Source organism: Streptomyces albipurpureus, from assembly GCF_023701525.1.
GTDB lineage: Bacteria > Actinomycetota > Actinomycetes > Streptomycetales > Streptomycetaceae > Streptomyces > Streptomyces albipurpureus.
In genome coordinates this window covers 1-57,003 of the sequence record NZ_JAMQAW010000096.1, presented here as the reverse complement: position 1 = coordinate 57,003, position 57,003 = coordinate 1, and the positions used below count along the sequence as shown (strand labels likewise).

At 67.7% G+C, this 57,003-nt stretch carries 52 protein-coding genes and 1 pseudogene (1 of these 53 only partly in view); 40 read left to right on the top strand and 13 right to left on the bottom strand.

From position 1 onward, the window contains the following. The 5 genes from NBG84_RS37945 to NBG84_RS37925 form a co-directional block, all read left to right on the top strand. Nucleotides 1–182, top strand: the 3' portion of a protein-coding gene (locus NBG84_RS37945; protein ID WP_250924318.1) for a DUF4229 domain-containing protein. Its footprint begins 73 nt before the window's first position; the window shows 182 of its 255 coding nt (coding positions 74–255); its start codon lies beyond the left edge, outside the window; the stop codon is at nt 180–182. Nucleotides 183–602: 420 nt separating this feature from the next. Further along, nucleotides 603–1,952, top strand: a complete 1,350-nt coding sequence (locus NBG84_RS37940; protein ID WP_250924276.1) for a dicarboxylate/amino acid:cation symporter — start codon at nt 603–605, stop codon at nt 1,950–1,952. Nucleotides 1,953–2,266: 314 nt separating this feature from the next. Next, nucleotides 2,267–2,962, top strand: a complete 696-nt coding sequence (locus tag NBG84_RS37935; RefSeq protein ID WP_250924275.1) for a TetR/AcrR family transcriptional regulator — start codon at nt 2,267–2,269, stop codon at nt 2,960–2,962. 432 nt (nt 2,963–3,394) lie between these two features. Continuing rightward, a complete protein-coding gene (locus NBG84_RS37930) occupies nt 3,395–7,873 on the top strand; it encodes a Pls/PosA family non-ribosomal peptide synthetase (protein ID WP_250924274.1) in 4,479 nt (1,492 codons plus the stop codon). Further along, entirely contained in the window at nt 7,873–9,264 is a 1,392-nt protein-coding gene (locus NBG84_RS37925) for a M1 family metallopeptidase (RefSeq protein ID WP_250924273.1), read from the top strand. The genes NBG84_RS37930 and NBG84_RS37925 overlap by 1 nt, the downstream gene beginning before the upstream one ends. A 155-nt stretch (nt 9,265–9,419) precedes the next feature. Here NBG84_RS37925 and NBG84_RS37920 read toward each other — a convergent pair whose 3' ends face one another. Next, complete coding sequence (locus NBG84_RS37920) at nt 9,420–9,623, bottom strand: cold-shock protein (protein ID WP_003967102.1); 204 nt, start codon at nt 9,621–9,623, stop codon at nt 9,420–9,422. 318 nt (nt 9,624–9,941) lie between these two features. Between NBG84_RS37920 and NBG84_RS37915 the strand changes: the two genes are divergently transcribed. The 6 genes from NBG84_RS37915 to NBG84_RS37890 all read left to right on the top strand — a co-directional run bounded on the left by NBG84_RS37915 (nt 9,942) and on the right by NBG84_RS37890 (nt 15,977). Beyond that, complete coding sequence (locus NBG84_RS37915; RefSeq protein WP_250924272.1) at nt 9,942–10,817, top strand: menaquinone biosynthetic enzyme MqnA/MqnD family protein; 876 nt, start codon at nt 9,942–9,944, stop codon at nt 10,815–10,817. 170 nt (nt 10,818–10,987) lie between these two features. Then, complete coding sequence (locus NBG84_RS37910) at nt 10,988–11,254, top strand: hypothetical protein (protein ID WP_250924271.1); 267 nt, start codon at nt 10,988–10,990, stop codon at nt 11,252–11,254. Nucleotides 11,255–11,476: 222 nt separating this feature from the next. After that, on the top strand, nt 11,477–13,246 hold the full coding sequence (locus NBG84_RS37905) for a serine/threonine-protein kinase (protein WP_250924270.1): 1,770 nt from the start codon (nt 11,477–11,479) through the stop codon (nt 13,244–13,246). A gap of 129 nt (nt 13,247–13,375) precedes the next feature. Next, on the top strand, nt 13,376–14,575 hold the full coding sequence (gene mqnC, locus NBG84_RS37900) for a cyclic dehypoxanthinyl futalosine synthase (RefSeq protein WP_250924269.1): 1,200 nt from the start codon (nt 13,376–13,378) through the stop codon (nt 14,573–14,575). A gap of 66 nt (nt 14,576–14,641) precedes the next feature. Further along, nucleotides 14,642–15,250, top strand: coding sequence for a hypothetical protein (locus NBG84_RS37895; protein ID WP_250924268.1), 609 nt, complete (start codon nt 14,642–14,644; stop codon nt 15,248–15,250). 31 nt (nt 15,251–15,281) lie between these two features. Next, nucleotides 15,282–15,977, top strand: a complete 696-nt coding sequence (locus NBG84_RS37890) for a demethylmenaquinone methyltransferase (protein ID WP_250924267.1) — start codon at nt 15,282–15,284, stop codon at nt 15,975–15,977. A 94-nt stretch (nt 15,978–16,071) separates the two neighbouring features. On the opposite strand, the gene NBG84_RS37885 is transcribed toward NBG84_RS37890, so the two are convergent. Next, nucleotides 16,072–16,578: a GNAT family N-acetyltransferase gene (locus tag NBG84_RS37885; protein ID WP_250924266.1), complete on the bottom strand. Its 507-nt coding sequence runs from the start codon at nt 16,576–16,578 to the stop codon at nt 16,072–16,074. Nucleotides 16,579–16,678: 100 nt separating this feature from the next. Here NBG84_RS37885 and NBG84_RS37880 point away from each other — a divergent pair, with 100 nt between their 5' ends. The 3 genes from NBG84_RS37880 (at nt 16,679) to NBG84_RS37870 (ending at nt 19,458) form a co-directional block, all read left to right on the top strand. Beyond that, nucleotides 16,679–17,965: a geranylgeranyl reductase family protein gene (locus NBG84_RS37880; RefSeq protein ID WP_250924265.1), complete on the top strand. Its 1,287-nt coding sequence runs from the start codon at nt 16,679–16,681 to the stop codon at nt 17,963–17,965. 281 nt (nt 17,966–18,246) lie between these two features. After that, nucleotides 18,247–19,146 (top strand): GNAT family N-acetyltransferase, encoded by a 900-nt coding sequence (locus tag NBG84_RS41285; RefSeq protein ID WP_250924264.1) that lies wholly within the window; start codon nt 18,247–18,249, stop codon nt 19,144–19,146. Nucleotides 19,147–19,155: 9 nt separating this feature from the next. Beyond that, the gene (locus tag NBG84_RS37870; RefSeq protein ID WP_250924263.1) at nt 19,156–19,458 is read left to right on the top strand and encodes a hypothetical protein; all 303 of its coding nucleotides are present in this window, start codon (nt 19,156–19,158) and stop codon (nt 19,456–19,458) included. A gap of 375 nt (nt 19,459–19,833) precedes the next feature. On the opposite strand, the gene NBG84_RS37865 is transcribed toward NBG84_RS37870, so the two are convergent. Together NBG84_RS37865 and NBG84_RS37860 are read right to left on the bottom strand one after the other, a co-directional pair. Then, the gene (locus NBG84_RS37865) at nt 19,834–20,028 is read right to left on the bottom strand and encodes a DUF397 domain-containing protein (protein ID WP_250924262.1); all 195 of its coding nucleotides are present in this window, start codon (nt 20,026–20,028) and stop codon (nt 19,834–19,836) included. Between the two features lie 11 nt (nt 20,029–20,039). Continuing rightward, complete coding sequence (locus NBG84_RS37860; RefSeq protein WP_250924261.1) at nt 20,040–20,891, bottom strand: helix-turn-helix domain-containing protein; 852 nt, start codon at nt 20,889–20,891, stop codon at nt 20,040–20,042. A gap of 234 nt (nt 20,892–21,125) precedes the next feature. On the opposite strand from NBG84_RS37860, the gene NBG84_RS41745 reads away from it, so the two are divergent. Next, on the top strand, nt 21,126–21,584 hold the full coding sequence (locus tag NBG84_RS41745) for an ATP-binding protein (RefSeq protein ID WP_425608777.1): 459 nt from the start codon (nt 21,126–21,128) through the stop codon (nt 21,582–21,584). Further along, the gene (locus tag NBG84_RS41740) at nt 21,581–21,760 is read left to right on the top strand and encodes a hypothetical protein (RefSeq protein ID WP_425608776.1); all 180 of its coding nucleotides are present in this window, start codon (nt 21,581–21,583) and stop codon (nt 21,758–21,760) included. The genes NBG84_RS41745 and NBG84_RS41740 overlap by 4 nt, the downstream gene beginning before the upstream one ends. A 92-nt stretch (nt 21,761–21,852) precedes the next feature. Here the strand turns inward: NBG84_RS41740 and NBG84_RS37855 are convergent, their stop codons facing one another. Further along, nucleotides 21,853–22,692 (bottom strand): C40 family peptidase, encoded by an 840-nt coding sequence (locus tag NBG84_RS37855; RefSeq protein ID WP_250924260.1) that lies wholly within the window; start codon nt 22,690–22,692, stop codon nt 21,853–21,855. Between the two features lie 1,017 nt (nt 22,693–23,709). On the opposite strand from NBG84_RS37855, the gene NBG84_RS37850 reads away from it, so the two are divergent. The 14 genes from NBG84_RS37850 to nuoN all read left to right on the top strand — a co-directional run bounded on the left by NBG84_RS37850 (nt 23,710) and on the right by nuoN (nt 39,982). Then, nucleotides 23,710–24,069, top strand: a complete 360-nt coding sequence (locus NBG84_RS37850) for an NADH-quinone oxidoreductase subunit A (protein ID WP_003956195.1) — start codon at nt 23,710–23,712, stop codon at nt 24,067–24,069. Nucleotides 24,070–24,087: 18 nt separating this feature from the next. Next, nucleotides 24,088–24,642 (top strand): NuoB/complex I 20 kDa subunit family protein, encoded by a 555-nt coding sequence (locus tag NBG84_RS37845; RefSeq protein WP_250924259.1) that lies wholly within the window; start codon nt 24,088–24,090, stop codon nt 24,640–24,642. An 88-nt stretch (nt 24,643–24,730) separates the two neighbouring features. Continuing rightward, nucleotides 24,731–25,459, top strand: coding sequence for an NADH-quinone oxidoreductase subunit C (locus NBG84_RS37840; RefSeq protein ID WP_250924258.1), 729 nt, complete (start codon nt 24,731–24,733; stop codon nt 25,457–25,459). Beyond that, nucleotides 25,456–26,778, top strand: a complete 1,323-nt coding sequence (locus tag NBG84_RS37835; RefSeq protein ID WP_250924257.1) for an NADH-quinone oxidoreductase subunit D — start codon at nt 25,456–25,458, stop codon at nt 26,776–26,778. Before NBG84_RS37840 ends, NBG84_RS37835 begins: the two co-directional genes overlap by 4 nt. Beyond that, complete coding sequence (gene nuoE, locus NBG84_RS37830) at nt 26,775–27,665, top strand: NADH-quinone oxidoreductase subunit NuoE (RefSeq protein ID WP_250924256.1); 891 nt, start codon at nt 26,775–26,777, stop codon at nt 27,663–27,665. The genes NBG84_RS37835 and nuoE overlap by 4 nt, the downstream gene beginning before the upstream one ends. Then, nucleotides 27,662–29,038 carry an NADH-quinone oxidoreductase subunit NuoF gene (gene nuoF / locus NBG84_RS37825; protein ID WP_250924255.1) on the top strand — a complete coding sequence of 459 codons (1,377 nt, stop codon included), beginning with the start codon at nt 27,662–27,664 and terminating at the stop codon, nt 29,036–29,038. Before nuoE ends, nuoF begins: the two co-directional genes overlap by 4 nt. An 85-nt stretch (nt 29,039–29,123) precedes the next feature. Continuing rightward, a complete protein-coding gene (locus NBG84_RS37820) occupies nt 29,124–31,634 on the top strand; it encodes an NADH-quinone oxidoreductase subunit G (protein ID WP_250924254.1) in 2,511 nt (836 codons plus the stop codon). Beyond that, nucleotides 31,631–33,013, top strand: coding sequence for an NADH-quinone oxidoreductase subunit NuoH (nuoH, locus tag NBG84_RS37815; protein WP_250924253.1), 1,383 nt, complete (start codon nt 31,631–31,633; stop codon nt 33,011–33,013). Before NBG84_RS37820 ends, nuoH begins: the two co-directional genes overlap by 4 nt. Next, complete coding sequence (nuoI, locus tag NBG84_RS37810) at nt 33,006–33,659, top strand: NADH-quinone oxidoreductase subunit NuoI (RefSeq protein WP_250924252.1); 654 nt, start codon at nt 33,006–33,008, stop codon at nt 33,657–33,659. The genes nuoH and nuoI overlap by 8 nt, the downstream gene beginning before the upstream one ends. Beyond that, nucleotides 33,656–34,546 carry an NADH-quinone oxidoreductase subunit J gene (locus NBG84_RS37805; protein ID WP_250924251.1) on the top strand — a complete coding sequence of 297 codons (891 nt, stop codon included), beginning with the start codon at nt 33,656–33,658 and terminating at the stop codon, nt 34,544–34,546. Before nuoI ends, NBG84_RS37805 begins: the two co-directional genes overlap by 4 nt. Next, nucleotides 34,543–34,842: an NADH-quinone oxidoreductase subunit NuoK gene (gene nuoK / locus NBG84_RS37800; RefSeq protein ID WP_250924250.1), complete on the top strand. Its 300-nt coding sequence runs from the start codon at nt 34,543–34,545 to the stop codon at nt 34,840–34,842. Before NBG84_RS37805 ends, nuoK begins: the two co-directional genes overlap by 4 nt. A 15-nt stretch (nt 34,843–34,857) precedes the next feature. After that, nucleotides 34,858–36,759 (top strand): NADH-quinone oxidoreductase subunit L, encoded by a 1,902-nt coding sequence (gene nuoL, locus NBG84_RS37795; protein ID WP_250924249.1) that lies wholly within the window; start codon nt 34,858–34,860, stop codon nt 36,757–36,759. A 5-nt stretch (nt 36,760–36,764) separates the two neighbouring features. Then, entirely contained in the window at nt 36,765–38,336 is a 1,572-nt protein-coding gene (locus NBG84_RS37790) for an NADH-quinone oxidoreductase subunit M (protein WP_250924248.1), read from the top strand. Next, nucleotides 38,333–39,982: an NADH-quinone oxidoreductase subunit NuoN gene (gene nuoN, locus NBG84_RS37785; protein ID WP_250924247.1), complete on the top strand. Its 1,650-nt coding sequence runs from the start codon at nt 38,333–38,335 to the stop codon at nt 39,980–39,982. Before NBG84_RS37790 ends, nuoN begins: the two co-directional genes overlap by 4 nt. Before the next feature lie 89 nt (nt 39,983–40,071). Here the strand turns inward: nuoN and NBG84_RS37780 are convergent. From NBG84_RS37780 to NBG84_RS41730, 5 genes and pseudogenes are all read right to left on the bottom strand, one after another. Continuing rightward, a pseudogene (locus NBG84_RS37780) lies at nt 40,072–40,332 on the bottom strand (Uma2 family endonuclease); the annotation flags it as partial. Between the two features lie 60 nt (nt 40,333–40,392). After that, on the bottom strand, nt 40,393–41,094 hold the full coding sequence (locus NBG84_RS37775; protein WP_250924246.1) for a hypothetical protein: 702 nt from the start codon (nt 41,092–41,094) through the stop codon (nt 40,393–40,395). 57 nt (nt 41,095–41,151) lie between these two features. Beyond that, complete coding sequence (fahA, locus tag NBG84_RS37770) at nt 41,152–42,384, bottom strand: fumarylacetoacetase (protein ID WP_250924245.1); 1,233 nt, start codon at nt 42,382–42,384, stop codon at nt 41,152–41,154. A gap of 85 nt (nt 42,385–42,469) precedes the next feature. Continuing rightward, complete coding sequence (locus NBG84_RS41735; RefSeq protein WP_425608774.1) at nt 42,470–43,726, bottom strand: CocE/NonD family hydrolase C-terminal non-catalytic domain-containing protein; 1,257 nt, start codon at nt 43,724–43,726, stop codon at nt 42,470–42,472. Beyond that, the gene (locus NBG84_RS41730; RefSeq protein ID WP_425608772.1) at nt 43,720–44,610 is read right to left on the bottom strand and encodes a CocE/NonD family hydrolase; all 891 of its coding nucleotides are present in this window, start codon (nt 44,608–44,610) and stop codon (nt 43,720–43,722) included. Before NBG84_RS41730 ends, NBG84_RS41735 begins: the two co-directional genes overlap by 7 nt. A gap of 269 nt (nt 44,611–44,879) precedes the next feature. Between NBG84_RS41730 and NBG84_RS37760 the strand changes: the two genes are divergently transcribed. The 5 genes from NBG84_RS37760 to NBG84_RS37740 all read left to right on the top strand — a co-directional run bounded on the left by NBG84_RS37760 (nt 44,880) and on the right by NBG84_RS37740 (nt 51,009). Next, the gene (locus NBG84_RS37760; RefSeq protein ID WP_250924244.1) at nt 44,880–45,890 is read left to right on the top strand and encodes a polyprenyl synthetase family protein; all 1,011 of its coding nucleotides are present in this window, start codon (nt 44,880–44,882) and stop codon (nt 45,888–45,890) included. Nucleotides 45,891–46,274: 384 nt separating this feature from the next. Continuing rightward, entirely contained in the window at nt 46,275–47,297 is a 1,023-nt protein-coding gene (locus tag NBG84_RS37755; protein WP_250924243.1) for a CHRD domain-containing protein, read from the top strand. 470 nt (nt 47,298–47,767) lie between these two features. Next, entirely contained in the window at nt 47,768–49,009 is a 1,242-nt protein-coding gene (locus NBG84_RS37750) for a LolA family protein (RefSeq protein WP_250924242.1), read from the top strand. Nucleotides 49,010–49,121: 112 nt separating this feature from the next. Further along, nucleotides 49,122–50,060 (top strand): ABC transporter ATP-binding protein, encoded by a 939-nt coding sequence (locus tag NBG84_RS37745; RefSeq protein ID WP_250924241.1) that lies wholly within the window; start codon nt 49,122–49,124, stop codon nt 50,058–50,060. Continuing rightward, the gene (locus NBG84_RS37740) at nt 50,047–51,009 is read left to right on the top strand and encodes an ABC transporter permease (protein WP_250924240.1); all 963 of its coding nucleotides are present in this window, start codon (nt 50,047–50,049) and stop codon (nt 51,007–51,009) included. The genes NBG84_RS37745 and NBG84_RS37740 overlap by 14 nt, the downstream gene beginning before the upstream one ends. A 183-nt stretch (nt 51,010–51,192) precedes the next feature. Here NBG84_RS37740 and NBG84_RS37735 read toward each other — a convergent pair whose 3' ends face one another. From NBG84_RS37735 to NBG84_RS37720, 3 genes are all read right to left on the bottom strand, one after another. Then, nucleotides 51,193–52,527 carry a M28 family peptidase gene (locus tag NBG84_RS37735; protein WP_250924239.1) on the bottom strand — a complete coding sequence of 445 codons (1,335 nt, stop codon included), beginning with the start codon at nt 52,525–52,527 and terminating at the stop codon, nt 51,193–51,195. A 211-nt stretch (nt 52,528–52,738) separates the two neighbouring features. Then, complete coding sequence (locus NBG84_RS37730) at nt 52,739–53,005, bottom strand: hypothetical protein (RefSeq protein ID WP_250924238.1); 267 nt, start codon at nt 53,003–53,005, stop codon at nt 52,739–52,741. Nucleotides 53,006–53,393: 388 nt separating this feature from the next. Further along, on the bottom strand, nt 53,394–54,725 hold the full coding sequence (locus NBG84_RS37720; RefSeq protein ID WP_250924237.1) for an NsdA family TPR-like regulatory protein: 1,332 nt from the start codon (nt 54,723–54,725) through the stop codon (nt 53,394–53,396). 136 nt (nt 54,726–54,861) lie between these two features. Between NBG84_RS37720 and NBG84_RS37715 the strand changes: the two genes are divergently transcribed. From NBG84_RS37715 to NBG84_RS37695, 5 genes are all read left to right on the top strand, one after another. After that, entirely contained in the window at nt 54,862–55,011 is a 150-nt protein-coding gene (locus tag NBG84_RS37715; RefSeq protein WP_250924236.1) for a hypothetical protein, read from the top strand. A gap of 113 nt (nt 55,012–55,124) precedes the next feature. Beyond that, nucleotides 55,125–55,274: a hypothetical protein gene (locus NBG84_RS37710; RefSeq protein WP_250924235.1), complete on the top strand. Its 150-nt coding sequence runs from the start codon at nt 55,125–55,127 to the stop codon at nt 55,272–55,274. Next, nucleotides 55,267–55,749, top strand: coding sequence for a hypothetical protein (locus NBG84_RS37705; RefSeq protein ID WP_250924234.1), 483 nt, complete (start codon nt 55,267–55,269; stop codon nt 55,747–55,749). Before NBG84_RS37710 ends, NBG84_RS37705 begins: the two co-directional genes overlap by 8 nt. A 406-nt stretch (nt 55,750–56,155) precedes the next feature. Further along, entirely contained in the window at nt 56,156–56,485 is a 330-nt protein-coding gene (locus NBG84_RS37700; RefSeq protein WP_250924233.1) for a hypothetical protein, read from the top strand. Then, nucleotides 56,482–56,685, top strand: a complete 204-nt coding sequence (locus tag NBG84_RS37695; RefSeq protein WP_250924232.1) for a hypothetical protein — start codon at nt 56,482–56,484, stop codon at nt 56,683–56,685. The genes NBG84_RS37700 and NBG84_RS37695 overlap by 4 nt, the downstream gene beginning before the upstream one ends. Nucleotides 56,686–57,003 lie beyond the last annotated feature (318 nt).

The following is a 57,003-nucleotide window of genomic DNA, read 5'->3' as shown; positions in this document are numbered from 1 at the left end:
GGCTCGGCGAATCCAACTCCGTCTGGATCGTCCTGCTCGCCCTGCTGATCTCGGCGCCGCTGAGCTTTGTGCTGCTGCGTAAGCAGCGGGATGAGATGTCCGCCCAGATCTCCGGCAAGGTCGACGAGACCAAGGCGCGGCTGGACGCCAACCGTCGGCAGGAAGACGGCGTGGCCCTCTAGGCGCCACCCGGCCACGCCCGTCAGGGCGCGTGGTCGCATTTATTCCTATGGCATGTGTCACACGCCCCGGTGCACGGTAGTGCGCACCGGGGCGTTGGCATGTCCCCATCCGGCGTACCGGGCAGGGGAGTTGGGCGGGCCGTTTGCGTGTAGGGGCCATGGGGGTATCTCAAAGAAGACCTTTGAGGTCCTCAAAGTCACGGTGTTAACGTGGTCGGCATGACGACAGCAGTGCGCCTCCACGATGCCGCGAGCACCCCGCTCGTGGCGCGCCTGCATGTCGATCTCTGCCGCTGTATGTCGGCTGTCTGTCGCCGCTCGGTCTGATCCCGGCATTGGTGGAGCCGCCCTCTCGCGCACGGGCGCCCCCGCACCCCTTTTGTACGTCCCCCTTCTCCCCCCTGCCACAGGAGTGTGTCCGTGTCCGCGAACACCGCCACGACCACGCCCGGAACGCCCTCGGGCTCCGGGTTCCGCATACCCAAGGTCCCGTTCTGGGTCCAGATCGTCGCCGGTCTGGTCCTTGGCGTCCTGCTCGGTTGGCTCGCCCGGGGCCAGGACATCGGCTGGCTCAAGGACACCCTGGAGCAGATCGGCGGAATCTTCGTCCGGCTGCTGAAGCTGGCCGTCGCCCCGCTGGTCTTCTTCGCGATCCTGGTGTCGATCACCAATCTGCGGAAGGTCAACAACGCCGCCCGGCTGGCCGGCCAGACCCTGCTCTGGTTCATGATCACCTCGCTGATCGCGGTCGCCATCGGCATCGCGATCGGACTGATCACCAACCCGGGCGCCGGCACCGGCCTCACCCCCAAGGACGGCAAGGCCCCGGAGAACACGGGCAGCTGGATCGACTTCCTCACCGGGATCATTCCGACGGACGTCATCACACCCTTCACCGAGCTGAACGTCCTTCAGATCGTCTTTATGTCCGCCGTCGCCGGAATCGCCGCGCTGGCGCTCGGTGAGAAGGCCAAGCCGATCCTGACCCTCAGCGAAGCGGTCCTTGAGCTGCTGCAGAAGGCCCTGTGGTGGGTCATCCGACTGGCGCCGCTGGGCACCGTCGGTCTGATCGGCTTCGCCATCGCCGACTACGGCTGGAATCTGATCAGCAAGTACGCGACCTTCACCGCCGATGTCTACATCGGCTGCGCCCTGGTGCTGTTCGGCGTCTACCCGCTGCTGCTCGCGACCGTTGCCAAGGTCAATCCGGTGCACTTCTTCCGGGGCGCCTGGCCCGCGATCCAGCTGGCCTTCGTCTCGCGTTCCTCGGTGGGCACCATGCCGGTCACCCAGCGGGTCACCGAGCGGCTCGGCGTACCGAAGGAGTACACCTCGTTCGCGGTGCCGTTCGGGGCCACGACCAAGATGGACGGTTGCGCGGCGATCTACCCGGCGCTGGCGGCGATCTTCATCGCGCAGATCTTCGATGTGCAGCTCGGTATCCAGGACTATCTGCTGATCGCGTTCGTCTCGGTCGTCGGCTCGGCGGCCACCGCGGGTCTCACCGGCGCGACGGTCATGCTCACCCTGACCCTCTCCACCCTGGGCCTGCCCCTGGAGGGTGTGGGTCTGCTGCTGGCGATCGACCCGATCCTGGACATGATCCGCACGGCGACCAATGTGGCGGGCCAGGCCCTGGTGCCGGTCATCGTCGCCGCCCGCGAGAAGATCCTCGACCACGACGCGTACACCTCGGCCACCTCGTCGCCGATCGATGACGACGGTGTTCGGGGAGCGGACCAGAAGACGGGCGTGCCGGTGGCCGCCTGACCTCGATGACCAGTGGGAAGCGCTCCGCCGCGCGACTGCGGCCGGGCGCTTCCCGCTGCCCGGGCCGCTTCCGGGGTTGCACCCCGGTCAGCCGTTGGGTGCTCCAAACGATCCGCTTTCGATGGTTCATTGATGGGAAAGGCACAGAAAAGGCTGAAGTAAGTTCGGTTCTCGGTGGCATATAGCCCTCTTTCTGTCGCGTATGCGGTACGCGTCCGGAAAGAGGGTCTTCGTGTGCTCTGGCGTGCCCTGCGCCACGTAGGCTAACCGCGCAGTAGGGGAGCAGGGGGAGGGGAGTTCTCACCATGGACGCCATGGACGCTGTGAAAGGCGTGAAGGGCAAGCGGCTACCGCGTGCCGTGCGGGAAGAACAGATGATGGACGCGGCGGTGAGGACCTTTGCGCGGCGGGGTTACCGGGCCGCGTCAATGGATGAGATCGCCCAGTTGGCGGGGGTTTCCAAACCGCTGGTCTATCTCTATCTGAATTCCAAGGATCAGCTGTTCACCGCGTGCATTCGGCGCGAGGCACAGGCTCTGCTGGCCACCGTGCAGGCCGCGATCGAACCGGGCCTGTCGGCCGATCGGCAGCTGTGGGCGGGCCTCACCGCCTTCTTCGACTACACCGTCGAAAGCCCGGACGGCTGGTCGGTGCTCCACCGGCAGGCGCGTACCCACGGGGAGCCGTTCGCCCTGGAGGTGGCCGCGATGCGCGATGAGATCGTCGCCTTTGTCGCCGTACTGATCCAGGCCGCGGCGACCGAGGCCGGAGCCGCCCGGCCGGAGCCGGAACTCGCCGAGCGGGACATGGCGGGTCTGGCGCAAGCACTGGTCGGAGCGGCTGAGTCGCTGGCCGGCTGGATGAATGACGCCGGGACCATGACGGCGAAGGAAGCGGCGGCGACGCTGATGAACTTCGCCTGGGTGGGCCTGGGCAATCTCCTGGAGGGCGAGCGCTGGTCGGCGCGTGGGCCGCAGGGCCCGGCCGTGGTGGGCGCGGGGGAGTTCTAGCGCCGGGCCGGGGCACTGCTCACAGACTCGATGGATCGGGCCGCTCGGGCGGGTGCGGGGGAGTGGGGGGGCTCCCGCTCACGCGCCTGTGTGGGTGACCCGCGCCTGCCTGGGTGACTCGCGTCTGTGTGGGTGACTCGCGTACCTGTCTGAGTGAAAGATTCCCCTTTGGTCTTTTTCGTCTGGCGGTGGGGCGCTCGGTGACACTCGGCGAGTCGGTCACCGAGGCCTCTGGCGTATCCCTCGTACCAGTTCGACAACAGGCGAATTGCGAAAAAGCTCAATAAACTCCCCGTTTGTCGTGCGTGGAGCGCTGCTCCGTGGCGCGCGTCGGACGACGGACGGGGAGTGAGAGATGCAGCCGAACCAGCGTCCTGGCGACCGGGGCGGACGGAGACGACAGCGACTGCCGGCCCGCACCCGGTGCGGCGTATGACCGTCGCCCCGAACACCCCCGTCGACCCGGCCGCCCTGCTCACTCCGCTCCTCGACACCGCCACGGCCCCGGCGATCTTCGTCGGTGGCCCGGCGGCCCCAGCCCGGACGCTCCTCGACATCCTCGATGAGACCGTCCGCCGTCACCCGGACGCACTCGCCGTCGATGACGGGCTGACCTCGCTCAGTTACCGGGAGCTTTCGACGCGGATCGACGGCGTTCGGCAGCGGCTCGCCGCGGTGGGGATCGGTCAGGGGGATCGGGTCGGCGTACGCGTTCCGTCCGGGACCGCTGACCTGTACGTCACGATCCTGGGTGTCCTCGCCGCAGGTGCCGCCTACGTTCCGGTGGATGCCGATGATCCGCCGGAGCGCGCTGAGCTGGTCTTCACCGAGGCCGCGGTGAGCGCGGTGGTGGAAGCGGAACGGGCGGTCAGGGTGCGGTCGGCCCGGACGGTCCCGGGGCATGGCGGCCCGGTGGGGCCGGAGGACTCAGCGAATACGGAGGCCCGCGACCAGGCTTCGGTGGGCTCATGGGGTACGGAGGCCCGCGACCGGGCTTCGGTGGGCCCATGGCGCACGGTGGCCGTGCGCGGAAAAGCCGACGACCAGGCGACGGCCGTACCGGAGGAGCCCCGGGGCGGACCTCCCGGGGAGCCTCCCCGGCCCGGTGACGACGCATGGATCATCTTCACCTCAGGCTCGACCGGTCGCCCCAAGGGCGTCGCCGTCACCCATCGCGCCGCCGCGGCCTTGGTCGACGCCGAGGCCCGGCTCTTTCTCCGTCAGGCCCCACTGGGCCCCGGTGATCGGGTACTCGCCGGGCTTTCGGTGGCCTTCGACGCCTCCTGCGAGGAGATGTGGCTGGCCTGGCGGCACGGGGCCTGTCTGGTGCCGGCACCCCGCTCCCTGGTCCGCGCGGGGATGGAACTCGGTCCCTGGCTGGTGGAGCGGCGGATCACCGTCGTCTCCACCGTCCCCACGCTGGCCGCGCTCTGGCCGGCCCGGTCGCTGGACGGGGTTCGGCTGCTGATTTTCGGCGGTGAGGCCTGCCCACCCGAACTGGCCCGACGGATGGCGGTACCGGGCCGGGAGGTCTGGAACACCTATGGCCCCACCGAGACCACCGTCGTCGCCTGTGCCGCACCGCTGACCGCAACGGACCCCGTACGCATCGGGCTACCGCTCGACGGCTGGGAGCTCGCCGTCGTCGATGAGGCCGGTGAGCCGGTGCCGATGGGCGGCAGCGGTGAACTGGTGATCGCAGGGGTCGGCCTGGCCCGCTATCTGGACCGGGAGCGGGATACCGAGAAGTACGCCCCGCTGGGGGCGCTGGGCTGGAGCCGCGCGTATCGCAGCGGTGATCTGGTACGGGCGCAGGAGTCCGGTCTGCTGTTTCTGGGACGCGTGGACGACCAGATCAAACTGGGTGGCCGACGCATTGAACTGGGCGAGATCGATGCGGCGCTCCAGGCCCTTCCCGGGGTCTTCGCCGCGGCGGCGGCGCTGCGTACGACGGCCTCGGGGCATCAGCTGCTGGTCGGCTATGTGGTGCCCAGCACCGGGGCGATCGGACATCCGGCCGAGCTGCCGGGCACACCCCGAGGGGCGGGTGGCGAACCCGTGGAGTCCGTTGCTCCTGGCGAGGTGCCCCCGGGCTCTGAAGTGTCCGCGCGATCCGCGGCTTCCGACCGTGTGCCCTCAGGCCCGGGTGCGCGTCGCCCGAAACCCGTTCCGGTCGACCGGGTGCGCCCGGACCCTCGCGTGCGTGTGGAGCCCGTCCCCTTGGGCTTTGCGCCCTCGGACCCTGATGTGGTTGTGGAGCCCGTTCCCTCTGTCTGTACGTCCCCGGACCCTGGCGTGCGCGCGGAACCCGCTCCCTTTGACCAGGTCGGCGCACTCGCTCGGCTGCGGGCGGCACTCCCCGCCGCGCTGGTCCCCCTGCTCGTCGTGATCGACGACCTCCCCACCCGTACCTCCGGCAAGGTGGATCGGGACGCACTGCCCTGGCCTCTGCCGGACCAGTCGGTGACGGGCGCGGCAAAGGCGGTTGGCAGCGCCGACACCACCGGGCGTCCGGTGTTCACCGCTGCCGAGGAATGGCTCGCCGCTCAGTGGGCCGAGCTGCTCGGTACCCCGGTCATCGACCCCGAAGCCGACTTCTTCGCCCACGGTGGCGGCAGCCTCGCCGCGGCCCGACTCGTCTCGCGCATCCGGGAGCGCCATGGCACCGGGTCGGTCGCCGATGTCTACCGGTACCCCCGGCTGCGCTCCCTCGCCCTGACCCTGGAAGGCTCCCTGCCCCTGGAAGCCGTCGCGGACACCGCGCCGGGGGGACCGCGGGTACGGCCCGTCCCCCGCCGGGCTCAGATCGTTCAGCTCTTGCTGCTCGTTCCCCTGTTCACGGTGGCCGCCCTGCGCTGGAGCGTCCCCGCCGTCGCTGTGGGCAACGCTCTCGGCATCGGGCCCGCCGTCTCCTGGTGGTGGGTGGCGCTCGGCTGGCTACTCCTCTTCAGCCCACCCGGCCGGATCGCCATCGCCGCGGGCGGCGCCCGGCTGCTGCTGCGCGGGCTGCGCCCCGGCAGCCATCCGCGCGGCGGCCCGGTCCATCTGCGGCTGTGGACCGCCGAGCGACTTGCCGAGACGAGTGGGGCCGTCCACCTCACCGGCCCCTGGCTCACCTGGTACGCGACGGCCCTGGGAGCCAGGGTCGCCGATGACGCCGACCTCCACGCGCTACCGCCCGTGACCGGCTGGCTCAGGCTCGGCCGTGGCTGTGCCATCGAGCCCGAAGTCGATCTCTGCGGCCATTGGCTGGACGGTGACCGACTGCGGATCGGGCCGGTGCGGGTCGGTGCCGAAGCAGTGGTCGGAGCCCGGAGCACCCTCTTTCCGGGGGCCCGGATCGGCAAGCGGGCCCGGATCGCCCCCGGCTCTGCGGTGACCGGGGCCATCCCGGCCGGGGAACGCTGGTCGGGCGCGCCCGCCACCCGCGAAGGCCGCGCCCGCAGGCCTCGGGAACCCCGCCCGCCACACCAGCGCCGCTGGAGCCTTGGCTACGCCCTGTCCTCGCTGGTCCTGGGGGTGCTGCCGATGGTTGCCATCGTCCCGGCCCTCTGGGTGATGAGTGCCTCCATGGCGGGGCGCGGCGACATCACCGGCGCGTTGACCGCCGTACCCCTGGCCACGGTGGCCGCTCTGATCTCATACGCCCTGCTGATCCTGCTGGGTGTACGTGCCCTCAGCGTGGGACTGCGCGCGGGCAGCCACCCACTCCACAGTCGGATCGCTTGGCAGATCTGGGCGACCGAACGGCTGATGGACATGGCCCGCACCCAACTCCACCCCCTGTACGCCAGCCTGTTGACGCCCGGATGGCTACGAGCGCTGGGGATGCGGGTGGGCCATGGGGTCGAGGCGTCCACTGTGCTCGCGGTACCGGCGATGACCTCGGTGGGCAGTGGGGCCTTCCTGGCCGACGACACCATGGTCGGCGGATATGAACTGGGCGGCGGCAGGCTGCGGATCGCCGCCGCCCGGGTCGGCAAGCGGGCTTTCCTGGGGAACTCGGGGATGACCGCCGCGGGTCGGCGGGTGCCCAAACGGGGGCTGGTGGGAGTGCTCTCGGCAGCCCCGAAACGATCCAAGGCGGGCAGTTCCTGGCTCGGTATGCCCCCGATGGAGCTGCCCCGGGCCGTGGAGCGGACCGATGAGAGCCGCACTTTTTCCCCACCGAGGCGGCTGAAATGGGCCCGGGGGGCGGTAGAGCTCTGCAGAATCGTTCCGCTTATGTGTGGTGCGGCGCTGGCCGTCTCCGTGCTGGCCCTCTTCGGCACCCTGGCCACCCGGTGGGGCCATCCACTGGCGCTGCTCGTCGGCGGGCTGCTGCTGCTCGGCGCGGGGGCGATTGCCTCGACTCTGGCCATCGCCGCGAAATGGCTGCTGGTAGGGGTGTTCCGGGTGGGTGAGCATCCGCTGTGGTCCGGTTCTGTGTGGCGCGACGAACTCGCCGACACCTTTGTGGAGACCCTCGCCGTGCCCTGGCTGATGGGAGCGGTGCCCGGCACACCGCTGACCATCCTCTGGCTGCGTGGCCTGGGCGCCCGTATCGGGCCCGGAGTGTGGTGTGAGACCTACTGGCTACCCGAACCCGACCTGGTCAGCGTGGGAGGTGGCGCGAGCGTCAATCGAGGATGTGTGGTGCAGACCCACCTCTTCCACGACCGGATCATGCGGTTGGACGCGATCACCCTCGGTACGGGCACCAGCCTCGGCCCGCACTCCATCGCCCTGCCGGGTGTGGTGATCGGCGACGGGGCGGTGGTGGGGCCCGGTTCCCTGGTGATGAGTGGGGAACGGGTGCCGGCTGGGACGCGTTGGCTGGGCAACCCGATCGCTGCTTGGCGGCGCCCGTCCGCCGAGGCGCCCCCGCTGCCGTCGAACGACCCGATCACGCCCTGGCCGAAGGGTCCGTAATGAGTCGCTCCGGTCCGCCCCTGCTCGGCGGCACCCCCGAGCCACGGGGCCCGCGGACGACCTTTGACAGCGACTACGCCACGCACGGTGACTATCTGCCGCAGTACGGTGACCACCGCTACCGCACCACCAGCTATGACCTCGCCCTGGAGTGCTCCCCGGGCACCGGCCGCATCACCGCTCGGGCCACGATCAGTGCCGTCGCCGGCGAGACACTGTCCGAGGTCGTCTTCGATCTTGGTCGATTCCGTATCACCAAAGTGCTTCTGGACAGTGCCAGCCCGGCTCGCTACACCCATCGCGCCGACAAGCTCCGCATCCGCCCCATCCGCCCACTGCCCATGGGTGCCGTCTTCACCGTCGAAGTGCGATACACCGGCGTTCCGCGGCCCATCCGCAGCCGGGAGTGGGGCGAGCTCGGTTGGGAGCAGTTGGCCGAGGGCTCATTGGTGGCCTCCCAGCCCTACGGCGCCCACTCCTGGTACCCCTGCAACGATCGACCCGATGACAAGGCCCGCTACCGGATCGCGGTGACCGCGCCCTCGCCGTACACGGTGGTGGCGAACGGCAGGCTGATCTCCCGTACGGTCAGGGCTTCCACCACGACCTGGGTGTACGACCAGCCCGCGCCGATGGCCGCCTATCTGGCGGCGGTGCACATCGGTCCCTATGCGCTGGTCACCCTCTCGGACGCGGTCGCCGTACCGCAGCGCGCGGCGGTGCCGAGGGAGCTGCTCGGCGGCCGGTTCGAGCATGACTTCGCGCGGCAGCCGCGCATGATGGCCGTCTTCCAGGATCTCTTTGGCCCCTACCCCTTCGACGAGTACGCCGTGGTCGTGACGGCGGACGAGTTGGAGGTGCCCATCGAGGCACAGGGCCTCTCGGCCTTCGGCGCCAACCATGTCGACGGCCATCGCGGCAGCGAGCGGTTGATCGCTCATGAGCTGGCCCATCAGTGGTTCGGCAACAGCCTCACCGCCGCCGACTGGAGGGACATCTGGCTCCATGAGGGCTTCGCGAAGTACGCCGAGTGGCTGTGGTCCGAGCTGTCGGGCGGCCCGAACGCGGCCGTACTGGCCGGCCGGGCGTGGGGGCGACTCGCGCTGCTGCGCCGGGACATCCTGATCGCCGATCCTGGGCCTGATCGACTCTTCGACGAGCGGGTCTACGAACGGGGTGGGCTGACCCTGCACGCGCTGCGCCATCAGCTGGGGCTTGAGGCCTTTGTCGCGCTGCTGCGCGAGTGGACGGCGACCCATCGCCATGGCTCGGTGACCACCGAGCAGTTTCTCGCCCTCGCTGACCGTCACTCTCCGCAATCCCTGGAGAGGTTCTTTCAGTCCTGGCTGTACGAGAGGGAACTGCCCGCGCTGCCTGATCGGCTGCCCTGACACTCCGAAGATGCCGTATGAATCCACTTCTGCCCGGAAAGGCGTGAATTCACCATGGAAAGGCGATGAGGAAAGGCAGGAGCTCCGTTCCTGGAAAGGACGGAGCTCCTTGGGTGGTGCTATTAAGTCGGTTACGCGATCGTCAACCTGGCTGATTAGGCCGGGGTGACGTTCTCCGCCTGCGGGCCCTTCGGGCCCTGGGTGACGTCGAAGTTCACGACCTGGTTCTCCTCCAGGGAGCGGAAACCAGACGCGTTGATCGCGGAGTAGTGGACGAAGACATCCGGGCCGCCGCCGTCCTGGGCGATGAAGCCGAAGCCCTTTTCAGCGTTGAACCACTTGACGGTTCCGGTAGCCATAAGCCCTCCTTGGGCCAAAGGGTTGCCCTGCTCCAGAACCTGCAAACAAGTCTGAAAACTACAAAAGCCCGCGGGTCACATGCTCCGCAGGCTCTGTACTGCAAGGGAAACCAAACTGCAACTTGCGTCGAGCCTAGCACGCACTGTGTTGGCAGCGGTAGAGGGAAAGATCACTTCACTCGGACGCTTGAAGGGCCCCTCCGCGCACTGACGAACCGCAGCTCAACCGGTGCGTACCCGCCCTGGAGCCAGCTCGCCGCGCGGCCCGCGTACGGCCCCTGCGCACTCAGATCACCTGTACCGGTCTAGCCTCACGTTGTGGACAGTCTCGGAGAAACCCCAGCAACCGACCGCCCCCGCAGCAGGCCCCGGGTCGGTCATATCCAGTTCCTCAACTGTCTCCCCCTCTACTGGGGGCTGGCCCGCACCGGAACACTTCTTGACCTGGAGTTGACGAAGGACTCACCGGAGAAGCTCAGTGAGCAACTGGTGAGCGGAGAACTCGATATCGCGCCGATCACTCTGGTGGAGTTTCTGCGCAATGCCGATCAGCTGGTGGCATTTCCTGATCTGGCAGTCGGTTGTGATGGTCCGGTGATGTCGTGTGTCATCGTCTCTCAGGGCCCACTGGAGAAGCTGGATGGCGCACGGGTCGCCCTTGGCTCCACTTCTCGTACGTCGGTACGGCTGGCGCAACTACTGCTGGCCGAGAAGTACCGGGTGACGCCCGACTATTACAGCTGCCCGCCCGATCTCGGCTTGATGATGCAGGAAGCGGAAGCAGCCGTCCTGATTGGCGATGCCGCACTGCGGGCGTCCTTGCACGATGCGCCGAGGCTTGGTCTTGAAGTCCATGACCTGGGATTGATGTGGAAGGAGTGGACGGGCCTGCCCTTTGTGTTCGCGGTCTGGGCGGCGCGCAAGGAGTATCTGGCCCGTGAACCCGCGTTGGTGCGCGAAGTCCATGAGGCCTTTCTGTCCTCCCGCGACCTGTCGCTCGAAGAGGTCGCCAAGGTCTCGGAGCAGGCGGCTCGCTGGGAGAGCTTCGATGCGGAACTGCTGGAGCGATACTTCCGTACGCTGGACTTCCGCTTCGGTTCCGAGCAATTGGCAGGCGTACGGGAGTTCGCCCGCCTCATCGGTCCGACCACCGGCTTCCCGGCCGATGTCACGGTCGAGCTGCTAGGGCGCTGAGGGGCGCCTGCTCAGCCCCGCCCCTACCCGTAGCAGGCTCGTCGGCGGAGGGAGGCGCCCGGATCGTGCCCGCCGGCCGGAGCCGAGGGGGTCGCCCGACTCGGCTCGGATCGGATTGTGCCCGCCCGCCGGAGCCGAGGGCGCCATAAGCCCCCGTACCCGAGGGCGCCATGAGTACCGGTGCAGGAGAAGGCAGCACACCCGAGATACCGCCGTCCGTACTCTTCCTCGCCGCCGAGAGCGGCACTGCCAACCAGATCGACCACGTCGGGATCCACCTCGGCAAGGACCACCAGGGCATCCCCCGCTTCCTGTTCCAGCCGCGAAACGCCCAACGACCCCACGGCGGCCGACCTCGGCGGCGCCCCGACCCCCCGACCCCCCCCGACGGATCGGATACGTACGCCACGACGCCGCGCGTCCCGCGCCGCGGCTGAGCTGCCGCATGCCTGGCGGAACGCCATCCTCCGCCAGTCGTGGCGGATGCCAGGACGTCCGGCTCGCAGGCGGGTCCCTCGGAAGCGAAGCAGCGGCCGTGCTCCCGCGCCGATGACCCGGGTGAAAACACCCGGCCGCAATTCCCTGGGAGCGAGCAGGCGGCTCCCCCTACCCTGAGTTCCGGCAGAAGCGGACAGATGGGCAACCGGGGGAGTTCACAGATGCAGCCGCTCGATCCTGGGGACCCGCGTCTCATCGGTCCCTACCGGCTGCTGGGCCGGCTCGGCGCCGGCGGGATGGGACGCGTCTACCTCGGCCGCAGCGCCGGCGGCCGTACCGTCGCCGTCAAGGTCGTCCACCCCCACTTCGCCCTCGACGACGAGTTCCGCACCCGGTTCCGGCGCGAGGTCGAGTCCGCGCGGAGGGTCGGCGGCCAGTGGACCGCGCCGGTGCTCGACGCCGACCCGGGGGCCGCCCAACCCTGGTTGGCCACCGGCTATGTCGCAGGCCCCGCCCTCTCCGCCGCCGTGACCGGCCACGGTCCACTGCCGATGCCCGCGGTTCGCGCCCTGGGCGCCGGGCTCGCCGAGGCGCTCACCGCCGTACACGCCCTGGAACTGGTGCACCGCGATGTGAAGCCGTCCAATGTGCTGCTCACCCTCGACGGCCCGCGGCTGATCGACTTCGGGATCGCCCGGGTCACGGACGGTACCGCTTCCCTCACCTCCACCGGGGTCTCGGTCGGCTCACCCGGCTATATGTCGCCCGAGCAGATCCTTGGCAAAGGCATCTCCGGCGCTGCCGATGTGTTCTCGCTGGGTGCCGTCCTGGCCTACGCGGCCACCGGCTCGGCCCCCTTCAGCGGAGACTCCTCCGCCACCCTCCTCTACAAGGTGGTCCATGAGGAGCCGGAGCTCGATGGGCTGGAGGGTGAGCTGAGGCAGCTGGTCGCCGGCGCGCTCGCCAAGAACCCGGGCGCGCGCCCCACACCGCGGGAGATCGCCGGGGCGCTGGCCCCCGGCGGGGCCGCCGCTCTGGTCGCCGCCGGCTGGTTGCCGGGCGCGCTGGTGGAACAGGTCAGCCGGGCCGCGGTGGAGTTGCTCAGTCTGGAGCCCGCCGATCCGGCCCGGGGGCCCGAGGGCCCGCTGTCGGGCCCGGTGGCTTTCAGCAGCCCTTCGGTCGGCGGCGTAGAGGCGGCCCGGGCGGGCCAGCCGGGTCAGCCGGGCCAGCCAACGGGGACGACACCCGGCACCTTCGGTCCGCCGATCGAACCGATGCACCCCCTGCCGTCGGGACACCCCCTGGCCTCGGTGCCCCAGCTGCCGGTGTTCCCCGCCGCCGGGGAGGGCCACGCGCCCTGGGCACCCGCGTCCCAGGGGGACCCGTCCGCCGACCCCGACCCCCCGCCGCCCACCCGCAACCGACGCAAGGTCAGTTGCACCCTCACCCTCACCCTGGCCGCCGTGCTCGCCGGCGTCACCATCGGCGTGGGTGTTCTCTATGACCTGCTGCCCGGCTCCGGCGCCTTCAAGGACAGCGACGACACCGCGAACGCCGGCCCCCAGGACCCCGCGGAAGGCAGTACCGCTCCCTCCGCCCCGGGCAACCCGGACAGTGAGCAGGCAAGCGAGGTACCGAAAGCCTTCATCGGCACCTGGGAGGGCCCCTTCACCATCAGCTTCGCGGACACCGACCTCAAAGCCGGCACCTTCACCATCGTGCTCAAGTCCGGACGCACGGGCGGCCGGATCGGGACCGCCGCCCAGTACGACGCGCTGGGCAACCTCGCCTGTACGGACAATCTCGTCCTACGGAAGGCGACCGCGACCCAACTGGTCACCGATGGCGCGTCCAACGGCCGAGCTGGCAGCAAATGCACCGAAGGCACCCACACCGTGACGCTGAAGCTGGCCGGGGGCAACCTTCGCTACAGCTCGGACGAGCCGCGCGCCGGCAACCCCCGCGCCACCCTCAAGCGCGCCACCAACTGATCCGTACCGGTGGACCGGGCCGACCGGCCCATGGTCGGCCCAGTCCCCTGACGTAGGCTGGACCGGCCCGTAGAACGTCCGACAGCGCCTTGCCCAAGGCTCTGGAGAACCACCGAAAGGTGACACCCGGTGACCGAGAAGGCCGACCTTCAGTCCGTGCTGGACCGCGCTGCCGCGGGCGGTCGGATCACCCCGGAAGAGGCGCTTGACCTCTACCGCTCCGCCCCGCTGCACGCACTGGGCAGCGCGGCCGACGCCGTGCGCCGCCGTCGATACGCGGGAACCGAGCACATCGCGACGTACATCATCGAGCGCAACATCAACTACACCAACCTCTGCGTCACCGCCTGCAAGTTCTGTGCCTTCTACGCGGCGCCGAAGGACACCAAGAAGGGCTGGACGCGCGATCTCGATGACATCCTGCGGCGCTGCGCCGAGACCGTTGAGCTGGGCGGCACCCAGATCATGTTCCAGGGCGGCCACCACCCCGACTTCGGTGTGGAGTACTACGAGGAGAACTTCGCGGCGATCAGGTCCGCCTTCCCGCAGCTGGTGATCCACTCCCTCGGCGCGTCCGAGGTCGAGCACATGGCGAAGATCTCGGGCGTATCGATCGAGGAGGCCATCCAGCGCATCCACACGGCGGGTCTGGACTCCTTCGCCGGCGCCGGTGCCGAGTTGCTGCCGGCCCGCCCGCGCACCGCGATCGCCCCGCTCAAGGAGTCCGGCGAACGCTGGCTGGAGATCATGGAGGCCGCGCACGGACTCGGGGTGGAGTCGACCTCGACCATGCTGATGGGCACCGGCGAGACCAACGCCGAGCGCATCGAGCATCTGCGGATGATCCGCGATGTGCAGGACCGCACGGGCGGCTTCCGCGCCTTCATCCCGTACACGTACCAGCCCGAGAACAACCACCTCAAGGGCCAGACCCAGGCGACGCTCTTCGAGTATCTGCGGATGATCGCCATCGCCCGGCTCTTCTTCGACAACGTGGCCCATATCCAGGGCTCCTGGCTGACCACCGGCAAGGAGGTCGGCCAACTGTCGCTGCACTACGGCGCCGACGACCTCGGTTCGATCATGCTGGAGGAGAACGTCGTCTCCTCGGCCGGTGCCAAGCACCGCTCCAACCGCCAGGAGATCATCGACCTCATCCGCAAGTCGGGACGGGTGCCCGCGCAGCGGGCGACCACGTACGAGCACATCGTGGTGCACGACGACCCGGCGAACGACCCGGTCGATGAGCGGGTGGTCTCGCATATCTCCTCGACCGCGATCGAGGGTGGCACCGCCCACCCGGAACTCAAGCTCCTGAATGCCAACTGACCACGCCGTGCGAGCGATATCCGCGAGCGGACGCCTGATGCCGACCGTGACCTCGGGCGATGACCCGTGCTGACGATCCATCGGGCGGACGCCGTTCTCGGTCGGCCGGGTCTGGACGCCGTGTTGGTCAAGGGCGGCTTGATCGTGGCGATCGGTTCGGCCGAAGGGCTGACGGTCACCCATTTCAGGGCCAGGGTCCGCCGTTGGCCCGGGCTGCTGACGCCCGGACTGCGGGAGCCGGGCGCCGTCGCCCTGCTGGAGGCCGCCTACCATCCGGACCCCCGCGAAGCCGATGAACTCGGCACCGATCCGCTCACCGGCGACGCCCTGACCGCACTGGCGATGGATGACACCCGGTGGGGACACAGCACCCGCCGGGGGATCCAGCGGCTTCTCGCCCGCGGCAACACGGCGCTGACCGGGCCGTTCACCCGCCCCGCTGTCCGTACCGCGGTGACCCGTTCCGGCCTGCGGGTACGCCAGCCGGATACGGAAGGCGCTTCGTCAGTTCCGTCAGTTCCGGCGGCAAAAGTGGTGTACGACGGTGGCCTGGAGATCGGCGGCCCGGCCGACTTCGCCGTGTTCTCGGTGCCCGGCAGGAAACTCGACCCGGCCGACACCCACCGCTGTGTCGCCACCGTGCTGGGCGGACGGCTGCTGTACCGCCGCGCATAGCGTGCGCGGGTGCCCTGCTTGAATGGGGAATGTGAACCGAGCATCCCTGGACAAGCAGCCGCACGAAGTCGCCTCGATGTTCGATGCCGTGGCGGCGAACTACGACCTCACCAATGATGTTCTGTCGTTCGGCCAGGACCGGCGCTGGCGCAGGGAAGTCGCCAAGGCCGTGGACGCCCGTCCGGGACAGAAGATCCTCGACCTGGCGGCCGGTACCGGTACTTCATCGCTGCCGTTCGTTGAGGCCGGTGCCTATGTGGTGCCGTGCGACTTCTCGCAGGGGATGCTCCGCGAGGGCAAGAAGCGCCACCCCTGGCTGCCGCTCACCGCGGGGGACGGCACAAGGCTCCCGTTCCGCGACGATGTCTTCGACGCGGTGACGATCTCCTTCGGACTGCGCAACATCGCCGACACCGAGCTGGCACTGCGCGAGATGCTCCGGGTCACCAAGCCGGGCGGCCGGATCGTGATCTGTGAGTTCTCGCACGCGACCTGGGCGCCGTTTCGCACCGTGTACGAGGAGTATCTGATGCGGGCGCTGCCCCCGGTGGCACGGGCGGTCTCCTCCAACCCGGATGCGTATGTCTATCTCGCCGAGTCCATCCGGTCCTGGCCGGAGCAGCCTGAGTTGGCGCGGACACTGGGGAGCGCGGGCTGGGAGAAGGTGGCCTGGCGCAATCTGTCGGGCGGGGTGGTGGCACTGCACCGAGGGACAAAGCCCGCCTAGGAGGGTTGTGGTGCTGGGCCCGTCCGACGCCCGAGGGAGGGGGCGGGCCAGCGTGTCTAGGGGCCCGGGACGGTCCGCACGCCGTCCCCCGGCCTTACAGCTCCAGCCGGAAGCAGTACCCCTCCCGCAGGGAATCCGGCGTCCTGAACGTCTCCACCTGCTCCATCCCCAGGCGTCTGGTCACCGCTATCGACCGTTCGTTGCGCGCGTCCACCATGGCCACCACCCGGGTGACGCCCGCCGCCCGCACCCGCTCCAGCGTGGTGTGGGCCGCAGCGGTCGCGTACCCCTTCCCCCACGCGGAGCGCGCCAGCCGCCAGCCGATCTCGATCTCGCCCACCGGCCCGAACTCACTGTGCGGCCAGGGCTGAGCGCCGGTGAAACCGACCACTTCGCCGTCCTCGTCGAGCACCGTCCACAGACAGAATCCGCGCTCCGCGTCATGGCGTCGCTGCCGCGCGGTCAGCTCCTCGTACGCCGACCGCTCAGCCCTTCCGCCGTGGAACTCCATCACCTCGGGGTCGGCAAAGACCCGATGCCATGCATAGGCATCCTCATCAGTGGGCACACGCAGCCGTACGGCGGGGAGCAGCCTGCTCATAGGGGAGCCCTTCGGTCGACGGATAGGCACTCCCCCATAGACTGCACATGTCCTGTGCTTTTTAGGCACGCGAATATTGAGTCTTACGGGAGAACCAGCCGTGACTGAGCCCCTCTCCGAACACAGCGCAGATGTGATCGTCGTCGGGGCCGGCCCGGCCGGCTCCACCGCGGCGTACTACCTCGCCAAGGCCGGACTGGACGTCCTGCTGCTGGAAAAGACGGCCTTCCCCCGGGAGAAGGTCTGCGGCGACGGTCTGACCCCGCGCGCCACCAAGCAACTGGTGGCCATGGGCATCGACATCTCCGAAGAGGCCGGTTGGCTGCGGAACAAGGGCCTGCGGATCATCGGCGGCGGCGTACGGCTCCAGCTGGACTGGCCGGAACTCGCCGCGTATCCGGACTATGGACTGGTCCGCAAGCGCGATGACTTCGACGAGCAGTTGGCCCGGCAGGCGCAGAAGGCGGGCGCCCGGCTGTACGAGCGCTGCAATGTGGGCGCGCCGATCCTCGATGACCGTACGGGCAAGATCATCGGCGTGGAGGCCAAGCTCGGCGAGGACAAGGTCCCGGTCACCTTCCACGCTCCGCTGGTGGTCGCCGCCGATGGGAACTCCTCCCGCATCTCCCTGGCGATGGGGCTGCACCGCCGCGACGACCGCCCGATGGGTGTCGCCGTACGGACGTACTTCACCTCCCCCCGCCATGAGGACGACTATCTGGAGTCCTGGTTGGAGCTGTGGGACCGCCGAGGCCCCGGCCCGGACCGGCTGCTGCCCGGCTACGGCTGGATCTTCGGCATGGGCGACGGCACTTCCAACGTCGGCCTGGGCGTGCTCAACACCACGTCCTCCTTCAAGGAACTGGACTGGCGCGAGGTCCTCAAGGCGTGGTGTGCGTCGATGCCCGAGGAGTGGGGCTACACCGAGGACAACATGACCGGCCCGATCCGGGGTGCCGCCCTGCCGATGGCGTTCAACCGGCAGCCGCACTACACCCGTGGGCTGCTGCTGGTCGGTGACGCGGGCGGGCTGGTGAACCCGTTCAACGGTGAAGGCATCGCCTACGCCATGGAGTCCGCCCAGATCGCCGCCGATGTGATCGTCCAGGCCCATGCCCGTGCCACCCCGGCCCACCGCGAACTGGCCCTCCAGCGCTATCCGAAGGTCCTCAAGGACACCTATGGCGGCTACTACACCCTGGGCCGCGCGTTTGTGAAGCTGATCGGCAACCCGAAGGTCATGCAACTCGCGACCCAGCGGGGACTGACCCACCCCATGCTGATGCGGTTCACCCTGAAGATGCTGGCCAATCTGACCGATCCCACCGGCGGCGACGCCATGGACCGGATCATCAACGGCCTCTCCAAGGTGGCCCCCAAGGCCTAGCCGTACGACACCGGTCGCCCGGTCCATGGATCGCCGCCATGAACCGGGCCCTGCCGTGCCGTAGCCGTACGACACCCACCGCCTGGTCGTGGATCGTCTCCATGGCCGGGCGTTGCTGTGTCGTGGGCGTACGGTACTCGCCGCCCCGGTGGGGGCCCTCCTCGGCCGGGCGTTGCTCTCTGCCCCGGGACGACCCCCGCGACTCGGTGGAAAACGACTCGCGGTAGATCGATGTACGGGGCAAGGTTAGGGGATACCCACTGCCGACCCCGAGGACTGCCGTGCCCGTTCCCACCCCCGCCCCTCGTCTCACCATCCGTCCGTACGAGGAGCGGGACGAGCGCGGAGTGCTCGACCTGGTGAACGCCGACCGACTGCTCGGGCAGCCGGTCACCACCGGGCAGATGCTCCGGGACCACATCGGCCACCACCCCCGTATGGTGGGCGACTCTGTGGCGCCGGTGGCCGTGCCCGAGGCGGATGTCGTGGTGGACCAGGCGACGGGCGAGATCGTCGGGGCCGCCGCCTACGCGGCACGGGATGAGGCCTCGGGGTATGTGCGCTGGCTGCACTGCCGCGAGGGCCGGGTGGTGGCCGACGCCCTGATCGCCCATCTGCTGCGCCGCTTCGGCCCCGACCGGAGGGTGGATGCCTTCGAGTCCCCCACTCCGCTCGGCTACTTCCTGGAGGGCTTTCCCGCCCGCCACCGCCCGACCACCCTCGCGGCCATGGAGTCAGCGGGATTCACCGCCAGCGATGAGTGGGGCTACCGCCACGCCCGCCTTCCCCTCCCAGGGCTTGCCCGGGTGGAGTACACACTGTCCGAACCGCACCATCCTGACCTGCGGGAAATGGTGGTCAGTGAGGATGGCGAACGGGTCGCGTCCGCCACCATCGGCCTTCCGCAGTACGACGGGATCGGCATCCTCTGGTCGATCACCGTCGAACCCCCGGCCCGAGGCAGAGGACTCGGCAGCGCTCTGCTCGGCTCGGCGATGACCCTGCTGACCGAACTCGGCGCCCGGGAAGTGATCCTGTTCGCCGACGACGCTCCGCCACCGCCCCCCGGGGGCGACGACCGCGTTCCGCTGGAGGACGACCACACGGTGGTGACGCGAATGTACGACCGCGCCGGATTTAGGGAAGTCGACCGGCTATTGCACTTCATCCGCTGCCCGTAGCGTGGACGTGTGGACGAGGATGAGAACCGACGACTGGGGCTGATCGCCCCGGACATCTCCCAGATATCCATCGACCTGCTCCGCAAGGCCGTTGGTGTCTATCCCGAGGAACGCATGGGCGAAGAGGCCCTGAACATTGCGGACGAGGTCCTGGAGCAGTACGGCACGGACGGCCTGCGGGTGCTGGTCATGAGCCTCACGGGCTGGGCGGCGGTCCAGATCGAAAAAGAGGCGCAGATGACCGGTCGCACACATGAGGCGTTGTTGGACGACATGGACCTTACGAGATTTGAGACCAATCCGGATATCTGAGCTTTGGCCAAGAGCTGGGCACTTGGGCCGGGTGTTGATCTCTCGCGCGACCCATGAGCGGTGACACCAGCCGTGCTGGCGCTCGATTCGCCCTGCTTCTCTGGTCGTCCCCGGTGCTGCCCCTCGGCCCGGTTGCGCCGGGGTGATGTCCCGCCCCTTTCGACGGGACCCCCTGCGGTGACCGACTAACTGGGGCACCGCACCCGAGGGGCGCTGGTCTTCCCGCGCCGATGCTGGCGATGCCCCGCCTGCGTCGGCTGCCTGAAGCCTCCCGACGTGGTGCGTGGTTGGCATAGACGGCGGAGCGCTCCGCGCCCGAAGGGATGCGGAGCGCTCTGAGGTTAATTGGATCGGGGGGCGGGAGACAAAAGCCAGTTAGCCGAGTAGGTGATCAAAATCGCCATTCTTGACCCCACGGATGAAAGCTCTCATCTTCTCGGGGGTCGTCGTAATGGTTTCGTTGGGCTGCTCGCTCTCTCGCAGCCTTATTATTTCGCCATCCCGTAGAACTCCGATGCAGGAGTTTCCCGCTTGGCAGAATGAAGACTCCTGCCAAAAGTCGTCCGTCATTTACGAACCCCTCACAGTTGCTTTGCAATGGCATGGATAAAATTCGTAGAGTCTTCAACCGAGAGCGCTTTTGATTTCATGCGGTCCAGTAGGTTGCGGTAGTTCCGCAACTGGGTTGGTGAGTCGAGAAAAGCGACCCCATGAGTAGCGTCTAGTTGTACGGTGTCGAGTTCCGAAACGTCGCCCTGCGCGTAGAAGATTGACTGCCCTGAACCAGCGAAGCCGCCCGCATCGAACGGGATTACCTGGATTGTTACGTGTTCACTTTGGCCTATGGTCAGCAAGTGCTCTAGCTGTGCTCGGGCCACCTTCTTGCCTCCGAACTGCATGCGCAGCGCGGCCTCGTGAATCACCGCTTCATAATCCGGAGGCCACTCTCTACCCAGAATCAACTGGCGTCGCACTCTGTGATTGATGCGACGGTCAAGATCAATTCCGGTGAGTGGTGGGCCGGTCTCGGAAAAGATGGCTTTGATATGGTCCTCGGTCTGAAGGAGCCCGGGGATGTGGGCGATTTGATACGTTCGCAAGCCGTTGCAGTGATGTTCGAGTTCTGCGATATCGAGAAAATCTGCGGGCAGTTTCTCTCGGTACTCGTTCCACCACCCTTTGGTTCTGTCTTCGGCGATCTTGACGATGGCGTCGACGTAGTTCTGATCATCGCAGCCGTACGCGCATGCGAGGGCGCGAACACGTTCACCGCTGACGCCGAAACGTGCGGTCTCCATTTGGCTGATCTTTGTGTGATCGATGCCGAGGAGTTGCGCCGCCTCGCGGGAGTTGTGGCCAGCGCCCTCCCTGAGTCGTCGCAGTTCCGCGCCGAGGCGTCGCTGTCGAGCTGTGGTGACTGTCCGGGGTGGCATGTCGCAAGTGTGCCCTCGTAGGGGCGCGGGGTCCACCTAGATCAATACTGCTACAGGAAGGGTAGTAATAGTGATCCCTAATGCTCTATCGTCCTCTCAGCACCGCGTGAAACGCCGGTAGTTGACCGAAGTGCAGTTGCTGACGCGTGCCCCCGTGCAAGGGCGCGCGATCGATGAGCGACCAGGCCACGGCGGTGAGAAGCGCGGGTTCCATCCCTCACTCGGGAGACCTTGATGCGACCCTCAACAGGCTTACGCCCACCGGCGACCCCCCTACCGTCCCGTTCGCGAAGACTGCGCATAACGGTCCCGAACACCCCCGCCGCGCCCAAGGCCGCCCGGGACTGGCTTGCCGGCATCCTGTGCGAGAGCCCGCACTCACAGCTCGCTGACGACGGGCTGCTCTGTCTGTCGGAGCTGGTGACCAACGCGCATCGGCACACAAGCGTCCCCGCCATCCGCGTCCAGGCGCTGATCGCCGTGGAGTTCGTAGTGGTTCGTGTGCGTGACAACTGCTCGAAGCCGCTGCCTGTACAGGCAGCGAGCTCACCTTGTGAAAACGGGGAGTGTGGACGCGGCCTGGCTCTCATCGAGGCGTACGCGGACGCCTGGGGTGTGACGTTCCCGGGTGGCGGGCAACCCCAGGGGAAAGCGGTCTGGTTCAGGCTCCTGGCCAGAGGAGGGCCCGGGTGAGGCTCGATGCGCTGACGGCGCCCGTACCGCCGTTGAGCTCGGCGAAGTGTGTGCGCTGCCGTCGGCTCACCACGGTGCCGATTCGCATAGGGCCCGATCGCTACGCCTGCCCCCAGTGCGCGCCCGAGGTCACCCCGTGGCCGATCCCCGGTGAGTTCGAGTCCGAGAGGGGCTGAGCGTTCACCGAGCCGCCAGCCCGGACATGCCGATGGGGCCGACGGGGCCCTCGCCCGTCGGCCCCATCGGCCAACTCAAACTGTCTTGTGAATCAGAGCACGCGCACCGCGCCCGTCGCGGGGTAGCCCGAAAGGTCCTGAATGACGACGCCCTTGGAGGGGTTGGCCGCGTCCAGGTACTTGCCGTCGCCGATGTAGACACCCGTGTGCCACGCGCTGCCCGCGGCACCCCAGTACAGGATGTCGCCGACCTGGAGGTTGCTGGTGCCGACCTGCCTGCCCGCGGTCGACTGGTCCTGGGAGACACGGGGGAGCTCGATGTTGACCTGGCGGAAGGCCGCCCGGACCAGGCTGGAGCAGTCCCAGGAGTTGGGGCCCGTCGCGCCCAGGACATAGGCGTCGCCGACCTGGGCCCGGAGGAAGGCGATGACCGTGCCAACGGAACCACTCGCCTGCTGGGACGACTGGTTCGAGGACTTCGAGGGGGACGCGGAGGAGTTGGAGGACGAGTTGGAGCTCGTGGACGCGAGCTGGGTGCGCTCAGCGGTCCGGGAGGCGCGCTCCTGGGCGTCCGCGCGCTTCTTGGCCTCGGCCTTGTCGGCCTCCGCCTTGCGCACCGCCTCGGTCTTGGCCTTCAGGGCCGCCTTCTCGGCCTTGGCCGCGGCAGCGTCTTCCTGGGCCTGGAGCTCTAGGTCGAAGGCGACCTGCTGCTGGGCCTGGGCGGTCGCTTCGAACGTCTTGGCGAGGCCCTCGGGGTTGATCGTGGGCATCTCGATGGTCTCGGTCACCGGGTCGGCGTTCGCCGGTCCAGCGGCTCCGGCCACTGCGATGGTGCTGAGTACGCCACCGGCAACTCCGGCACGGAGCGCCATCGCGGATGCGCTGCGACGGCGGGGCTTCCGGTGGCTGGGTATGTGAGCGGTGTGGGGCATAGGGACAACCGGTACCAGCCATACACGGTTCCCATCAAGAAACGTGTCTTGCGCCACAGTTGCCCGGGGAATGCCCTCAACCTCGCCCGGGCGGAGCTTATTGACGCCGTAACGGACAATCCAGGCGGCATTGATCGTTGCTTTGATCATGCACTTTTAGGAAAAGGTCCGAATTGCCCGGGGCCTACCATTGGTTCAGCCTGTTGGCCAAGCCCGCTTTTCCTGGCCATTCAACGGTGTGACGTAGGTCACAGAATGATCACCGACATTCTGGCAAAGCTGATGCAGTGTCAGATCGGTTACCTTTTCGTGTCCGCCGGGACGAAATCGCCTGATGATCTTTAACCGAAGATCAGGGCGAGGGATTCCGCGGATTCGGAAAAGCTTGAAGTGGTCGCACGGGGTGATCTTCGGGACGATGGGCGGTGGTGACCCTGGGGGCTTCCTTCAACCCAAAGAGTAACCAGTCGGTGGAGGCGTCCATATAAGTGGGGTGCCTTCGGGCGGGGCGCCGCGAGCCGCCTTTGAGTCACCGTTCGTATACCGGTAGTCATCGCGCTGATCGCGGGTGCGCCCCGGTGGCGTTCAAGATCGTGAACATCTGCACGCGTCCCGCAGTCACCCCCTCCTCCACGCCCCTCGGCGAGGCCCCCCGGCGGGGTGATGCGATGGCATTATCACCCCTCGCCGTCCGTTGCGAATTTGCTCAAGCGTCCTGGGCCTTGATAGAGCCGACCCCCTTTCACCAGCGATAACACGGTTAGTTGTCACTTCTGGTGACCACTCGCGCGCTTCACGTATGAAGATCACCTCTCATCCGGCTTGATGTCCCTTCGCCTGGTGGTGGAGATCACAAGGTCGGTTACCGACCCCGTGTCGCAGATCACAGACTGGCGGGCATAGGATGCGGGGCAGTCGGGCTTGTGAACTGCCTCACATGAACACGATCTTCGAGGCGGCTCGATAAGACGCCCGATGCGGTCCAACGGTCAAGGACGACTGGAAGGAGCGAGGAGGGTGAATGCTTACGCGCCCATCCTTGTACTCGGCGCCCTCGGGGCAGGGTTTGCGATCTTCTCCGTGGTCATGGCCACGCTAATCGGCCCCAAACGGTACAACCGGGCAAAGCTAGAAGCGTATGAGTGCGGCATTGAGCCGACTCCCACGCCGGCCGGCGGCGGTCGCTTTCCCATCAAGTACTACCTGACGGCGATGCTGTTCATCGTCTTCGACATCGAGATCGTCTTCCTCTACCCCTGGGCGGTCAGCTTCGACGCCCTGGGGCTTTTCGGGCTCGTGGAGATGCTGCTCTTCGTGCTCACCGTCTTCGTCGCCTATGCGTATGTATGGCGACGCGGCGGCCTGGAATGGGACTGAGGGGCTGAGAGGCACCAAATGGGACTCGAAGAGAAGCTGCCGAGCGGATTTCTGCTGACCACCGTCGAGCAGGCCGCGGGTTGGGTGCGTAAGGCATCCGTCTTCCCGGCGACATTCGGACTGGCCTGCTGCGCCATCGAGATGATGACGACGGGCGCGGGACGCTACGACCTCGCCCGGTTCGGCATGGAGGTCTTCCGTGGTTCGCCGCGGCAGGCCGATCTGATGATCGTGGCGGGGCGGGTCAGCCAGAAGATGGCCCCCGTCCTGCGTCAGGTCTATGACCAGATGCCCAGCCCCAAGTGGGTTATCTCCATGGGTGTTTGCGCGTCGTCGGGCGGCATGTTCAACAACTACGCGATCGTGCAGGGCGTCGACCACATCGTCCCGGTCGACATCTATCTGCCCGGTTGCCCGCCCCGCCCCGAGATGTTGCTGGACGCGATTCTGAAACTCCATCAGAAGATCCAGAACACCAAGCTCGGGGTGAATGCGGAGGAAGCCGCCCGCGAGGCGGAGGAAGCGGCGCTCAAGGCGCTTCCGCTGATCGAGATGAAGGGACTGCTCCGATGAGCCGCGCATCCGCGGCCATCGGGCGGCACCCCACAGAGGCAGCGCCTTCGCACCGCATGGGCCAAGAAGCCACCGAAGAGGTACAGCGATGACGGACCAGCCGAACCCCGAGAAGGAACTGAGCGAACAGAACCTTCCGGGCCAGCGCGGCGACCACGGCGAGGAGATCCGCGTCCAGCGCGGGATGTTCGGCGCCAACAACGGCGGCGACACCTCCGGCTACGGCGGACTCGTCCGCTCCGTACGCCTGCCGGGGCCGGCCACTCGCCCCTACGGCGGCTACTTCGACGAGGTGGCCGACGAGTTGGAAGGTGCGCTGGAGGAGCAGGGGCTCATCCCCGAGAACGCCATCACGAAGACGGTGGTGGACCGCGGCGAGTTGACCTTCTACATCGAGCGCGAGCATCTCCTGCTCGTCGCCCGTACCCTGCGCGATGACCCCGCCCTGCGGTTCGAACTCTGTACGGGTGTCAGCGGAGTGCACTACCCGGATGACAAGGGCCGGGAGCTGCACGGCGTCTACCACCTGCGGTCACTGACCCACGGTCGGGTGATCCGCCTGGAGGTCTCCGCCCCGGACAGCGACCCGCATGTGCCTTCGCTGGTCTCGGTCTATCCGACCAACGACTGGCACGAGCGCGAGACCTACGACTTCTTCGGCCTGATCTTCGACGGCCACCCCGCCCTCACCCGGATCATGATGCCGGACGACTGGCAGGGCTTCCCGCAGCGCAAGGACTATCCGCTCGGCGGCATCGCCGTCGAGTACAAGGGCGCTCAGATTCCGGCTCCAGACCAGCGGAGGTCGTACTCATGAGCACATCACAAGCATCGCCTCGGGAGACCACCGAAGGAACCGTCTACACGGTCACCGGTGGCGACTGGGACGAGGTCGTCGAGAGCGCGGCCAAGGCGGACGATGAGCGCATCGTCGTCAATATGGGCCCGCAGCACCCCTCAACGCACGGTGTGCTCCGGCTGATTCTGGAGATCGACGGCGAGACCGTCACCGAGGCCCGCTGCGGCATCGGCTATCTCCACACCGGTATCGAGAAGAACCTCGAATACCGGACCTGGACGCAGGGCACCACCTTCGTCACGCGGATGGACTACCTCACCCCGTTCTTCAACGAGGCGGCGTACTGCCTGGCCGTGGAGAAGCTGCTCGGGATCGAGGACCAGATCCCGGACCGCGCGACCATCATCCGAGTCCTGCTGATGGAGCTCAACCGGCTCTCGTCCCATCTGGTCTGTATCGCCACCGGCGGTATGGAGCTGGGCGCGACCACGATCATGATCTACGGCTTCCGCGATCGTGAACTGATCCTCGACATCTTCGAGCTGATCACCGGACTGCGCATGAACCACGCGTTCATCCGCCCAGGTGGCCTCGCTCAGGACCTTCCCCCGGGGACCGTCGACCAGCTGCGCGACTTGGTGAAGACCATGAAGAAGAACCTGCCGGAGTACGACAAGCTCGCCACCGGCAACCCCATCTTCAAGGCCCGTATGCAGGACATCGGCTATCTCGACCTGACCGGTTGCATGGCACTGGGCGCCACCGGTCCGATCCTGCGCGCGGCGGGTCTCGCCCACGACCTGCGCAAGACCGACCCGTACTGCGGTTACGAGAACTACGACTTCGACGTTCCGACCGCGGACACCTGCGACTCCTACGGCCGGTTCCTGATCCGGCTGGAGGAGATGCGCCAGTCGCTGCGGATCGTCGAGCAGTGCATCGCGCGCCTTGAGCCGGGACCGGTCATGGTCGCCGACAAGAAGATCGCCTGGCCCGCGCAGCTCGCGCTCGGCCCGGACGGGCTCGGCAACTCCCTGGACCACATCAAGAAGATCATGGGCACCTCCATGGAGGCGTTGATCCACCACTTCAAGCTGGTGACCGAGGGATTCAGGGTCCCGCCGGGACAGGCGTATGTGGCGGTCGAGTCTCCCAAGGGCGAGCTCGGCGCGCATGTGGTCTCGGACGGCAGCACCCGTCCCTTCCGGGTCCACTTCCGGGACCCGTCCTTCACCAACCTTCAGTCCATGGCGGCGATGTGCGAAGGCGGCCAGATCGCCGATGTCATCGTCGCCGTCGCGTCCATCGACCCCGTGATGGGAGGCGTAGACCGATGACGATCCAGCCGGCCCAGCCGGCCCAGCCCAAGCAAGAGGTGCAGCTGGGAATGCCCCAGCTCCCCGCCCCCGACTACCCGGCCGATGTGCGCACCCGGTTGGAGGCGGACGCCAAGGAGGTCATCTCCCGCTATCCGGACTCCCGTTCCGCGCTGCTGCCGCTGCTGCACCTGGTCCAGTCCGAGGAGGGCTTTGTCTCCCGGACCGGGATGCGGTTCTGCGCCGAGGTGCTGGAGCTGACGACCGCCGAGGTCACCGCGGTCGCCACCTTCTACAGCATGTACCGGCGCAAGCCCTCCGGTGAGTACCAGGTGGGGGTCTGCACCAACACCCTGTGCGCGGTCATGGGTGGCGACGTGATCTTCGAGGACCTCAAGGAACACCTCGGCGTCGGCAACAACGAGACCACCGAGGACGGCAAGGTCACGCTGGAGCACATCGAGTGCAACGCGGCCTGTGACTTCGCCCCCGTGGTGATGGTGAACTGGGAGTTCTTCGACAACCAGACACCCGGGTCCGCCCGGCAACTCGTCGACGACCTGCGCGCCGGCCGCCCGGTGGAGCCGACCCGCGGTGCGACGCTGTGCTCCTTCAAGGAGACCTCGCGCATCCTCGCCGGGTTCCCCGATGAGCGCCCCGGTGCCGTGGAGGCGACCGGCGGTGGCGGTCCCGCCTCGCTGATCGGGCTGCGGCTCGCCAAGGGCGAGCCCATCCCCGCCCGGGTGGTCTCGCCGCGCGGTGGGCGCCAGGACGGCCCCCACGACGGCGCGTCCGATGCGCAGAGGTCGGCCTCCCGACACCTGAGCTCCCATGACGCGCCCCAGCAGACTTCGGACTCCGATCCGAGCCATTCGGCCGGACCCGTCACCGAGGAGGGGGAGGGATGACGATGGCACCTGAATACGGCGGTACCTCTCGGCCGGAGGTCGGTGGGACGACGAGCCCCGAGAAGCTTCTCGCGCCGGTCCTCTCCGCCTTCTGGGACGACCCCAAGTCCTGGACGCTGGAGACCTATGAGCGCCACGAGGGCTACCGGGGCCTGCGCAAGGCCCTGGCCATGGCCCCGGACGATCTCATCGCCTACGTCAAGGACTCCGGTCTGCGCGGACGCGGTGGCGCCGGCTTCCCCACCGGGATGAAGTGGCAGTTCATCCCGCAAGGAGACGGCAAGCCGCACTATCTCGTTGTCAACGCCGACGAATCGGAGCCCGGGACCTGCAAGGACATCCCGCTCCTCTTCGCGAACCCGCATTCCCTCATCGAGGGGATGGTGATCGCCTGTTACGCGATCCGTTCGAACCATGCCTTCATCTATCTGCGCGGTGAGGTCGTCCCCGTACTGCGGCGACTGCACGAAGCGGTGCGTGAGGCGTATGCGGCGGGCTACCTCGGCAAGAACGTGCTCGGCAGCGGACTCGATCTCGAACTCACCGTGCACGCCGGCGCCGGGGCGTACATCTGTGGTGAGGAGACCGCGCTACTGGACTCGCTTGAGGGCCGACGCGGCCAGCCCCGGCTGCGCCCTCCCTTCCCCGCGGTCGCCGGTCTGTACGCATGTCCCACTGTCGTGAACAACGTCGAATCCATCGCCTCGGTTCCCGCGATCCTCAACCGAGGAAAAGACTGGTTCAAGTCGATGGGGAGCGAGAAGTCCCCCGGCTTCACGCTCTACTCCCTCAGCGGCCATGTCTCGGGCCCCGGCCAGTACGAGGCCCCGCTCGGGATCACCCTGCGCCAACTGCTCGACATGAGCGGCGGGATGCGCCCCGGGCACCGGCTGAAGTTCTGGACCCCCGGCGGATCGTCCACCCCGATCCTCACCGACGAGCACCTCGATGTGCCGCTCGACTACGAGGGGGTCGCGGGGGCGGGTTCCATGCTCGGGACCAAGGCGCTCCAGTGCTTCGACGAGACGACCTGCGTGGTGCGGGCCGTCACCCGCTGGACCGAGTTCTACGCCCATGAGTCCTGCGGCAAGTGCACGCCCTGCCGCGAGGGAACGTACTGGCTGGTCCAGCTGCTGCGGGACATCGAGGCGGGCCGGGGACTGATGTCCGACCTCGACAAGCTCAATGACATCGCCGACAACATCAACGGCAAGTCGTTCTGTGCGCTCGGCGACGGTGCCGCGTCCCCGATCTTCTCGTCGCTCCAGTACTTCCGCGACGAGTACGAGCAGCACATCACCGGGCGCGGCTGTCCCCTCGACCCCGCGAAGACCACCGCGTGGGCCGACAAGCACGTGGAGGTGTCCGCATGACCGTGGCGCACGCGCCGAGTGCCGGCGCAGTCCGAACTGCGAGCGGAGCACATCAGTCCGACTCGCACCGCGCGGAGGTGTGGGCATGACCGTCACCACGTCCAACCCGGCCGGAGGCGGCGCGGCCGTCCCGCCCGAGGACCTTGTCTCGGTGACCATCGACGGCGTCCAGATCAGCGTTCCCAAGGGCACGCTGGTCATTCGCGCCGCCGAGCTCATCGGCGTCGAGATCCCCCGCTTCTGCGACCACCCCCTCCTCGACCCCGCCGGCGCCTGCCGTCAGTGCATCGTCGAGGTGGAGGGCCAGCGCAAGCCGATGGCCTCCTGCACCATCACCTGCACCGACGGCATGGTCGTCAAGTCACAGCTCAGCTCGCCCGTCGCCGAGAAGGCGCAGAAGGGCGTGATGGAACTGCTGCTGATCAACCATCCGCTGGACTGCCCCGTCTGCGACAAGGGCGGCGAATGCCCGCTCCAGAACCAGGCGATGTCCCACGGTGACTCCGACTCCCGCTTCGACGGCAAGAAGCGGACCTTCGAGAAGCCGGTACCGATCTCCACCCAGGTGCTGCTCGACCGCGAGCGCTGCGTGCTGTGCGCCCGCTGCACCCGGTTCTCCAACCAGATCGCCGGCGACCCGATGATCGAACTGATCGAGCGGGGCGCGCTCCAGCAGGTGGGCACCGGCGAGGGCGACCCGTTCGAGTCGTACTTCTCCGGCAACACCATCCAGATCTGCCCGGTCGGCGCGCTCACATCGGCGGCGTACCGCTTCCGCTCCCGCCCGTTCGACCTGGTCTCCACCCCGAGTGTGTGCGAGCACTGCTCGGGCGGCTGCGCGACGCGTACCGACCATCGGCGCGGCAAGGTGATGCGCAAGCTCGCCGCCGACGACCCCGAGGTCAACGAGGAGTGGATCTGCGACAAGGGCCGCTTCGGCTTCCGCTACGCACAGCAGCGCGACCGGCTCACCACCCCGCTGGTACGCGATGCGGAAGGTGTCCTCCAGCCGGCGAGCTGGCCGGAGGCGCTGGCCGCGGCGGCCGAAGGACTGCGGGCGGCGCGCGGCCGGGCCGGAGTTCTGGCCGGTGGCCGGCTCACCGTCGAGGACTCCTATGCGTACGCCAAGTTCGCCCGGGTCGCCCTCGACACCAATGACATCGACTTCCGGGCCCGTGTCCACTCCTCCGAGGAGGCCGACTTCCTGGCCGCCCGGGTCGCGGGACGCGGCCGGGACCTCGACGGCGAAGGCGTCACCTACTCCGTACTGGAGGACGCACCGGCCGTTCTGCTCGTCGGGTTCGAGTCCGAGGAGGAGGCCCCCGGGGTCTTCCTGCGGCTGCGCAAGGCCAACCGCAAGCACGGTCAGCGCACCTACTCCCTGGCCACCCACGCCACCCGCGGTCTGCTGAAGGCGGGCGGCACCCTGCTGCCCGCCGCACCCGGCACCGAGACCGAATGGCTGGACGCGCTCAGCGGCGGCTTCGGCCTCGATGGCGATGGCGCGGCGGCGGCCGACGCGCTGCGCGCCTCCGGCGCGGTGATCGTCGTCGGTGAGCGGCTCGCGGGCGTGCCCGGTGGGCTGACCGCCGCCGTACGGACCGCGACCGCGACCGGCGCCCGGCTGGTGTGGATTCCACGCCGGGCCGGTGAACGCGGCGCGATCGAGGCGGGCGCCCTTCCCACCCTGCTCCCCGGTGGCCGTCCGGCCACCGATCCGCGGGCCCGGGAAGAGACCGCCGAGGTATGGCGGGTACGCGAACTCCCGACCGGTCACGGCCGCGACACCGGCCAGATCATCGAGGCCGCGGCCATCGGTGAACTGGGCGCGCTGCTGGTGGCCGGTGTGGAACTGGCCGACCTGCCCGATCCGGTGGGCGCCCGGGCGGCCCTGGACGCGGTCGGCTTCCTGGTCTCCCTGGAGCTTCGGCCCAGCGAGGTCACCGACCGGGCCGATGTGGTCTTCCCCGTCGCCGCGGTCGCCGAGAAGCCCGGCACCTTCCTCAACTGGGAGGGCAGGGCGCGGATGTTCGACGCGGCGCTCAAGCCCGAGCAGATGACCCGCACGCTGGCCCCCAACGACGCCCGAGTGCTCCATATGCTCGCGGACGAGATGGATGTCTTCTTCGGCCTGCCCGACCTGGCTTCCGTACGCAGGGAGCTGGACCGGCTCGGCGGCTGGACCGGAGCGCGGGCGTCCGATCCGACCGAGTCCAGCCGGCCGGGGCCGCGCGCCGGCGACGGTGAGGCAGTCCTCGCCGGACACCGACTCCTTCTCGACCAGGGTCTGTTGCAGCGGGGCGACGCGGCACTCGCGGGTACCCGTCACGCCGCCGTCGCCAGGCTGTCGGCCACGACCGCCGCCGAGACCGGTGTGAAGAACGGCGATGAACTGGCCGTCAGCGGCCCGAAGGGCACGGTTCGGCTACCGCTCCAGGTGACCGAGATGCCCGACCGGGTCGTGTGGCTGCCGCTGAACTCGGTGGGCGGCGGCGTCACTTCCGACACCGGCGCGCGCCCCGGCGAGCTGGTCCGCATCGGACCGGCCACCGCTTCGGCGGACGCCGTAACGGAAGCGCCGGAGGTGCGCTCATGATCGCTGAGGTCCAGTTCCTCGCGGCGGAGGATCTGTCGATGTTCGGGCGCGACCCCTGGTGGCTCGTCGCCATCAAGGCCGTGTTCTGCTTCGCCTTCCTGATGATCACCGTGCTCTTCTCCATCGTGTGGGAGCGCAAGGTCGTCGCCTGGATGCAGCTGCGCATCGGACCCAACCGGCACGGCCCCTGGGGGATGCTCCAGTCACTCGCCGACGGCATCAAGCTGATGCTGAAGGAGGACGTGGTCGTCAAGCGCGCGGACAAGGTGGTGTACATCCTCGCGCCGATCATCGCAGCGGCGCCCGCCTTCATGGCGATCGCGGTGATCCCCTTCGGCCCGTCCGGCAACGAGGTGTCCATCTTCGGCCACCGCACCACCATGCAGCTCACCGACCTGCCGATCGCGATGCTGTACGTCCTCGCGATCGCCTCGGTCGGCATCTACGGCATCGTGCTCGCGGGTTGGTCGTCCGGCTCCACGTACCCGCTGCTCGGTGGACTCCGGTCCTGCGCGCAGATGATCTCGTACGAGATCGCGATGGGCGCGGCCTTCGCCTCGGTCTTCCTCTACTCCGGGTCGATGTCGACCTCGGCGATCGTGGAGGCGCAGGCCGACCGGTGGTTCGTGATCCTGCTACCGGTCTCCTTCATCATCTACGTCATCACGATGGTGGGCGAGACCAACCGCGCCCCCTTCGACATGCCGGAGTCCGAGGGCGACCTGGTCGGTGGCTTCAACACCGAGTACAGCTCGATCAAGTTCGCGATGTTCATGCTGGCCGAGTACGTCAACATGGTCACCGTCTCCGCGGTCTCGGTCACCCTCTTCCTGGGCGGCTGGCGTGCCCCGTACCCGATCTCCACGTTCTGGGAGGGCGCGAACCACGGCTGGTGGCCGATGCTCTGGTTCATCATCAAGGTCCAGTTGCTGCTGTTCTTCTTCATCTGGCTGCGCGGCACGCTGCCCCGGGTCCGCTACGACCAGCTGATGAAGCTCGGCTGGAAGGTCCTGATCCCCGTATCGGTGCTCTGGCTGATGCTGGTGGCCACCGTGCGGGCGTTGCGGAACGAGAACTACGAGTTCCAGGAAATCCTGCTCTACGTAGGTGGTGCGGTCATTGGCCTCCTCCTGCTGTCCCTGGTCGTGGACATGTTCCGCGGCAAGAAGGACCGGCAGGTGCAGGAGGTGGAAGACGCCGTCAAGGACTCCGACTTCGACCCGATGGCGGGTGGGTTCCCGGTTCCGCCGTTGCCCGGACAGACCCTGCCGCCCGTACCGCGCAGGCGTCCGCGCCGGGAGCGCGAGTTGATTGTCAGTGGCGGACCGGACACTTCTAGTGACGGACCACGTGACGGAAAGGAGGCTGACGGTGTCTGAGTCATCCGAGGGCAAGTTCCACAATCCCGTCGCCGGCTTCGGCGTGACCTTCAAGGCCATGTTCAAGCGGCGGCTGACCGAGCAGTATCCGGAGCAGCAGAAGGTCACCGCTCCGCGCTTCCACGGACGGCACCAGCTCAACCGTCATCCCGACGGCCTGGAGAAGTGCGTCGGCTGCGAGCTGTGCGCCTGGGCCTGTCCGGCCGACGCGATCTACGTCGAAGGCGCGGACAACACCGAGGAGGAGCGCTACTCCCCGGGTGAGCGCTACGGCAGCGTCTACCAGATCAACTACGCCCGCTGCATTCTGTGCGGGCTCTGCATCGAGGCCTGCCCCACCCGCGCGCTGACCATGACCAATGAGTTCGAGCTGGCCGACAGCTCGCGCGAGAACCTCATCTACACCAAGGAGCAGCTGCTCGCCGGTCTGGATGAGGGCATGGTCGACTCACCGCACGCGATCTTCCCCGGTATGGACGAGGGGGACTACTACCGCGGGTTGGTCGTCGAGGCCGCCCCGGGCACCGTCCAGCAGCAGCCCACCTCCAAGGAGGACAAGCCGCAGGACGCCGCCTCTTCCGGTGCTTCTTCCGGTGCTTCTTCTGGTGAGGGAAAGCCGGCCGCGCAGAAGGCGGTTGGCGGATGAACGGCCTGAACGTGCTCGCCGCGAGCACCACGTCGACCGGGGAGGCCGTGCAGTTCTGGGTCCTCGGCACGGTCGCGGTGATCGGAGCGCTCTGCACCATCCTGATGAAGCGGGCCGTGCACAGTGCGCTCTGCCTCGCCGGAACCATGATCATTCTGGCGGTCTTCTACCTCGCCAACGGGGCCTACTTCCTGGGCATCGTCCAGGTCGTCGTCTACACCGGCGCGATCATGATGTTGTTCCTCTTCGTCGTGATGCTCGTCGGTGTCACCGCCGCCGACTCACTGACGGAGACCCTGAAGGGCCAGCGCTGGCTCGCCGCGCTCTGCGGACTCGGCTTCGGTGTGCTGCTGATCGCCGGCATCGGCAATGCCTCGCTGAACAACTTCTCCGGCCTGGGCGCCGCGAACGGCGCCTACGGCGGCAATGTCGAAGGGCTCGCCGCCCTGATCTTCACCAAGTACGTCTTCGCCTTCGAGATCACCGGCGCGCTGCTGATCTCCGCGACCGTCGGCGCGATGGTGCTCACCCACCGGGAGCGCACCGAGCCCGCCAAGACCCAGCGGGAGCTCGCCGATCAGCGGGTGCGCGGCAAGCACCTGCCGCCGCTGCCCGCGCCCGGTGTCTACGCCCGGCACAACGCCGTGGACATCGCAGGACTGCTGCCCGACGGCACCCCGTCCGAACTCACCGTCAGCAAGACCCTGCGCGACCGCGGTCAGATCCGCGATGTCTCGCAGCAGGCACTGGATGACATCAAGGCCCTCGAACAGCGCTCCGAGGAGCGGCTGGGCCGCAAGGGCCCCATCGGTGAGGTCGACAAGGCCGGACAGGGCGGGGGCGACGGCGTCGCACACGACCGGAACGAAGAGGAGGCCACACGGTGAGTCCGGTCAACTACCTCTATCTCGCGGCCCTGCTCTTCACCATCGGCGCGACCGGTGTGCTGCTTCGGCGGAACGCCATCGTGGTGTTCATGTGCATCGAGCTGATGCTCAACGCCTGCAATCTCGCGCTCGTCGCCTTCTCCCGGATGCACGGCAACCTCGACGGCCAGATCATCGCCTTCTTCACGATGGTCGTCGCCGCCGCGGAGGTCGTGGTCGGGCTGGCGATCATCGTGTCGTTGTTCCGTTCCCGCCACTCGGCCTCGGTCGACGACGCCAGCCTGATGAAGCTGTGAGGGGCTGACTGATCCGTGGAAAATCTCATTGCGCTGCTCATCGCGGCGCCACTGCTGGGAGCGGCGGTGCTGCTGTGCGGTGGGCGCCGGTTCGACCGCGTCGGCCATCTGCTCGGCACCGCACTCGCCGCCACGTCCTTCGTGATCGGCGCGGCGCTGTTCGCGAACATGCTCACCAAGAGCGTGGACGATCGCGCACTGCACCAGAAGTTGTTCAACTGGATCGACGTCGGCGGCTTCCAGGCGGACATCGCCTTCCAACTGGACCAGCTGTCGATCACCTTCGTGCTGCTGATCAGCGGTGTCGGCACCCTGATCCATGTCTACTCCATCGGGTACATGGAGCACGATGAGCGCCGGCGCCGCTTCTTCGGCTATCTCAACCTGTTCCTGGCGGCGATGCTGCTGCTGGTCCTCGCGGACAACTACCTGCTGCTGTACTTCGGTTGGGAGGGCGTCGGCCTCGCCTCCTACCTCCTGATCGGCTTCTGGCAGCACAAGCCCAGCGCGGCGACCGCGGCGAAGAAGGCCTTCCTCGTCAACCGGGTCGGTGACATCGGCCTGTCCATCGCGATCATGCTGATGTTCACCACCTTCGGCACCTTCGCCTTCGGGCCGGTGCTGGGGTCGGTCGGTGAGACCAGTGAGGGCATGCTGACCGCGATCGGTCTGATGCTGCTGCTCGCCGCCTGCGGCAAGTCGGCACAGGTACCGCTCCAGTCCTGGCTGGGCGACGCGATGGAGGGCCCGACCCCGGTCTCGGCCCTGATCCACGCGGCGACCATGGTCACCGCGGGCGTCTATCTCATCGTCCGCTCGGGTGCCATCTTCAACGCCGCCCCGGACGCCCAGTTGGTCGTCGTCATCGTGGGCGCGGTCACGCTGATGTTCGGTGCGATCGTCGGTTGCGCCAAGGACGACATCAAGAAGGCGCTGGCCGGTTCCACCATGTCGCAGATCGGCTACATGATCCTGGCCGCGGGCCTCGGCCCCATCGGCTATGTCTTCGCGATCATGCACCTGGTGACCCACGGCTTCTTCAAGGCCGGGCTGTTCCTCGGCGCCGGTTCGGTCATGCACGGCATGAACGACGAAGTCGATATGCGTAAGTACGGTGGCCTGCGGAAGTACATGCCGGTCACCTTCGTCACCTTCGGACTCGGCTATCTCGCCATCATCGGCTTCCCGGGCCTGTCCGGCTTCTTCTCCAAGGACATGATCATCGAGGCGGCCTTCGCCAAGGGCGGTACCGAGGGCTGGATCCTCGGTTCCATCACCCTGCTGGGCGCCGCGATCACCGCGTTCTACATGACGCGGGTGATGCTGATGACCTTCTTCGGCGAGAAGCGCTGGCAGCCGGATGCCGAAGGCCACCTGCCCCATCCGCACGAGTCCCCGAAGTCGATGACCATCCCCATGATCATCCTGGCCTTCGGCTCGGTCTTCGCCGGCGGGTTCTTCTCCATCGGCGACCGCTTCCTCAACTGGCTTGAGCCGGTCACCGGCTGGGACCACGGCCACGCACCCATCAGTGCGACGACCGTCACCGCGGCCACCGTGGTGGCCCTGCTGCTCGGAGTCTCGATCGCCTGGGTGATGTACGGACGCAAGGCCCGCCCGGTCCCGGTCGTCGCCCCGCGCGGCTCGGTGCTCACCCGCGCCGCCCGCCGCGATCTGCTCCAGGACGACTTCAACCATGTGGTCCTGGTCCGCGGCGGCGAGCACCTCACCCGCTCGCTGGTCTACGTCGACCACACCCTGGTCGACGGAGTGGTCAACGGCACGGCCGCCTCGGTCGGCGGACTCTCCGGCCGGCTGCGCAAACTGCAGAACGGCTACGCCCGCTCGTACGCCGTCTCGATGTTCGGAGGTACGGCGGTGCTGATCGCCGCGACCCTGCTGATGAGGGCGGTGTAACTGTTATGTCCTTTCCGCTCCTTACAGCAACGGCGGTGCTCCCGGCGGTCGGTGCGATTGTCACCGCCGCCGTGCCCGCCGCGCGGAGGACGACGGCCAAATGGATGGCGCTCGGCTTCTCGCTCGCCACCTTCGCGCTCGCCGTGCTGGTCGTCGCCCGGTTCGAACCGAACGGCGATCGCTATCAGCTTGTCGAGTCCCACTCCTGGATCAAGGACTTCGGTGTCCGCTATGAACTGGGTGTGGACGGCATCGGTGTCGTTCTGATCGCGCTCACCGCGCTGCTGGTGCCCTTTGTGATCCTCGCCGGCTGGCACGACGCCGACCCGCTGGAGAACTCCAGCTCCCGGTGGCGGCCGACGCAGGGCTTCTTCGCCCTGATCCTGATGGTCGAAGCGATGGTGATCCTCTCCTTCGAGGCCACCGACGTCTTCCTCTTCTACATCCTCTTCGAAGCCATGCTGATCCCGATGTACTTCCTCATCGGGGGCTTCGGGGACCGCGCCCACTCGGGCAGCGACGCGGCGGCGGCCACCCAACGGTCCTACGCGGCGGTCAAGTTCCTGCTCTACAACCTCGTCGGCGGCCTGATCATGCTGGCCGCGGTCATCGGGCTCTATGTGGTCGCGGGGAGCTTCTCGCTCAACGAGATCGCCGAGGCCCGGGCCAGTGGCGAGTTGGACATGGCGACCAACACCGAGCGACTGCTCTTCCTGGGCTTCTTCTTCGCCTTCGCGATCAAGGCACCGCTCTGGCCGCTGCACACCTGGCTACCCAACGCGATGGGAGAGGCGACCGCTCCGGTCGCCGTGCTGATCACCGCGGTCGTCGACAAGGTCGGCACCTTCGCGATGCTCCGCTTCTGCCTCCAGCTCTTCCCGGAGGCCTCGAAGTGGGCGACGCCCGTGATCGTGGTGCTGGCGCTGATCAGCATCGTGTACGGGGCGCTACTGGCGGTCGGCCAACGGGACATCAAGCGCCTGATCGCCTACGCCTCCATCTCCCACTTCGGCTTCATCATCCTGGGCATCTTCGCGATGACCTCCCAGGGGCAGTCGGGCGCCACGCTGTACATGGTCAACCACGGAATCTCGACGGCCGCGCTGATGCTGGTCGCCGGATTCCTGATCACCCGCCGGGGCTCGCGCCTCATCGCGGACTACGGAGGGGTGCAGAAGGTCGCGCCGGTGCTCGCGGGCACCTTCCTCGTCGGCGGTCTGTCGACGCTCTCGCTGCCAGGACTCTCACCGTTCGTCAGTGAGTTCCTGGTCCTCGTCGGCACCTTCGCGCGCTATCCGGTGGCCGGCATCATCGCCACCTCCGGCATCGTGCTCGCCGCGCTCTACGTCCTCGTCCTCTACCAGCGGACGATGACCGGCCCGGTGAAGGACGAGGTGCGGGGGATGCCCGACCTCAGGCCCCGGGAGTTGGCGGTCATCACCCCGCTGATCGCGCTGCTGCTGTTCTTCGGCGTCTTCCCCAAGCCGCTGACGGACATCGTCAACCCGGCGGTTGAGCACACGATGTCCGACGTAGAGAAGAAAGACCCCCGGCCCGATGTGGAGGCGGCCAAGTGAGCGCTACAGCTGTCCACAGCCTGTGGACAACGGCGGCCGGTCCGATCGACAAGATCCAGGCCCCCGATATCGAGTACGCCCAACTGGCACCCGTACTGATCGTCGTCGGTGCGGCGGTCGTGGGACTGCTGGTCGAGGCGTTCATGCCGCGCAAGGCGCGCTACCACGCCCAGGTGTTTCTCACCGTGCTGGCGATCGTCGCCTCCTTCGCGGCGGTCCTCGGCCTCGCCGAGGCCGGATACGGCACCACCAAGGTGCGGATCGCGGCCATGGGCGCCATCGCCATCGACGGGCCGACGCTCTTCCTCCAGGGCACCATCCTGCTGGCGTCCCTGGTGGCGGTCTTCACCTTCGCCGAGCGCAAGCTCGACCCGGAGACCCATGGCACCAAGATCGACTCCTTTGTCGCCCAGGCCGCGGCGGTGCCCGGCAGCGAGAACGAGAAGCAGGCGGTCAAGGCCGGGTTCACCACCACCGAGGTCTACCCGCTCACCCTCTTCGCCATCGCGGGCCTCCTGGTCTTCCCGGCGGCGAACGATCTGCTGACGCTCTTCATCTCCCTTGAGGTCTTCTCCCTCCCGCTCTACCTCCTGTGCGCACTCGCCCGCCGCAAGCGGCTGATGTCACAGGAAGCGGCGGTGAAGTACTTCCTGCTGGGCGCCTTCTCCTCGGCGTTCCTGCTCTTCGGGATCGCCCTGATGTACGGATACGCCGGCTCGGTGGCGTACGCCCGGATCGCGGACGTGGTCGACGGCAGCATCCGCACCATCGACCCCGTACTCGCCGACACCATGGGCAATGACGCACTGCTGCTCATCGGCAGCGCGATGATCCTGATGGGTCTGCTGTTCAAGGTCGGCGCGGTGCCGTTCCACATGTGGACCCCGGACGTCTACCAGGGCGCTCCCACCCCCGTGACCGGCTTTATGGCGGCGGCCACCAAGGTGGCGGCCTTCGGCGCGCTGCTGAGGCTGCTGTACGTGGTGCTGCCGGGCATGAGTTGGGACTGGCGCCCGGTGATGTGGGGCATCACCATCGCCACCATGCTGGGCGGTGCCATCGTGGCCATCACCCAGACCGACATCAAGCGCCTGCTCGCGTACTCGTCGATCGCCCACGCCGGCTTCATCCTCGCCGGTGTGATCGCGGTGACGCCCGAAGGCGTCTCCTCGGTGCTGTTCTATCTGGGCGCGTACTCGTTTGTGACGATCGGCGCGTTCGCGGTGGTCACCCTGGTGCGCGACGCGGGCGGCGAGGCCACCCACCTCTCCAAGTGGGCCGGTCTGGGACGGCGTTCGCCACTGGTGGCCGCGGTGTTCGCGGTCTTCCTGCTGGCCTTCGCCGGTATTCCGCTGACCTCCGGCTTCTCGGGTAAGTTCGCGGTCTTCAAGGCCGCGGCCGAAGGCGGCGCCGGGGCGCTGGTCGTGGTCGGTGTGATCTCGTCCGCGATCGCCGCGTTCTTCTACATCCGGGTGATCGTGCTGATGTTCTTCAGCGAGCCGAAGGCGGACGGCCCCACGGTCGCAGTCCCCTCGGTGATGACCAAGATGGCCATCGGCATGGGCGTGGTGGTCACCGTGGTCCTCGGTGTGGCCCCGCAGTACTTCCTCAACCTGGCGAGCCAGGCGGGAGTGTTCGTCCGCTGATCACGCGCCGACAGGGCGCCTATCACGCGTCGATACGCCGTAGGGTCCGGCCTCCGTGGGGGAGGCCGGACCCTACGGCGTCTGCTGGCTCAGGCCCCCGGGAAGTGCCTGCGGCGGGGTGCGATCTCGGTCAGATACAGATCGACGGTGAAGGGCACCGAGACCTTCATCCGGTCATGGAAGATCCCGGTACTGGTGTACTGACCGCTGACGGGCTCCCGCTCGAAGACATAGACCACGGCCGAGCCGCCGTTGTTCTCGACCCGCCGGTAGTGCGGGATGCCGGCTCGGGCGTACTTGAGCGGCTTGGTCTCCCGGTCACGCGCCAACGAGTCCGGGGAGACCACCTCAGCCTCCCGCGTACGGGTGAAGCCGAGGCTCGTCATTGACGTGGGCGGACCCCCGAAGGGTCAACGCCGCGTCGTCAGCGCGGTGGCGAATCGGCTGCTCACCGCCTCCACCACCCGTGGGTTGGGTGCCACCCAGCTCTCGAAGCTGCCGCCCACCGCGGCCGTCACGATCTGACGCGCCCGTTCGTCCGGTAGGCCGTGGTAAGCCAGGAACCAGCCCAGAACCTGCTCGCAGTGGCCGTACCAACCGCTCTGGGCCTCGCTGCGGTCCGCGACCAGGGTCACCAGACGGGTACAGGCCTGCTCCCAGTGCCGGGCTCCGGGGTCGGACGGTCGCGGTGGAGCCAGCGCGGCGAAGCGTTCCGCCAGGTCCTCCAGCCAGCCGCGCCACTCACCGAGGGCTTCCAGCACCAGGGCCGCCGTATCGGCCGGTGTACTGACCGAGTGGAGCGCACAGCACCACGCACCGACCACGCCCCCGTCTCGATCACCTTCCCCCACCGTCCAGTTCCAGCCGGCGGCCCAGCTACCGAAGTGGCCCACCAGGAGGTCGGTGATCGGATCGACGGCGTCCCAGACCGGTTTGCGGTCCACCCAGCGCCTCTTGTGGAGTGCTTTGGCGTCCGGCACCAGAGGGATGATCAGCGCGATGAGCTCGGCGACCTCGGTCTCCTCCAGGCGGTACGGGTGGCCGCGGGGATCGACGGCAGCCCAGGGCAGTTCCCCCAACTGTGTGCTCCCCGAACCCTCACGTCCCTCCATACCGCCAGCCTTCAGCAGCCGCGGAGTGCCTTCAAACCGTTTTTGCGCCTCTCTGTCCTACGCCGCGGACACGATTCGGCCAGAGACCTCGCCCAGACCCACCCGTGTCCCGTCCGGACCCGGTGCCCAGGCCGTCATCGTCACCACGTCGCCGTCCTCCAGGAACGTCCGCTTCCCCTCGGGGAGTTCCAGCGGGTCGCGCCCGTTCCAGGTCAGTTCGAGCAGTGAGCCGCGCTGGTGGACCTCGGGGCCGCTGACCGTGCCGGAGCCGTAGAGGTCTCCCGTACGCAGGGAGGCGCCGTTCACCGTCATCTGGGCGAGTTGCTGGGCGGCCGTCCAGTACATCGTCGCGAACGGCGGCTCGGCGATCACATGTCCGTTGACGGCGACGGTGATGCGGATGTCGTAGCCGCCCTTGTCCTCCTCCGCCGAGTCATCGAGGTACGGCAGCAGTGCGAAGTCCCGGACCGGGGGATCGGTGCGCGCCGCCTCCAGCGCCTCCAGCGGGGTCACCCACGCCGAGACGGAGGTCGCGAACGACTTCCCGAGGAACGGACCGAGCGGCACGTACTCCCACGCCTGGATGTCCCGTGCGGACCAGTCGTTGAGCAGTGAGAGACCGAAGACGTGCTCCGGGAAGTCGCTCAGTGCCACCGGAGTGCCGAGCCCGGACGGCTTACCTACGACGAAGCCGACCTCCGCCTCGATGTCCAACTTCACCGAAGGACCGAAGACCGGAGCCGGGTCGGCGGGGGCCTTGCGCTGCCCGCTGGGGCGTACGACATCGGTCCCGGACACCACGATCGTGCCCGACCGGCCGTGGTAACCGATGGGTAGGTGCTTCCAGTTGGGGGTCAGCGCGTCGCCGTCGGGGCGGAAGATCCGGCCGACGTTGGTGGCGTGGTGCTCGCTGGCGTAGAAGTCGACGTAGTCGGCGACTTCGTAGGGGAGGTGCAGGGTGACGTCGCCGAGTGGATGCAACAGCGGCTCTATCGAGGACCGGTGGGACGGGATCGTCACCCAGGCGGTCAGCGCGCGCCGGACATCGTGCCAGGCGGTACGGCCGGCTGCCAGCAGCGGATTGAGGTTCGGCCGCGCCAGCAGGGTCGCATAAGGGGAACCGAGCGCCTCGGCCGCGGCTCCCACGTCGAGCACATGGTCTCCGAGTCGCACACCGAGCCGTCGGCGCTCGGGCTCGTCGGCCGTGGCGAAGACGCCGTAAGGGAGGTTGTGCGGGCCGAAGGGGTCGCCCTCGGCCAGGTCGAGCGGGCTCTGCTGGGTGGGTGCCATGGGGGGCCTGCCTCGCTTTCCACGGTGTTGGGGACACGTTACGTGGACGTCTGCCCCGCTTGGCAGACCGTGATGACCCGGCAGGTCAGGGAAGTGTTCGCGCCCAGGTCCGATGGAAGACGATCTCCGCGCCATCGCGACACACCACCTCGTCCCGCGCCTCGAACCCTGCTGGTCGGCGGGTGAGGACGGAATGGGTGGTGACCGTCACTTCCCAGCCGAATTCCGGGCGGTTGAGCCGGATCGCCCGATGTGCGGTCCAGGAGTGGACCGCTGCCGATCCCGGTTCGCTTCCCTGAGCGGCCTGTACTGGCTGGGCGGCCTGTACTGGCTGTACTGGCTGTACTGGCTGGGCGGGTTGGACCGTTTGGACGTTCAGCGTTTCCTCGGTCACCTCCAGCCCATCGGGGTAGCGCAGCGTGCCGGCCGGGCGGGGGGTCGTTTCCCGCCGCCAGCCGCCCGTGGCGTGGTCCTGGACCACCCGTTGCGCGGGGCGCGGTGGGTCGAGTGTGGCGGGGGAGCTGACCCCGAGGGGTTCGGCCTGCTCGGGGGCGTCAAAGGCCCACTGCTCGTCACCCTGGGGTGCCTGCTGCTCTGGTGGCCGCAGCTGCCGTACGGGGAGGTCCAGCCGGGAGCCCTCCGGGTGGACGGTGATGCTCCGCGCACCCCCGGGCACGGGTCGGTTCGGTGGTGGCCCGTACGGGAGGGAGAGCGCCAGCCGGATGCGGTGCCCGGGGGCGAAGGCGTAGCCGGTGCTCTCCAGGGTGAAGGTGATGTTCTGCTGGGTGGGCGGGGGCTCCGCGCAGAGGTCCAGTACACCCGAGCTGACCTCGGTGGACGAGCCGTCGGGCGCGATGTCCCAGAGCCGGGCCAGCAGTCGGCTCGGTGGTGCCCCGTACTGGAGCCGCAGGGTGACCCGCGGGTGACCCAGGACCTCCACCGGCCGGGTGCCCACGGGGAGATCGCAGCAGAGGCGGTGAGCGGCGTCCACGCACCGATCGGCGGGGCCGGGGGCTTGCTCGGTCCCGGGTTCCGGGCCTGGGTCCAGGACGATCGGCAGACCGTGCAGGGCGTACGCCACCCGGGTGAGGTGGGGGGACGGCCAGACGGTGTCGACGGCCCAGTGGGCGCGGTGGCCGTCGATCCAGCTCCGCAACAGGGGTTCGTCGGGTGCCCCGCCACCGGGGTCCTTGAGGTGGCGGTCGAACCAGCGCAGGGTCTCCTGGAGGAAGCCGATGGCCGGTCCCGGCCTGCCGTGGTCGGGGTAGTGGGAGCCTGACCAGGGGCCGATGAGACCGCGGATGCGATCGGACGGCTGCCTCCCCTCCACCAGCCTCAGCACGTCGTTGTGATCGGGGGCGCGCCAGCCGCTGACGGCCAGAACGGGCGGACGGGGCCTGTTGGCATCGGACGGTGAGCCTTCGAGGCCGTTCTGTCGCCGCCCGAAGTGGGCCGGGGCGCGGGTTCGACCTGGGCCGGGGGCGCGGGTTCGACGGCTTCCAGCCGACTGAGCCAGAGCGCGCGCCAGGACTCCTCGGTGTGCAGGGGGTCAGGAGGGAGGCAGCGGGCGGTGAGGAGGTCGGTGGCACGGGAGTGGGCCATGCCGACGTCGACGGGTACGGGGGTGGCAGCGGGGCTGGCACCACCACTCGCACTGGCCGTTCTGATCGTCTCCACAGGCCGTAGGGGGGAACTGCCAGGGCCGTCAGTGGCGCTGACCGGGCCAGGATTCCTCGGCGGTGGGGGCGCGCAGAAGACGGAGTCCTCGGCACCCTCGGCGGCGCAGACCGAGACGACCGCGCCGAGGGGTTCTGGTGCGAGGGCTCCCAGCCCCAGTGCCCAACTGGCGCCGCGGCCGAGCCCGAACGCGCCGACGCGGCCCGTGCACCAGGGTTGTGCCGCCAGCCAGGCGATCACGGCCAAGCCATCGGGGAGCGCGGCGGATGTGTCGGGGCTGCCCGCGCTACTGCCGTGGCCGCGTGCGTCCACCCTGACCGAGGCATAGCCGTGGCCCGCGTACCAGGGGTGTCGTTGGGCATCACGTGCCGCTGTTGAGTCGCCGAGCCGGTCGGGGGCGTATTCAAGGAGAGCGGGGACAGGCTGGGAAGTGTGGGGCCGCCAGATGCGTGCGTACAGCATGGTGCTCTCGTGGGGTCCGTTGGCCAGCAGCGGAATCCACACGTCCGCGTGGCTGGTTTCATAGGGGAAACGACGGCGGTGGCGCATGGCGGACCTCGATGCGCTGGAAGGCGCGGGATGGGTCGATTCACCGGAGGGGGTTAGTCCGGTTTCCGGTCCCTTCGATGGCCCTGCCACCGTCCTTCGTCGATCGCGCTGAGCGGGCTCATCCCTGGTCGTATGTTCTGATCACGAACATACCGGCGGAGGCGGGAAGGCGCTCATGGTGATCGAAACGCGACCGGATACGCTGACTTGAGTGAATCCAGCGACAGATCGACAATCCGTGTGATTATCAGCAGACAGGAGACCCCCTCGTGACCGTCGTCGGGCCGTTCGGGCTGAGCGTGCGGGACCAGGCTCTTGAGGCCGATGTCCAGACGGGACTGTCAGCCGTGGAGGCGGGTCTGCTCGATGCCACCAAGAGCGAGGTGCCCTTCATCACGGAGGCCGCACAGCATCTCGTACGCGCCGGAGGCAAGCGATTCAGGCCACTCCTTGTGATGTTGGCGGCCCAGTTCGGTGACCCGTACGCCCCCGGGATCGTCCCCTCGGCCGTGGTCGTGGAGCTCACCCACCTCGCCACGCTGTACCACGACGACGTGATGGACGAGGCCGATGTGCGGCGGGGCGTTTCGAGCGCCAACGCCCGCTGGGGCAACTCGGTCGCGGTGCTCACGGGTGACTTCCTGTTCGCGCGCGCGTCCCACATACTGGCCGATCTCGGCCCGGAGGCCGTACGCATCCAGGCCGAGGCGTTCGAGCGGCTCGTCACCGGGCAGATCCTGGAGACCGCGGGACCGCGGGACGGCCAGGACCCGGTGGGCCACTACCTCGATGTCATCGGAGGCAAGACGGGGTCGCTGATCGCCGTGTCGGGGCGGTTCGGCGCGATGATGTCCGGTGCCGATGAGGGCGTTGTGGACATCCTGACCCAGTACGGGGAGCGACTCGGCGTGGCGTTCCAGCTGGCCGACGACGTACTCGACATCGCCAGTGACTCGCATGAGTCGGGGAAGACGCCCGGGACGGATCTACGCGAGGGGATTCCCACCCTTCCGGTGCTCCATCTGAGGGCCCGGGCGGCGGCGCAGGGGCTGCCGGAGGACCTGGAGCTCGTTGAGCTGCTCAAGGGAGATCTGACGGACGACCAGCGGCTCGGCGAGACCCTGGGGCGGCTGCGCGCGCATCCGGCGCTGGAGCAGGCGCGCCGGGACACCGTGCGGTACGCGCAGGAAGCGCGGGCGACGCTCGATCCGCTGCCCGAGTGCTATGCGAAGTCCGCGCTGGAGGAGCTGTGCGACGCGGTGGTGCACCGCGCGGGATAGCGCGCCCGGTCGCTGAGTCGTCGGGGCGGCGTGCCCACCGGGAGTCTGCGGAGTGCCGCCGCAGAGCCCTGGGAGCACTCGGCCGGTCGGGTGAGTGCGGTGGCGTACTCCCGTGGTGAACCGGGCGGTTGCCCGGCACGTGTCCTTAGTCGGGGGTCGCTGCCTGCTTCGGTCAAGGACCCCTCATCTCGTTCGGTGTTCGGTGGGCTGTTCGGTGCGCATCGCATGGTCTAGACCGCCCTAGGCTTCCCGCCAGGGGAAATCCCCCTTCAGCTCTGTGACCCACCTCACATTGCTGGATTGAGTCCAATCTCAGATCCATTCCGTACTGATGCACAGAAGCCAACGCACGGGGCGTCTGGCTCAGTAGGGGGAGATCTACTGATGAAGTGCACTAAGAACATTCTTATCGGGACGACCGCGGTAGTGGCCGCGGCCGGAGTGGGGTTCGCCGTGCTGCCCGCCTTCGCCTCCGACGGCGGGACGTCGACCAACGCCGCCAGCCATACCGGACACGGGGGCGGCGAGACCGTGACCGTCCAGGGCGAAAGGGCCGCAGTCGCCCAGGGCAAGGGCGCGCTGCTCTTCGTGTCAAGTCTGAACGGTGCCAATGAGGTTCCGGTGCGATCAGGGCCTGCCGTCGGTGACCGCGACGGTGTGGCGCTCCAGTTCGTGAAGGTCCACGGGGACAAGGTCTCGGTGGCCGTGAAGTTCCGCGGCACCGACAAGCCGACCGCCCTGCACATCCACCAAGGTGCCAAGGGCACCAACGGCGGGGTGAAGGTCGACTTCACCCCGCTGCTCGCCCGCGGCACCGAACCCGTCAAGGGCTGGGCCGGGGCGGTCAGCGGGACCGTCAAGGTCAAGGACCGGGCCGTTCTGGACGCGTTCAAGGCCAACCCCCGCGGTTTCTACGCCAATCTGCACACCGCCCGCTTCCCCGGTGGCGCCGTTCGCGGTCAGTTCCACCGGGTGACCAGTGCCTTTCCGTTCGACAAGGCCCTGAGCAACTTCCAGGCGTCCGTCATCAAGGGCCAGCAGATCTATCGGTGCGAGAAGGGCGCCGGCGGCCGTTACGCCTTCCAGCAGCACGATGTCCGGGCGACGCTCGGCGGCCCCATCGCCCACTCCTTCGTCGCTCCGGGCTCCGGCAAGCCGCAGTGGATCGCGGCTGACCGCAGCGCGGTCACGGGCACCCTGATCAGCAAGTCCCCCAACGGCGCCGGGAACATCGCCGAACTGGACATCAGGGCCAAGCAGTCCGGCAAGAAGAAGGGGCTGCTCGCGAAGTCCCAGGAAATCCTGCGGCTGAACACCGTGGGTGGCGTCGCCCCGGCCGGGAACTGCGCCAAGGGGAAGATCGTCGGTGTTCCCTACGGCGCGGACTACGTCTTCATCCAGAAGTAGGGCAGCCAGGGGGCGGAGGCTTCCGGAAGCAGGGCTCCCGGAAGTAACGCCTCCATAAGGAGCGTCGACGACGCCCGGCTGAACGCGCCCCGGCTCGCCAGCACTCCGGAGGCCCGGCAGGCCGGTTCACCAGCACACCAGCGGCCCGGCGCCCGGGCATGACCGACCGGGCGTACGGGCCGCTCTGCGAACACCCAAGGCGCCTTCCCCTAATGGACGGGGGAGGCGCCGCGCTGTTCCGTCATCCTCCAGCAGTACGTCAACTTGCTCCCGAGGACTGACGCCATACGTGCGATGAATTTGGTCAGATGGATAGCAACACACCAGAGCGAGACAGCAGCCGACACAGCCGGACAGCAGCCGGGACAGCAGTGAGACGGCTCCGACCGAGTACTACTGAGCAGACGGGCCCATCGGGCGCGGCTGCTGAGTGATACCGCTTCTGACCGACCACGGAGGTAGGGCACACCATGGCACCGAACGACAGCGCACAGACCACCGGCGAGGCTAGGGACCTCAGCGCGGGTCGCCGAAAGGCGGCGCGCTACCTCGTCCCGGTCGCGGTGGCCGGAGTTGCGGCGGCCATCGGGCTCGCCCCGGCACTCGCCGCTTCCAGTGACCCCGATCTGCCGAAGATCAGCGCTCAGGAGCTGATCGAGAAGATCGCCGCCTCGGACACCGAGCAGCTCTCCGGCATGGTCAAGATCAAGACGGATCTCGGTCTCCCCGCCATCAGCGGTCTCGTCGAAGGTCTCGCCCCCGAGGGCGGCGAGGGCGGCTCGTCAGCCTCTCCGAAGAGCAAGCTGATGGAGCTCGCGACCGGATCGCACACGCTGCGGGTCGCCGTGGACGGCCCCGAGCGTCAGAAGGTCTCCATCCTGGAGAAGAACGCCGAGTACAGCCTGCTGCACAACCAGGGCGAGGTCTGGGCGTACGACAGCGCCTCCAACGAGGCCTACCACGCCAAGGACCCGAGCGGAAAGAAGGACGAGAAGGGCGGGAAGGCCGGCGACGAGCTGCCCACCACGCCCAAGGACTTCGCTGAAGAGGCACTGAAGGCGGCGGGGGACACCACGTCCGTCTCCGTCGACGGCACCGCGCAGGTCGCGGGCCGCGATGCCTACCAGCTGGTCATCAAGCCCAAGCAGAGCGGCTCCACCATCGGTTCGATCAAGGTCGCGGTCGACGCCAAGACCGGCACCCCGCTGAAGTTCACCCTGAACTCCAGCGGTGGCGGCAAGGCGATCTTCGACGTCGGCTTCACCAAGGTCGACTTCGCCAAGCCCGCCGCGTCCACCTTCGACTTCAAGCCGCCGAAGGGAGCGAAGGTCACCGAGGCCGATGAGTTGGAGAAGGAAGCGTCCAAGGACGCTCCGAAGGACCTCCCGGAGGGGCTTGCCCAGGGCAGCGGCCTCGACCTCCTTCCGGGTGGGGGAGCCGAGGGCTTCGATGTCATCGGTGAGGGGTGGACCTCCATCGCCAAGGCCAGGACACCGGGAGGCGAGGGCTTCACCCCGCCGGCGGACGCCGATGTACCGGCGGAGGCCAGCAGCTTCCTGGACGCCCTCGGCGACCAGGTCAGCGGCGACTTCGGCAAGGGCACGGTCTTCAAGACCCGGCTGATCAACGCCCTGATCACCGACGACGGCGAGGTGTACGTCGGCGCGGTGACGAAGGACGCGCTGGTGAAGGCCGCCAACGCCGACAAGTAACGCTGCCCGGTACCGAAGCGGTCCGGTCACGTCACCGAGCACCTCAGCCCGCCGCCCCGCCGTACACCCGTACGGTGGGGCGGAGGGCTGACGAGCGGAACGAGGACCCCAAGTGACAGCCGTGATCGAGACGCATGGTCTCACCAAGCGCTACCGCGGCGGTCAACTCGCCGTCGACCGGCTCGACCTCACCGTGCCCGCGGGAAGTGTCTTCGGCTTCCTCGGCCCCAACGGGTCCGGCAAGACCACCACGATCCGCATGCTGATGGGGCTGATCGAACCGACGGCGGGCAGCGTCACCGTGCTCGGCGGGACGATGCCGAAGGCCGTCTCCTCCGTACTGCCCCAGGTCGGTGCGTTGATCGAGGGGCCCGCGCTCTACGGCTTCCTCAACGGGCGGGACAACCTCGCGCGCTTCGACGCGGCCGACCCCACCGCCGACCCCCGCACCCGCAGGGCCCGGGTGGCCGCCGCCCTCGACCGGGTGGGCCTGACCCCGGCCGCGAACAAGAAGGCCAAGGCGTACTCCCTGGGGATGAAGCAGCGCCTGGGACTGGCGGCGGCGCTGCTCCAGCCGCGCAGACTGCTCGTCCTGGACGAGCCCACCAACGGTCTCGACCCCCAGGGAATGCGGGAGATCCGCTCTCTGGTGCGAGAGCTGGCGGCGGACGGCACCACCGTCTTCCTCTCGTCGCACCTCCTCGATGAGATCGAGCAGGTCTGTACCCATGCCGCGGTGATGGCCCAGGGACGGCTCCTCACCTCGGGGTCCGTCGCCGACCTCGCCGCAGGCGGCCGCGGCCGGCTCACCGTCATCACCCCCGACACCGGTGACGCGGCCAGACTCCTCAAGGAGTCGGGCGTCACCGAGCTGACCATCGCCGAGGACCGGGTGACCGGCGACCCACCGGACGATACGACGGAGCTGTCGGACATCACCGCCGCTCTGGTACGAGGTGGCGTACGGGTACGAGGGTTCGGGGTCGAACGCGCATCGCTGGAGGACGCGTTCGTGGCGCTGACGGGGGAGGGGTTCGATGTCGCAGGCTGAGCACACAGGCACCGAAGGGGCGGTCACCGCTCACACGGAGACGACCGGGAAGGCGGGGCCGCCCGCAGCCGCGAGTACCGCGGTCGCCGGGGAACCACGGGCCCGGCGCCCGCAGTGGACCCTCGGACTCTTCCACTCCGAACTGCTGACCACACTGCGCCGCTGGCGCACCCTCGCCCTCCTGGGGGTGCTGGCGGCCGTTCCGATACTGATCGGCATCGCCGTGCGGATCGAGACCGGCGGCGGTGGAGGACCGGACGGGGGCCACGGCGGCGAGGGCCCCGCCTTCATCACCCAGATCACCAACAACGGCCTCTTCCTGGTCTTCGCCGCCCTTGCCGCCACCCTGCCCGTCTTTCTGCCGATGGCCGTGGGGGTCGTCGCGGGTGACGCCATCGCGGGCGAGGCCAACGCCGGAACGCTGCGCTATCTGCTGGTCGCCCCGGCCGGGCGTACCCGGCTGCTCCTCGCCAAGTACGCCACCGTGCTGGCCTTCTGTCTGCTGGCGACCCTGGTGGTCGCGGTATCCGCGCTCATCGTCGGCGCGCTGCTCTTCCCACTCGGCGAGGTCACCACCATCTCCGGCACGACGATCTCCTTTACGGAGGGTCTCCTCAGAGCCGCACTGATCGCCGTCGTGGTCGCGGCCTCCCTGGCGGGCTTCGCCGCCGTGGGGCTCTTCGTCTCCACGCTGGCGAGCAGCGGCATCGCGGCGATGGCGACCACGGTCGGTCTGCTGATCACGGTGCAGATCCTGGGGACGATCCCCCAGCTCGATGCCATCCACCCCTATCTCTTCCCGCACCACTGGATGTCGTTCTCCGATCTGATGCGGGAGCCGCTGTACTGGGACGAGGTGCGGCAGAACCTCGGTCTCCAGGCCCTGTACGCGGCGGTGTTCGGCTCGGCGGCCTGGGCACGCTTCACCACCAAGGACATCAACGCCTGAGCCTGGGCTCCTGCTTGCCGTCCCCCGGGAACGCACCCGGACATGACTGCATACGTGCGCATGAGGTGGATGCGCACGTATGCAGTCGTGGGGGGCGGCGGGTTTTGCTATCCCGGGGATATGGGCTTCAAGGGGCTCACTTGGGTGCTCAAGCGGTTCTTGCGAGTGCGCCTTCGACCTTCGCTAGAAGGTCAGCTTCCAACTGTCGACAAAGCCCGTGTCATTCGCGGCGACATCCTGGACACGCAACTTCCAGGCGCCGTTGGCCGGTTCGCTGGAGGCGTTCACGGTGTAGGTGGCGATGACGTTGTCGGCCGAGTCATTGGCACTGGAGTTCTTGAGCCGGTAGGCGGTTCCGTCCGGGGCGAGCAGGTCGATGACCAGATCACCGCGCCAGGTGTGCTTGATGTCCACTCCGACCGAGAGAGCGGACGGCGCGTTTCCGGTGCGGCCCGCCACGGTCACCGTGGAGGTGACGGCGGCCCCGTTTTCGGGGACCGTGACGTTGGCCGTGTTCTCGTAGGTGGTGCCCGGCGGTACGACAGGTCCGGTGCCCAGGGTCCAGATGGAGTGGGCTATCGCATCGCTGTTGCGGTCCAGCGCCGTGTCATTGATGTTGGTGGTGGTGTCACACGACGAGTGGTAGCAGCGATCAAAGGCCTGACCACTGGTGCCGCCCCACTTCTGGGCCTGAGCGGCGGTCTTGAGGCGACCCGCTCCGGTGAAGAGACCGCCGACCGCTATACCGACGTTCTTGAACGACGCGTGGTCGGAGCGACCATCACCCTCGGTCTCGATCTCCGTGGGGACGCCGAGGCCCCCGAAGTAGTCCTTGAAGACCTTCTCCAGGGCCACATTGTCGTCGTAGACGAAGTAACCGGGGTTGGGGGACCCGATCATGTCGAAGTTGAGATACCCGGAGACCTTGGCCCGCTCGGCGGCGGGAAGGTTGGTGACGTAGTGCCGTGACCCGATCAGCCCCAACTCCTCCGCACCCCACCAGCCGAACCGCAGCTTCTTGGTGGGCTGGAGTCCGGCGCGCGAGACGGCGAGGGCGGTTTCGAGCACACCCGCGGAGCCGGAGCCGTTGTCATTGATCCCGGCACCCGAGGTGACCGAGTCCAAGTGCGCCCCGGCCATCAGGACCTGGTTGGGGTCACCGCCGGGCCATTCGGCGATCAGGTTGTATCCGACGGCGCCGCTGGTGGTGAACTGCTGGATGGTGGTGGTGTACCCAGCCGCGTCCAGCTTCCCCTTGACGTAGTCGATGGAGGCCCGGTACCCGGGGCGACCGTGGGCGCGGTTGCCGCCGTTGGCTGCGGCTATCGACTGGAACTGCGCGAGATGGGCCTTCACATTGGCCAGCGGTATGTCCGGCGCCGCCAGCGCGGCTGCCGCCCGGGCGGTGGGAGCGCCCGCGTTCGGGGCGGCGTTGGCCGCGGGTGCCGCGGTGCCGAGCAGCCCGGCCAGGGCTATGACGGCCGCCGCGGCGGTGTGTCTGGGAGCGGAGAGTCGCATGTGGGGGCTCCGGAATTCCGTGCGGGGACAGGACGGAAGATACGAGCGCCCTGGAGCGATGGGTTCCAGGGCGTTGGAGCGGTGGCGCTGAAAAAGCGTGTGACACACGAGTGGCACTGAGTGGCACGGAAAGGCGTGGGGAGGTGCTGTTTCCTGCACTGAGTGGCGCCGTCTGTTGTGCATGAGAGTTCAGCGACAGTTGCAGGGACCGTCAAGGGCGGAAACCGGTCAGTTGTGTTCGAATACCGGGCATCGCATGGCTTTTGTCGCGCCCCTGGTTCCGTTGCCCGTTGCCTACTCCATTCGCCTGCTCGCCCTCGCCGAGGAAGCCGCCTCGCCTGAGCGACGTGACGCAGACGGCACGGCCGCCGTGTTCCTCACCATCGACGGTGGCGAAGGGGGTGGAGCTCCGCACTGTCATGGAGCTGGACGACAGCCCGTCCAGGGTCAGCCCCTGCGCCGTCCGCAACTCGGACATTGGCTGAGTCAGGCCGACGGAAACGATGTCCTGGTCCGGTGGGGCGATCCGACCGCACCATCCGGGTTCAGGAACCGGACGGTACGCATTTGCCGAGGCGGGGTCAGATCACGCGGAAGAGGTCGGCGGCAGCGTGTGCGTCAGTGAGGTTCTTGATGGAGCGGAGGCTGTCGCACAATGCCTCCAGGGCGGAGCTGGCCTCCGTGGCGCGCGGGTCCCAACGGCCACGCCGAAGTCCCGGACGCTACGACGGTGTTTGGCATCGCTCCAGCCGCGCATCCATTCCCCGAGCGAGACAACTTGGTGCCGGGAGGACCCTCAGGGGTCTCGATGCTGCTGTCGGCCCTTTCTCCATGACCCCAGGGAGGACGTGCGGGGCTCAGTTGGGCTACACGTTGACTCGTTTGGTGCTTTGGATCGAGCGCTCGGAGAGATCTCGCGCAACTGCGTTCTTCTCATGAGGTCGTAGGAGCGATCTGATGCGGGCAACATGACGATCTACTCGTCCAGAATGGATCGACGGATACTTGTCCAGGACCTGGTTCCATGTCTGGCAGGCGGCTTCCAGGTATCCCATTTCTAGTTGACGTTCGGCCAGAACTGAACCGAATCGCGCGGCAGACCGAGGCGTATCGGTTGCATCTCGCAGCAGGAAATGCAGTTCAAGGGATTTGATACTTCCTCCGATGTCGCCTGAGTGGTAGCGAACTTGGGATGTTGCGTAGGCAAGAATTGATGGGTTGAAACCTCCGAAAGACCCCGCCCCGCTCTCGGCGATGTCGAGTGCCTTTTCTGTCTCTCGAATACTGCGCAGCGCGGCTTGGTCGTCACCCGCCACAGCGAATGCGTAGGCTTGCTGCCCCGCAAAGAAGGCTCGCAGTCGTGGTCCTGATTTTGGTGCAGAGGTAGCTGCGGCATTGGCCAACCGAACAGCGGTGGGACCATGACCCAGGTCCGCAGCCTGAACCGACATACCCCGAAGGACATGGCAGTAGGTCAAGTGGTCGTTGCTTGCGCCAGCCAGCTCTAGGCCCTTGGCGTAGTACTTTTGTGCCAGTCCGTGTAGTGCTTCGTCTTCAGCCATCCAGCCTGTCAGGTAGCAGAGAAACGAGGCGGCGGAAATCATTGCCTTGCGGACTTCTTCGGGGCCATCGGTGCGCAGGTAAGGGGCAACTGTACTGATCAGAAATAGTGCAGCCATAGGTCGAGTATGCCGACCGCCGAAGTCTTCGAAGGTTTGGAACAGGCGGTCCGTCATTTTGGTGACTAGCTCAACGTCCGGCGTGCCTATGCGGAGTGCCGCCCCTGATTGAACGGCATCCATTCTGCCCACGATGTCAGGCCAGTTGGGGATGGTCAGTGCGACAGAGAAGAGGCTAGCTCCGATGAAATTTCGACGTTCCATGTCGTGCCTCCCTAGGTCGATCAACTCTTCGACGATGGAGCAATTCACTTGATCATGCACGGGAACGGGGAACCCTGCTTCGGCATGGGTGATCGGTCGTCCTAGCTTCCGTGCCAGGGCTTCCAAGATCAGCGGGCGCACCGCCTCCATAGGCATATGGCCCTTTCGCCAGTAGTGCACGGTGGACTCTCCGAACGTGGTCGGCGTCCCTCCCTCGGTCCCCAGGCGATTGACCGACCGTGCGAACTGTCCCTGCGTCCACCCCGCCTCTTGGTGTAGCCGGTTCAGTTGGGTGTTCGGTTCCCGCATCTCCATAGTCCCCTTGTGCTGGAGAGTCGTTCAAGGCTTTCAAGTCCCGTTGCCGTATCCACAGTACCGCTGTGCGTGATCAGAGGGTTGCCTAGAGCGACGGGGTATCGCGGCAGGCACAGGGAAGGGGCGGCAACCGACGATGGCTGATCAAGAGCAGCAACTCGGTTCGGTGGACTGCGGGGCGGAGCTGGAAGGCGCGGCAACCGAGATTGACTCTGCCGTACTCCACTTCCTGCGGGAACGGGTGCGTGAGGTCAACGAGGAACACGAGTTGTGGCGGTTGCCGTGAAGCGTGTCTCTGTGTGGTGTGCCCTTGTGGTGGGTGCCGTGGAGATCCGGTTACGGCAGTGGTTTCCGGCGCTTGCCTGGTTCTTGTACGGGGTCGGTGACCGGCGAGCTCTTATGTCCGAGTTACAGAGGCTGGAGCAAGACCCGGAGTTCGCTGCTGAGTGGCGGGCCGCGTTGGACGAAGAAGTCCGGCAGATGCAGTTCAACTGTGCTGTGGAGAAGCTACTCCGTGAGCTGCTGGACGAAGGTGGCGCGGATGGCTGACACCGGGAAATACGCCTACTGGGCGGAAGTGATCGCCGAGGGGCCGGTTCCGGGAAGCAGTGAGTTGGCTCGGGTAGCGCTGGGAGCGTTCGCTACTCCGTATGTCAGGCGGGCGTTGCGCTGGCTGAGTGTGCAAGCGGTCCGTATCGCCAACGGGCTGGACCCTGACCCCGAGGTGCCATGGTCAGGAGCGCTGATCTGTCTGGAGCCGGTGGCGGGTCTAGAACTCAACGATGTCTCCACGCAGTTACGCGACTGGGTCATGAATGAAGAGTTCCGGCACATCGCCTACCGGCGGCTGAAGGGTGGTTCACCCTTCACACTCACCGCGTCCGACTGGACGGGCCGATACGTATTGACCGTTTGGCCCGTGCGAGTTCCCGCGTCGCACATTGCCAACGGTGATGCATCAAGCGCTGGCGACGATCCTGCAATCCATCGAAAACGCAGAGCGTGGCTTGTCCCCTTCCTGTGATGAGCGGGGCCAGTAGGCCCTGGAGCGTCCCTCCTTGAAAGCGTCCACCCCCTGAATACCCGGCCAATGGAACGCAGCGGGATTATCAAGCGGGGTGGCGGATAGGCCCGTCCGGCTGTACCCGGACAGCGACGGTCGGACGGGCCACCCAACCCAATCTCCCCTGGTCGGTGACACACCCAGCCAGGGGATGCAGGGGCCGGCGTCCCGCCAGCCCCCGGGCCCCGGTCGATTCAATCCCCGGGATCGGGGCCCGCCAACTCAGTCCAGAGGGAGCGCTGTTGCCTACTCCTCCTGGTGTGCGTCCTCGCCAGCGGAAGCCGAGATAGTGAAAGCGCCCCGACAGACCGGGCCTAATCGGTCTATCGGGGCTCGCCGAAACAGCTTTAAGGGAGCTGAACGACGTATGTGTGATCGTATCGTCCGGGCACTCGTATGGGTGCTGAACGTACTTCCATGGACCCGGCGGCCCAAGCCCGGACGTCACTCCGCCCACTACCTGACCACAACAGCCCCGGAACCGGACCCAGGCCCCAACTCCCCTGCCTGGTCCAATCCCTGGACCGGCCCCAGCTCGGAACTCGCCCGTTCGATCTTCCGAGCCGAAGAGGCGCAGTTACTCACGCCCGAGTGCCGAGAGCGATACTTCGCCACCGCATGGGCCGAGCGCGGCTATGACTACCCGTACACCGCCACCACCGGTGTCCATCAGGTCCCAACGGCGGTGGCGGCATGACCCCCGAAGAGCTCTTCCCCGATATCTCGCCCGACCCGATCGCCTACTGCTGCGACTGCGCCAGGCTCACCAGAGCCCCCATCACCATCCGTCATATCGGCAGCACCAACAGGCCCGGGACCACCCTCTACGCATGCCCTGACTGCTTCCCCAGACTCGATCCGGGCCCAACTCCCGCCGACATGGTCAGGAAGAAGTAGACGCACCCGGCCAAGCAACCTCCCTCTAGCTACCTCAGAGGAACAAGACCCCGGGGGCAAGGTGACCTGGCTTGGGCGTGGGGGCGCGCAGGGGGTGTCCCCGGAAGCGATCGACGGCAAGACCCGCATGCCGGATCAAAGGTGCTTCGGGCCGTCGACGCTGAGGAGTCACCCCCGATAGCACCCCCCAACCCCAACAGAGCAAGACCCCTCGGCCCAGGAAACCCGAGCCCCAGCACCAACAGGCCCGCAAACAAAGGCCCCCCCGAAGGCGAGCACCCCCAGCCCGTCCGGCGTTTGAGGACGGAACCCTTCATC

What these genes read in the sequence shown, in the direction of transcription:
- NBG84_RS37750 (WP_250924242.1), top strand. Translation starts at nt 47,768, where the DNA reads ATGGCACCGAACGACAGCGCACAGACCACCGGCGAGGCTAGGGACCTC.
- NBG84_RS37710 (WP_250924235.1), top strand. Translation starts at nt 55,125, where the DNA reads ATGTCCGAGTTACAGAGGCTGGAGCAAGACCCGGAGTTCGCTGCTGAG.
- NBG84_RS37735 (WP_250924239.1), bottom strand. Translation starts at nt 52,527, where the DNA reads ATGCGACTCTCCGCTCCCAGACACACCGCCGCGGCGGCCGTCATAGCC.
- NBG84_RS37740 (WP_250924240.1), top strand. Translation starts at nt 50,047, where the DNA reads ATGTCGCAGGCTGAGCACACAGGCACCGAAGGGGCGGTCACCGCTCAC.
- NBG84_RS37865 (WP_250924262.1), bottom strand. Translation starts at nt 20,028, where the DNA reads ATGACGGACGACTTTTGGCAGGAGTCTTCATTCTGCCAAGCGGGAAAC.
- NBG84_RS37910 (WP_250924271.1), top strand. Translation starts at nt 10,988, where the DNA reads ATGAGTACCGGTGCAGGAGAAGGCAGCACACCCGAGATACCGCCGTCC.
- NBG84_RS37840 (WP_250924258.1), top strand. Translation starts at nt 24,731, where the DNA reads ATGACGGACCAGCCGAACCCCGAGAAGGAACTGAGCGAACAGAACCTT.
- fahA (WP_250924245.1), bottom strand. Translation starts at nt 42,384, where the DNA reads ATGGCACCCACCCAGCAGAGCCCGCTCGACCTGGCCGAGGGCGACCCC.
- NBG84_RS37835 (WP_250924257.1), top strand. Translation starts at nt 25,456, where the DNA reads ATGAGCACATCACAAGCATCGCCTCGGGAGACCACCGAAGGAACCGTC.
- nuoE (WP_250924256.1), top strand. Translation starts at nt 26,775, where the DNA reads ATGACGATCCAGCCGGCCCAGCCGGCCCAGCCCAAGCAAGAGGTGCAG.
- nuoF (WP_250924255.1), top strand. Translation starts at nt 27,662, where the DNA reads ATGACGATGGCACCTGAATACGGCGGTACCTCTCGGCCGGAGGTCGGT.
- NBG84_RS37820 (WP_250924254.1), top strand. Translation starts at nt 29,124, where the DNA reads ATGACCGTCACCACGTCCAACCCGGCCGGAGGCGGCGCGGCCGTCCCG.
- NBG84_RS37935 (WP_250924275.1), top strand. Translation starts at nt 2,267, where the DNA reads ATGGACGCTGTGAAAGGCGTGAAGGGCAAGCGGCTACCGCGTGCCGTG.
- NBG84_RS37855 (WP_250924260.1), bottom strand. Translation starts at nt 22,692, where the DNA reads ATGCCCCACACCGCTCACATACCCAGCCACCGGAAGCCCCGCCGTCGC.
- NBG84_RS41730 (WP_425608772.1), bottom strand. Translation starts at nt 44,610, where the DNA reads ATGCGCCACCGCCGTCGTTTCCCCTATGAAACCAGCCACGCGGACGTG.
- NBG84_RS37755 (WP_250924243.1), top strand. Translation starts at nt 46,275, where the DNA reads ATGAAGTGCACTAAGAACATTCTTATCGGGACGACCGCGGTAGTGGCC.
- NBG84_RS37845 (WP_250924259.1), top strand. Translation starts at nt 24,088, where the DNA reads ATGGGACTCGAAGAGAAGCTGCCGAGCGGATTTCTGCTGACCACCGTC.
- NBG84_RS37695 (WP_250924232.1), top strand. Translation starts at nt 56,482, where the DNA reads ATGACCCCCGAAGAGCTCTTCCCCGATATCTCGCCCGACCCGATCGCC.
- NBG84_RS37775 (WP_250924246.1), bottom strand. Translation starts at nt 41,094, where the DNA reads ATGGAGGGACGTGAGGGTTCGGGGAGCACACAGTTGGGGGAACTGCCC.
- NBG84_RS37905 (WP_250924270.1), top strand. Translation starts at nt 11,477, where the DNA reads ATGCAGCCGCTCGATCCTGGGGACCCGCGTCTCATCGGTCCCTACCGG.
- NBG84_RS37720 (WP_250924237.1), bottom strand. Translation starts at nt 54,725, where the DNA reads ATGGAGATGCGGGAACCGAACACCCAACTGAACCGGCTACACCAAGAG.
- NBG84_RS41745 (WP_425608777.1), top strand. Translation starts at nt 21,126, where the DNA reads ATGCGACCCTCAACAGGCTTACGCCCACCGGCGACCCCCCTACCGTCC.
- NBG84_RS37920 (WP_003967102.1), bottom strand. Translation starts at nt 9,623, where the DNA reads ATGGCTACCGGAACCGTCAAGTGGTTCAACGCTGAAAAGGGCTTCGGC.
- NBG84_RS37705 (WP_250924234.1), top strand. Translation starts at nt 55,267, where the DNA reads ATGGCTGACACCGGGAAATACGCCTACTGGGCGGAAGTGATCGCCGAG.
- NBG84_RS37730 (WP_250924238.1), bottom strand. Translation starts at nt 53,005, where the DNA reads ATGTCCGAGTTGCGGACGGCGCAGGGGCTGACCCTGGACGGGCTGTCG.
- NBG84_RS37930 (WP_250924274.1), top strand. Translation starts at nt 3,395, where the DNA reads ATGACCGTCGCCCCGAACACCCCCGTCGACCCGGCCGCCCTGCTCACT.
- NBG84_RS37700 (WP_250924233.1), top strand. Translation starts at nt 56,156, where the DNA reads ATGTGTGATCGTATCGTCCGGGCACTCGTATGGGTGCTGAACGTACTT.
- NBG84_RS37715 (WP_250924236.1), top strand. Translation starts at nt 54,862, where the DNA reads ATGGCTGATCAAGAGCAGCAACTCGGTTCGGTGGACTGCGGGGCGGAG.
- nuoH (WP_250924253.1), top strand. Translation starts at nt 31,631, where the DNA reads ATGATCGCTGAGGTCCAGTTCCTCGCGGCGGAGGATCTGTCGATGTTC.
- NBG84_RS37790 (WP_250924248.1), top strand. Translation starts at nt 36,765, where the DNA reads ATGTCCTTTCCGCTCCTTACAGCAACGGCGGTGCTCCCGGCGGTCGGT.
- NBG84_RS37805 (WP_250924251.1), top strand. Translation starts at nt 33,656, where the DNA reads ATGAACGGCCTGAACGTGCTCGCCGCGAGCACCACGTCGACCGGGGAG.
- NBG84_RS37885 (WP_250924266.1), bottom strand. Translation starts at nt 16,578, where the DNA reads ATGAGCAGGCTGCTCCCCGCCGTACGGCTGCGTGTGCCCACTGATGAG.
- NBG84_RS37925 (WP_250924273.1), top strand. Translation starts at nt 7,873, where the DNA reads ATGAGTCGCTCCGGTCCGCCCCTGCTCGGCGGCACCCCCGAGCCACGG.
- NBG84_RS37860 (WP_250924261.1), bottom strand. Translation starts at nt 20,891, where the DNA reads ATGCCACCCCGGACAGTCACCACAGCTCGACAGCGACGCCTCGGCGCG.